47 protein-coding genes and 1 pseudogene are annotated in these 51,183 nt (G+C 40.5%); 24 read left to right on the top strand and 24 right to left on the bottom strand.

The window, feature by feature from the left end:
- Window positions 1-394 precede the first annotated feature (394 nt).
- A complete protein-coding gene (locus FTV50_RS15465; RefSeq protein ID WP_180024981.1) occupies window positions 395-667 on the bottom strand; it encodes a hypothetical protein in 273 nt (90 codons plus the stop codon).
- Window positions 668-891: 224 nt separating this feature from the next.
- On the opposite strand from FTV50_RS15465, the gene FTV50_RS15460 reads away from it, so the two are divergent.
- Window positions 892-1,533, top strand: coding sequence for a YitT family protein (locus tag FTV50_RS15460; protein WP_180024980.1), 642 nt, complete (start codon window positions 892-894; stop codon window positions 1,531-1,533).
- A gap of 531 nt (window positions 1,534-2,064) precedes the next feature.
- On the opposite strand, the gene tyrS is transcribed toward FTV50_RS15460, so the two are convergent.
- On the bottom strand, window positions 2,065-3,297 hold the full coding sequence (gene tyrS / locus FTV50_RS15455) for a tyrosine--tRNA ligase (protein WP_171262600.1): 1,233 nt from the start codon (window positions 3,295-3,297) through the stop codon (window positions 2,065-2,067).
- Between the two features lie 63 nt (window positions 3,298-3,360).
- Between tyrS and FTV50_RS15450 the strand changes: the two genes are divergently transcribed.
- A complete protein-coding gene (locus FTV50_RS15450; RefSeq protein ID WP_180024979.1) occupies window positions 3,361-4,488 on the top strand; it encodes an anhydro-N-acetylmuramic acid kinase in 1,128 nt (375 codons plus the stop codon).
- A gap of 99 nt (window positions 4,489-4,587) precedes the next feature.
- On the opposite strand, the gene FTV50_RS15445 is transcribed toward FTV50_RS15450, so the two are convergent.
- From FTV50_RS15445 to purE, 3 genes are all read right to left on the bottom strand, one after another.
- On the bottom strand, window positions 4,588-5,874 hold the full coding sequence (locus tag FTV50_RS15445) for a lytic murein transglycosylase (protein WP_180024978.1): 1,287 nt from the start codon (window positions 5,872-5,874) through the stop codon (window positions 4,588-4,590).
- Between the two features lie 729 nt (window positions 5,875-6,603).
- Window positions 6,604-7,725: a 5-(carboxyamino)imidazole ribonucleotide synthase gene (locus tag FTV50_RS15440; protein ID WP_180024977.1), complete on the bottom strand. Its 1,122-nt coding sequence runs from the start codon at window positions 7,723-7,725 to the stop codon at window positions 6,604-6,606.
- Window positions 7,726-7,741: 16 nt separating this feature from the next.
- A complete protein-coding gene (gene purE, locus FTV50_RS15435; RefSeq protein ID WP_078189531.1) occupies window positions 7,742-8,254 on the bottom strand; it encodes a 5-(carboxyamino)imidazole ribonucleotide mutase in 513 nt (170 codons plus the stop codon).
- 215 nt (window positions 8,255-8,469) lie between these two features.
- Here purE and FTV50_RS15430 point away from each other — a divergent pair, with 215 nt between their 5' ends.
- Entirely contained in the window at window positions 8,470-8,814 is a 345-nt protein-coding gene (locus FTV50_RS15430; RefSeq protein WP_180024976.1) for a hypothetical protein, read from the top strand.
- 129 nt (window positions 8,815-8,943) lie between these two features.
- On the opposite strand, the gene FTV50_RS15425 is transcribed toward FTV50_RS15430, so the two are convergent.
- Window positions 8,944-9,282: a DMT family protein gene (locus FTV50_RS15425; RefSeq protein ID WP_078189529.1), complete on the bottom strand. Its 339-nt coding sequence runs from the start codon at window positions 9,280-9,282 to the stop codon at window positions 8,944-8,946.
- Between the two features lie 273 nt (window positions 9,283-9,555).
- Here FTV50_RS15425 and mpl point away from each other — a divergent pair, with 273 nt between their 5' ends.
- Window positions 9,556-10,920 carry a UDP-N-acetylmuramate:L-alanyl-gamma-D-glutamyl-meso-diaminopimelate ligase gene (mpl, locus tag FTV50_RS15420; protein ID WP_180024975.1) on the top strand — a complete coding sequence of 455 codons (1,365 nt, stop codon included), beginning with the start codon at window positions 9,556-9,558 and terminating at the stop codon, window positions 10,918-10,920.
- A 61-nt stretch (window positions 10,921-10,981) separates the two neighbouring features.
- Here the strand turns inward: mpl and FTV50_RS15415 are convergent, their stop codons facing one another.
- The 3 genes from FTV50_RS15415 to FTV50_RS15405 form a co-directional block, all read right to left on the bottom strand.
- Entirely contained in the window at window positions 10,982-11,452 is a 471-nt protein-coding gene (locus FTV50_RS15415; protein ID WP_180024974.1) for a BLUF domain-containing protein, read from the bottom strand.
- 612 nt (window positions 11,453-12,064) lie between these two features.
- Window positions 12,065-12,391: a GNAT family N-acetyltransferase gene (locus tag FTV50_RS15410; RefSeq protein WP_180024973.1), complete on the bottom strand. Its 327-nt coding sequence runs from the start codon at window positions 12,389-12,391 to the stop codon at window positions 12,065-12,067.
- 314 nt (window positions 12,392-12,705) lie between these two features.
- The gene (locus FTV50_RS15405; RefSeq protein ID WP_373683696.1) at window positions 12,706-13,020 is read right to left on the bottom strand and encodes a GNAT family N-acetyltransferase; all 315 of its coding nucleotides are present in this window, start codon (window positions 13,018-13,020) and stop codon (window positions 12,706-12,708) included.
- A gap of 122 nt (window positions 13,021-13,142) precedes the next feature.
- Between FTV50_RS15405 and FTV50_RS15400 the strand changes: the two genes are divergently transcribed.
- Both FTV50_RS15400 and FTV50_RS15395 read left to right on the top strand, forming a co-directional pair.
- Complete coding sequence (locus tag FTV50_RS15400; RefSeq protein ID WP_180024972.1) at window positions 13,143-14,336, top strand: sugar transporter; 1,194 nt, start codon at window positions 13,143-13,145, stop codon at window positions 14,334-14,336.
- A gap of 302 nt (window positions 14,337-14,638) precedes the next feature.
- Entirely contained in the window at window positions 14,639-15,604 is a 966-nt protein-coding gene (locus FTV50_RS15395; protein WP_180024971.1) for a TerC family protein, read from the top strand.
- A gap of 65 nt (window positions 15,605-15,669) precedes the next feature.
- Here FTV50_RS15395 and FTV50_RS15390 read toward each other — a convergent pair whose 3' ends face one another.
- On the bottom strand, window positions 15,670-16,242 hold the full coding sequence (locus FTV50_RS15390) for a nucleotidyltransferase family protein (RefSeq protein ID WP_257223938.1): 573 nt from the start codon (window positions 16,240-16,242) through the stop codon (window positions 15,670-15,672).
- Between the two features lie 272 nt (window positions 16,243-16,514).
- Here FTV50_RS15390 and guaD point away from each other — a divergent pair.
- From guaD to FTV50_RS15375, 3 genes and pseudogenes are all read left to right on the top strand, one after another.
- Window positions 16,515-17,830: pseudogene (guaD, locus tag FTV50_RS15385) on the top strand (guanine deaminase).
- 224 nt (window positions 17,831-18,054) lie between these two features.
- Entirely contained in the window at window positions 18,055-18,582 is a 528-nt protein-coding gene (gene hpt / locus FTV50_RS15380) for a hypoxanthine phosphoribosyltransferase (protein ID WP_078194457.1), read from the top strand.
- A 180-nt stretch (window positions 18,583-18,762) separates the two neighbouring features.
- Complete coding sequence (locus FTV50_RS15375; RefSeq protein WP_078189516.1) at window positions 18,763-19,020, top strand: GlsB/YeaQ/YmgE family stress response membrane protein; 258 nt, start codon at window positions 18,763-18,765, stop codon at window positions 19,018-19,020.
- An 80-nt stretch (window positions 19,021-19,100) separates the two neighbouring features.
- Here FTV50_RS15375 and FTV50_RS15370 read toward each other — a convergent pair whose 3' ends face one another.
- Both FTV50_RS15370 and dmeF read right to left on the bottom strand, forming a co-directional pair.
- Window positions 19,101-19,799 (bottom strand): DsbC family protein, encoded by a 699-nt coding sequence (locus FTV50_RS15370; RefSeq protein ID WP_180024982.1) that lies wholly within the window; start codon window positions 19,797-19,799, stop codon window positions 19,101-19,103.
- A 113-nt stretch (window positions 19,800-19,912) separates the two neighbouring features.
- On the bottom strand, window positions 19,913-20,869 hold the full coding sequence (gene dmeF / locus FTV50_RS15365; protein WP_180024969.1) for a CDF family Co(II)/Ni(II) efflux transporter DmeF: 957 nt from the start codon (window positions 20,867-20,869) through the stop codon (window positions 19,913-19,915).
- A gap of 56 nt (window positions 20,870-20,925) precedes the next feature.
- Between dmeF and FTV50_RS15360 the strand changes: the two genes are divergently transcribed.
- The 3 genes from FTV50_RS15360 to FTV50_RS15350 all read left to right on the top strand — a co-directional run bounded on the left by FTV50_RS15360 (window position 20,926) and on the right by FTV50_RS15350 (window position 23,789).
- Window positions 20,926-21,192: a metal/formaldehyde-sensitive transcriptional repressor gene (locus tag FTV50_RS15360; RefSeq protein WP_180024968.1), complete on the top strand. Its 267-nt coding sequence runs from the start codon at window positions 20,926-20,928 to the stop codon at window positions 21,190-21,192.
- Window positions 21,193-21,307: 115 nt separating this feature from the next.
- On the top strand, window positions 21,308-22,483 hold the full coding sequence (locus tag FTV50_RS15355) for an MFS transporter (protein WP_228144801.1): 1,176 nt from the start codon (window positions 21,308-21,310) through the stop codon (window positions 22,481-22,483).
- Window positions 22,484-22,610: 127 nt separating this feature from the next.
- Window positions 22,611-23,789, top strand: coding sequence for a hypothetical protein (locus FTV50_RS15350; RefSeq protein WP_180024967.1), 1,179 nt, complete (start codon window positions 22,611-22,613; stop codon window positions 23,787-23,789).
- A gap of 87 nt (window positions 23,790-23,876) precedes the next feature.
- On the opposite strand, the gene mnmE is transcribed toward FTV50_RS15350, so the two are convergent.
- The 5 genes from mnmE to rpmH form a co-directional block, all read right to left on the bottom strand.
- Window positions 23,877-25,232, bottom strand: a complete 1,356-nt coding sequence (mnmE, locus tag FTV50_RS15345; RefSeq protein ID WP_180024966.1) for a tRNA uridine-5-carboxymethylaminomethyl(34) synthesis GTPase MnmE — start codon at window positions 25,230-25,232, stop codon at window positions 23,877-23,879.
- Between the two features lie 92 nt (window positions 25,233-25,324).
- Window positions 25,325-27,091 (bottom strand): membrane protein insertase YidC, encoded by a 1,767-nt coding sequence (yidC, locus tag FTV50_RS15340; RefSeq protein ID WP_180024965.1) that lies wholly within the window; start codon window positions 27,089-27,091, stop codon window positions 25,325-25,327.
- A gap of 5 nt (window positions 27,092-27,096) precedes the next feature.
- On the bottom strand, window positions 27,097-27,417 hold the full coding sequence (gene yidD, locus FTV50_RS15335; protein WP_111885710.1) for a membrane protein insertion efficiency factor YidD: 321 nt from the start codon (window positions 27,415-27,417) through the stop codon (window positions 27,097-27,099).
- A 9-nt stretch (window positions 27,418-27,426) separates the two neighbouring features.
- Window positions 27,427-27,819: a ribonuclease P protein component gene (rnpA, locus tag FTV50_RS15330; RefSeq protein WP_078189509.1), complete on the bottom strand. Its 393-nt coding sequence runs from the start codon at window positions 27,817-27,819 to the stop codon at window positions 27,427-27,429.
- Between the two features lie 31 nt (window positions 27,820-27,850).
- Window positions 27,851-27,985, bottom strand: coding sequence for a 50S ribosomal protein L34 (gene rpmH, locus FTV50_RS15325; RefSeq protein ID WP_000831329.1), 135 nt, complete (start codon window positions 27,983-27,985; stop codon window positions 27,851-27,853).
- 659 nt (window positions 27,986-28,644) lie between these two features.
- Here rpmH and dnaA point away from each other — a divergent pair.
- The 5 genes from dnaA to FTV50_RS15300 all read left to right on the top strand — a co-directional run bounded on the left by dnaA (window position 28,645) and on the right by FTV50_RS15300 (window position 35,453).
- Window positions 28,645-30,030: a chromosomal replication initiator protein DnaA gene (gene dnaA, locus FTV50_RS15320; RefSeq protein WP_180024964.1), complete on the top strand. Its 1,386-nt coding sequence runs from the start codon at window positions 28,645-28,647 to the stop codon at window positions 30,028-30,030.
- A gap of 108 nt (window positions 30,031-30,138) precedes the next feature.
- Window positions 30,139-31,287, top strand: a complete 1,149-nt coding sequence (gene dnaN / locus FTV50_RS15315; protein WP_078194448.1) for a DNA polymerase III subunit beta — start codon at window positions 30,139-30,141, stop codon at window positions 31,285-31,287.
- 23 nt (window positions 31,288-31,310) lie between these two features.
- Window positions 31,311-32,393 (top strand): DNA replication/repair protein RecF, encoded by a 1,083-nt coding sequence (gene recF / locus FTV50_RS15310; RefSeq protein ID WP_180024963.1) that lies wholly within the window; start codon window positions 31,311-31,313, stop codon window positions 32,391-32,393.
- Window positions 32,394-32,436: 43 nt separating this feature from the next.
- Entirely contained in the window at window positions 32,437-34,905 is a 2,469-nt protein-coding gene (gene gyrB / locus FTV50_RS15305) for a DNA topoisomerase (ATP-hydrolyzing) subunit B (RefSeq protein ID WP_180024962.1), read from the top strand.
- A 170-nt stretch (window positions 34,906-35,075) separates the two neighbouring features.
- Window positions 35,076-35,453 carry a hypothetical protein gene (locus FTV50_RS15300; RefSeq protein WP_180024961.1) on the top strand — a complete coding sequence of 126 codons (378 nt, stop codon included), beginning with the start codon at window positions 35,076-35,078 and terminating at the stop codon, window positions 35,451-35,453.
- Between the two features lie 532 nt (window positions 35,454-35,985).
- Here the strand turns inward: FTV50_RS15300 and FTV50_RS15295 are convergent.
- Window positions 35,986-37,923, bottom strand: coding sequence for an ATP-binding cassette domain-containing protein (locus FTV50_RS15295; RefSeq protein WP_180024960.1), 1,938 nt, complete (start codon window positions 37,921-37,923; stop codon window positions 35,986-35,988).
- Window positions 37,924-38,119: 196 nt separating this feature from the next.
- Between FTV50_RS15295 and FTV50_RS15290 the strand changes: the two genes are divergently transcribed.
- The 4 genes from FTV50_RS15290 to erpA all read left to right on the top strand — a co-directional run bounded on the left by FTV50_RS15290 (window position 38,120) and on the right by erpA (window position 42,073).
- Complete coding sequence (locus tag FTV50_RS15290) at window positions 38,120-39,124, top strand: putative solute-binding protein (protein WP_180024959.1); 1,005 nt, start codon at window positions 38,120-38,122, stop codon at window positions 39,122-39,124.
- Window positions 39,125-39,381: 257 nt separating this feature from the next.
- A complete protein-coding gene (locus FTV50_RS15285; RefSeq protein ID WP_078194442.1) occupies window positions 39,382-40,392 on the top strand; it encodes a putative solute-binding protein in 1,011 nt (336 codons plus the stop codon).
- A 203-nt stretch (window positions 40,393-40,595) separates the two neighbouring features.
- Window positions 40,596-41,603 carry a putative solute-binding protein gene (locus FTV50_RS15280; RefSeq protein WP_180024958.1) on the top strand — a complete coding sequence of 336 codons (1,008 nt, stop codon included), beginning with the start codon at window positions 40,596-40,598 and terminating at the stop codon, window positions 41,601-41,603.
- 134 nt (window positions 41,604-41,737) lie between these two features.
- Window positions 41,738-42,073, top strand: coding sequence for an iron-sulfur cluster insertion protein ErpA (gene erpA / locus FTV50_RS15275; protein WP_078194440.1), 336 nt, complete (start codon window positions 41,738-41,740; stop codon window positions 42,071-42,073).
- Window positions 42,074-42,141: 68 nt separating this feature from the next.
- Here erpA and FTV50_RS15270 read toward each other — a convergent pair whose 3' ends face one another.
- The 4 genes from FTV50_RS15270 to grpE all read right to left on the bottom strand — a co-directional run bounded on the left by FTV50_RS15270 (window position 42,142) and on the right by grpE (window position 46,367).
- A complete protein-coding gene (locus FTV50_RS15270; RefSeq protein ID WP_171263823.1) occupies window positions 42,142-42,519 on the bottom strand; it encodes a hypothetical protein in 378 nt (125 codons plus the stop codon).
- 120 nt (window positions 42,520-42,639) lie between these two features.
- Window positions 42,640-43,551 carry a matrixin family metalloprotease gene (locus FTV50_RS15265; protein ID WP_180024957.1) on the bottom strand — a complete coding sequence of 304 codons (912 nt, stop codon included), beginning with the start codon at window positions 43,549-43,551 and terminating at the stop codon, window positions 42,640-42,642.
- A 215-nt stretch (window positions 43,552-43,766) separates the two neighbouring features.
- A complete protein-coding gene (gene dnaK, locus FTV50_RS15260) occupies window positions 43,767-45,707 on the bottom strand; it encodes a molecular chaperone DnaK (protein WP_180024956.1) in 1,941 nt (646 codons plus the stop codon).
- 120 nt (window positions 45,708-45,827) lie between these two features.
- Window positions 45,828-46,367 carry a nucleotide exchange factor GrpE gene (gene grpE, locus FTV50_RS15255; protein ID WP_111885723.1) on the bottom strand — a complete coding sequence of 180 codons (540 nt, stop codon included), beginning with the start codon at window positions 46,365-46,367 and terminating at the stop codon, window positions 45,828-45,830.
- 938 nt (window positions 46,368-47,305) lie between these two features.
- Here grpE and FTV50_RS15250 point away from each other — a divergent pair.
- Complete coding sequence (locus tag FTV50_RS15250) at window positions 47,306-47,533, top strand: hypothetical protein (protein WP_257223937.1); 228 nt, start codon at window positions 47,306-47,308, stop codon at window positions 47,531-47,533.
- Window positions 47,534-47,715: 182 nt separating this feature from the next.
- On the opposite strand, the gene FTV50_RS15245 is transcribed toward FTV50_RS15250, so the two are convergent.
- Window positions 47,716-48,285, bottom strand: coding sequence for a hypothetical protein (locus FTV50_RS15245; RefSeq protein ID WP_180024954.1), 570 nt, complete (start codon window positions 48,283-48,285; stop codon window positions 47,716-47,718).
- Window positions 48,286-48,486: 201 nt separating this feature from the next.
- On the opposite strand from FTV50_RS15245, the gene FTV50_RS15240 reads away from it, so the two are divergent.
- On the top strand, window positions 48,487-49,557 hold the full coding sequence (locus tag FTV50_RS15240; protein ID WP_078194436.1) for an alpha/beta hydrolase: 1,071 nt from the start codon (window positions 48,487-48,489) through the stop codon (window positions 49,555-49,557).
- A 63-nt stretch (window positions 49,558-49,620) separates the two neighbouring features.
- Here the strand turns inward: FTV50_RS15240 and FTV50_RS15235 are convergent, their stop codons facing one another.
- Complete coding sequence (locus FTV50_RS15235; protein WP_180024953.1) at window positions 49,621-50,292, bottom strand: acetoacetate decarboxylase family protein; 672 nt, start codon at window positions 50,290-50,292, stop codon at window positions 49,621-49,623.
- 101 nt (window positions 50,293-50,393) lie between these two features.
- Here FTV50_RS15235 and FTV50_RS15230 point away from each other — a divergent pair, with 101 nt between their 5' ends.
- The gene (locus FTV50_RS15230) at window positions 50,394-50,963 is read left to right on the top strand and encodes a peptidylprolyl isomerase (RefSeq protein ID WP_180024952.1); all 570 of its coding nucleotides are present in this window, start codon (window positions 50,394-50,396) and stop codon (window positions 50,961-50,963) included.
- The last annotated feature ends 220 nt before the right edge of the window (window positions 50,964-51,183 follow it).

Raw genomic sequence — 51,183 nt, 5'->3', positions numbered from 1 at the left:
TAACAACTCAACGCTTCGCGTTTTGTTCGTTTCCGTCTATCTCGTCGGTATGGGGTGCATTCTAGAGCATTTCAGAATCATTGCAACCCCCAATTCACTATATTTTTCACGTATGTATTTTTTATAAGCGTTTTTGCTAAAAAAATTGCATTTATACCTATTTTTTAAGCATTTTTTATAAATTTTTAGCAAATAGTCGATATTTAATTAAGTAAATTTCTTATATCTAGCAAATCTTTTTCAGCACTTTTAAGTCTAATAAAAGTAGCTTTGATTATTTATTAATCATTAGTCTACTTTTATTCTTCAAAGCACATCATTTTTTCTGTCATCACACCGATTCAAGCTTCATAGGCATTTTTTAGCATGCATTTTTATATTTCCAAGCATTTTTTTAACGTTCATATGCTAAATGTTGCATGACTTCCAAGATGACTTGTTGCTTTCCACTGAAATCCTCGGCAGAAAATAGCAGCTTTGCACGTCTAGGGAGTTGTTCTCTTACCAATGCGAATAGTTGGTACTGTGCTGCGATATCCAAATCATGTAATTGTTGCCGCGCCTCACAAAATAATGCTCGTTTATGCTGTTTGGTTTGGTAGTCAAATAAATATCTCAAGATTCGATCGATCTGTTCATCATGATTATCGGTATTGTAATACGCCATGTTGTTGCTCTTTTTTGATTTTTGACCATTGTTCCATAAGGCCTGTTTTTGCAAAAATCATTTTAATTACATGCTTAGTCATTTTTGCTGATAAAAATACAGCCTATTTATTTGAATAATCACTATTAACGATCACAGTCATAAAAAGCCACTATTTTTGGGCTTTAGACGCATAGAGCGCAGGCTGCATTTCACGTACACTCTTTTTATTTTTTAGGTGCAGGATGCCAACACAGTTTTTTCCACGCTTATTCTTACTATTAAGCGGATTAGGATTATTGGCTTTTGGTGTCGTACTCTCTATACATTCAAATTTAGGGACATCCCCTATTTCTTCGGTGCCTTACAGCTTTAGCTATATCTTTCCACTCACCGTCGGCACATTAACAGTATTAATGCACATCATCATGATACTGCTGCAAATGCTGATCTTAAAATCACGCTTTCAGTGGATACAGTGGTTGCAATTACCCGTGGGAATTTTGTTTGGTGCATTTATTGACGGTTTAATGTGGCTCACCCAAGGCTGGAGCATAGAATGTTACCCACTTCAACTCCTGGCTTGCTTGGCAAGTTGCCTGATTACTGCTTTAGGTGTGAGCTTAGTGGTCAAAGCCAGTCTAGTCCTCTTGGCCGCAGAAGGCCTCTATCAAGCCATTGCTGTTCGTTATCGCCTTGATTTTGGCAACTGTAAAACATATGGCGACATTGTCTTGGTCAGTATTGCGGTTATCAGCAGTTGGCTGGTCTTACATCAAGTCATCGGAGTCCGTGAAGGCACCATTATTACCGCACTTTTAGTCGGGACTTTAGTCAAGCGGATTTTACCTAAATTAAGCTTCATTCAATTTGGCCCTAAGCCCTAAAATAAAACTCAATGAACATCTATCTGAGTAAAGACATTTTAAAGCTCCATGAACATCTATCTAAGTAAAGACATTTTAAAGCTCGATTGAATCGGGCTTTTTTTCTGGCGCGATTAAAATCTTTAATACAGAAATGAATGTGATTTTTGAAAGGAATACTTCAATTTTACAAATAAAAAAGGGAAAGATCTCTCCCAAAATCTTTCCCTTAGAATTGAATCTTTAGTCGATCCATCGTGTAATTATTATAGTTATCTGTTTACTTCACTAAAAAAAGAGTCCCTTGGGGAAGAGACTTATAAAAAGTGGAGTTATGATTATGTACCCTCTAGATGGTATATATCTCTCTAGATGAATAAATCTTATACATAAAATTCAAGAAATGCAACACATTTGGCAAAATTTAAGTGTTGTTTTTATAAGGTTTTTTTTGAATTTGCTTATTTATATTATTAATATATTAATTGGTAAAAAAAAGCAGGCCGAAGCCTGCTTTTAATTCAATAACTTAACTAAAAATTCAAGAATTTATTAGTCGGTAAAAGTTACTTTTGCGATTGCTTTTTTGCTCGCTTGGATGATCAAAGTTTTGTTTTCTGACACAGCATAACCTGCATCAACCACTTCCCAATCCACTTTCACTGCACCACGACCAATTGCATCTTTTGCTTGAGCAGCATTTTTAGTCAAACCCGCTTCACGCAAAATAGAAGTAATGAAAATCTCACCACCAAATGCGCCACGAGAAATGGTCACTTCTGGTGTACCTTCTGGAAGTTCACCTTCAGTAATCAAGTTACCTGCACCTTTGTGCGCATTTGCTGCAGCTTCTGCGCCATGGAAACGCTCAACCAATTCAAGTGCAAGAATTTTCTTCACTTCTTGTGGGTTACGACCTTCAGCCACTTCTTTGAGCAACTGTTGAATCTCTTCAATCGATTTAAAGCTCAACAAGTCAAAGTAACGTTCGATCAAATCATCTGGCATTGAAAGCACTTTTTGGTACATCGCACCCGGTGCATCAAAGACTGCAATATAGTTACCCAAAGATTTAGACATTTTATTTACGCCGTCTAAACCTTCAAGAATCGGCACAGTAATGCACACTTGAGACTCTTGGTCATAACGGCTTTGTAATGTACGACCCATCAGCAAGTTAAAGGTTTGGTCTGTACCCCCCAACTCTACATCCGCTTCTAGCGCAACTGAGTCATAACCTTGCACCAATGGATATAAAAATTCGTGAATCGCAATCGGTTGATGGCTGTTATAACGTTTAGTGAAATCATCACGTTCCAACATACGTGCCACAGTTTGCTGTGAAGCTAACTGAATCAAGTCAGCAGCAGTTTTTTGACCAAACCACTCTGAGTTGAACACAACTTTAGTTTTCGCAGGGTCAAGAATCTTAAATACTTGTTCTTGATAAGTTTTAGCATTTTCTAAAACTTTTTCACGAGACAACGGTGGACGTGTAGCGCTCTTACCCGTTGGGTCACCGATCATGGCTGTATAGTCACCAATCAGGAAGTAAACTTCATGACCTAAATCTTGGAAAACTTTTAATTTATTAATCAGAACCGTATGACCTAAATGTAAATCAGGTGCAGTCGGGTCAAAACCCGCTTTAATTTTTAATGGGCGATTCTGCTTTAATTTCTTAAGAAGATCTTCTTCAGAAATAATCTCATGTGTGCCTCGTTGGATGAGGGCAAGTTGTTCTTCAGCCGGCAGGAAATTTGACATCACAAAATCCAAATAGATCAGTTATACAATTTGTGCGATATACTAACACTTTTTCAGCACATTGCAGGCTTAAGAATCATCATGACAGCGATCTACATTGGGGTAATGACCGGCACGAGCATGGATGGTGTCGATATTGTTGCTGCTTCTTTTGATCCTTTAGAGATTCATGCGACGCTCACACTTCCCTTTGACCCAGACCTTCGTGATGAACTGATGGCCCTCACCTTGCCTGATGATAACGAAATTGATCGCATGGGTAAGGCAGACGTTGCTTTAGCTCAAATGATCGGTCATGGCATCAATGAGTTGATCGAGAAGAATGAGCTAGATCGTAGTCAAATCAAGGCGATTGGCTCACATGGTCAAACCATCCGCCACCGTCCTGAACATGGTTTTACCCTGCAAATTGGCGACCCCAATATTATTACCGAACTCACTAAAATCCCTGTGATTTCAGACTTCCGCCGCCGTGATATGGCTGCAGGTGGTCAAGGCGCACCTTTAGTTCCTGCGTTTCATCAAGCGCTTTTCCAACATGACACCATTCACCGTGTGATTTTGAACTTGGGCGGAATTGCCAATGTTAGCATGTTGCCTGCAGGTCAACCTGAAGCCGTGTATGGCTTTGATACAGGTCCAGCTAACATTTTAATGGATGCTTGGTGCGAACGTTATACTGGTCAACCCTATGATGAAAATGGGAACTGGGCAGCTTATGGTCAACCTATTCGCAGTCTGCTCGAGCGCTTACAAGCACATGAGTTTTTCTCTAAAGAACCGCCAAAAAGCACAGGTCGTGAAGACTTCAATCTAGAATGGTTAGATGAACAGATTCTCGATTGGCGTGGAGATCTCGAATATGACGAACTCGAAGATACACCAGAAAACATTCAAGCAACCTTAATGAAACTCACCACACGTGCCATTAAAAAAGCCATTTACCGCTCTGATATGGATACTGGTGAAGTCTATGTATGCGGTGGTGGTGCATACAATTCGCACCTATTAGAGCAACTGCGCTGGCGTTTACGTAAACATGAATGGACGGTACAAAGTACCGCAGATTTAGGCTTAAGCCCAACATGGGTGGAAGCCACAGCCTTTGCTTGGTTGGCGATGCGCTTTGTCAATCAGCTTAGTGCAAATTTACCAAGTGTGACGGGTGCTGCTGGCTATCGTATCTTAGGTACAATCACTGCGGTTTAAGAATCAAAAACATATAAAAAAGGTCTGCAATTGCAGACCTTTTTTATATAGACAAGCTTTTATATATATTGACTACTATATAAAAAGCATAGCTCAAACTTAATTCATCATTGCCTTGGCATGCTCATTACGAAATGCCCGTAAAATCTGCTGTCCCGCCCGACCTGTTGGACTTAAACCCAGTCGATTTTGCTCTTGTCGAATGGCTTGACGGGTTTTATCTCCAATTAATCCATCAACTTTACCGATGTCATAGCCGCGGTTAAGTAAAAATTGTTGAATCTCTCGTCGTTCCGCACGTGAAGTCCCAGGATCATCGGTTGGCCATGTCGTACTAAAGCCACCCTTGCCTTGCAAGCGATCGGATAAATGCGCAATCGCTAATGCATAACTCTCTGCGGCATTGTAGCTATAGATTGCATCGAAATTTTTAAACACCAAGAACACAGGCCCACTTGCCCCAGCCGGTGCCATTAAACCTGCTTGGCTCGATCCAGAAAGGTTACCTTGTATTAACGGTGTACCATCGACACGCTGCAAACCACGATTCATCCAGCTGTCCAAGGATTTTTTATTACGGCGACTTTCACCACTGATCGACATTCCTTCGGGAATTTTTACTTCAAAGCCCCACGGCTGACCAGTTTGCCAACCACGCTTTTTCAGGAAGTTGGCTGTAGATGCCAACGCATCCGTGGTACTCGACACCAAATCACGGCGGCCATCACCATCAAAATCCACGGCTAGTTCTTCATAGGTACTCGGCATAAATTGGGTATGACCAAATGCACCTGCCCATGAACCTTTCAATTGTGATTCATTTAAATCACCACGCTGCAAAATCCGCATGGCTGCAAAAAACTCGCCACGGAAATAGCTTTGACGGCGTCCTTCACAACTTAAAGTGCCCAATGACTGTAATAAAGGATAGCTACCCGCAATATCACCAAAATTACTCTCCACACCCCAAACCGCGACCACGGTTTCAGCAGGCACACCATAAGCCGCTGCGACACGGTTTAATACATCACGATGCTGCGCCAATTTCTGCTGACCCAGTTGTACACGCTCTTCATCTACCAGACCGGACAGATAGTCCCAAATCGGAGTTGAAAACTCAGGCTGATAGTTGAGCTTTTCAATCACAGAATAATCAGGTGTTAAATTTTGTGTATAGCGATCATAAGTGGATGCACTCACACCAGCATTCATTGCTTGCGAGCGCAAATTGGCTAAACAACCTTGAAAGTTATTTTGTGGTGAAATGCTGCTGGTTGTAGGCATGCTCGACGAATTGACAGACTGACCATTAATAATCAACTCGGCATTTGCCTGAGTTATTGCCAATAAAGCAGTCCCGAAAACAAATCCTAAGTGATGCTTCATACCCTAGATCTTTTTTGAATTTAAATTGTTGCTTTAACAATAGCAGCTCAAAGCAAAAGTTAAAGGTTCAAAACGTAAATTTAAATTCATATTTTCTACTTATTTAAATTCATTTTTAAAATTTGAATTCAAAAGTAGTTATCCACAACCCAACTTTAAATTCACTACAAACCAAACACCGGTTTAAATTTAAATTCAAAACTTTTAAATTCAAAAATAAACTGCATGCATAAAAAATTATCCACAAATGCAAAATGGGGTAAAAATTCATTTTTATTATTAATAATCAAAATATTATAGGTTTTAAAATATACTCCCTATAGATCCAATAAGTCTGAGCAACTTTTAAATTCAAATTTTTAAATTTAAACACAGAGAAATGAATTCATTTTTTCAAATTTGAATTCATAAACTTTGAATTCATTGTTTTTGGCATAGGATTTTTTGAATTCAAATTCATAGTTTGAATTCAAAAACACAATTTAAATTCAAAACGCTTTGGTTATTTTTTGATTTTGATTCACACATCACAGGCTATTGATACACAAAAAATAATACGAAGATTAACGCAGAATATTTATAAACGAACGAACACTTTATGATCAATAGTTTCTTATCGTTTCAGCGATAAACGGTGTGATTTTGCAAAGAGGCGCAATGATGCCCGAACTACAGCAATAAAAAAAGCGGCCATGTGCATGACCGCTTTTTTATCATTCAAACTATGGTTTAAATGGTCATATCTTCGCTAAGTGCCAGTGGATTCGGCAAAATTTTCACCAAAGCACGGCATAAAGCTGTTAATTCAGCAGTATCGTTCGGCATTAAAGTGATGTGACCGATTTTGCGGCCTTCACGCTCTGTTTTGTTATACAGATGCAAATGCGCGCCATTCAGTGCCAATACATCTTCAGACTTCGGATGTTGGCCAATGATGTTTACCATGACCGTTGGACGAACAACTTCAGTCGAACCCAAAGGCAAACCTGCTACAGCACGAATGTGGTTTTCAAACTGTGAACACACTGCACCTTCAATCGACCAATGCCCCGAGTTATGCACACGTGGCGCCATCTCATTGGCATATAAGCCTTTATCCGTCACAAACAGCTCTAGCGTCAAAACACCGACATAATTCAAATGATTGAGCAGGCGAGTAATGTAATCTTGCGCAACTGGTTGTAAGTCTGCACTGTTTGGTGCAGGCACAATCGAATGCGACAAAATGCCGTTGTGGTGGTGGTTTTCCGCCAATGGCCATGTTTTCACATCACCATCTTGACCACGCACCGCAATGATTGAGACTTCACGTGAGAAGGTTACAAAGCTTTCCGCGATCAATTCACCTGCAGGGCCTAGTTCAGCCCATGCTTGATCCATTTGCTCAGCGCTACGTAGCACAAATTGACCTTTACCGTCATAACCGCCACGCGATGTTTTCAGTACGATGGGTAAACCCAACTCAGCAACAGCAGCTTGTAAACCCTCGAAAGATGTCACGGCCTTATAAGGTGCAACTGGGATAGCCAATTCATCAAACAAAGCCTTTTCGGACAAACGATGCTGTGCAATCGCTAAAGCTTGGCGCGGTGGGTGCAATGCTTTGTTCTTGGTCAACACATCAACATCTGCTAACGGAGTATTTTCAAACTCTAAGCTGAAAACATCTGCGCTCTGAATGAAATCTTGCAAACCATTTTCAGCTTGAGTCGAAATCACTGGACCCAGCGCTGCAGAAGGGCAGTCGGTACTCGCTTCAAAGAAGGTGCATTGAATGTTTAAAGGCAATGCCGCTTGCGCCATCATGCGACCAAGCTGGCCACCACCAAAAATACCAATGGTTTTATCCATGAGAAATGCCCCTTAATTAAGCTTGACCCGGAATATTTTTACTCGCCACTTTATCGGTTTGCGCAGCACGGAAATCTGCAACATTCTTTGCAATTTCAGGACGTGTTAAACCTAAAATTTGTGCCGCCATGATCGCTGCATTGGTCGCACCCGCTGGGCCAATCGCCAAAGTACCAACTGCAATACCTGCGGGCATTTGCACGATAGACAGCAATGAATCCACGCCGTTTAAAATTGATGATTTTACCGGTACACCAAGTACAGGTAGGTCAGTCTTGGCTGCACACATACCTGGTAAATGCGCTGCACCGCCAGCACCGGCAATAATCACTTGAATACCACGATCACGTGCGGTTTCAGCATATTCGAATAATCGATCTGGAGTTCGGTGTGCAGATACAACTTCCGCTTCAAATGGGACGCCAAGCTGTTTCAGCATATTGGCAGTGTTTTCTAGCGTTGCCCAATCCGATTGAGAACCCATGATAATTCCAACGAGAGGAGTGTCTTGTGAAGCGGCCGCATTCATTGCAATGTTTCCAGAGATTAAAGTAAGAGAGAGTAAATCTCGACTAGAGCCAAGCTTTAATAAGAGCCCCATATTATAGACTGAAAATTCATCTCAATAAAATTTAACGGTTGTCTTTAAAAGAAAACTCCATAATATTTTGATGAAAATATTTTTATTTTTTTCAATTTTATAAAAACTTTTATTAAATCAATATTTATAACAACCCTTTAAATATGAAACAGATCTTTATCCTACTTACTCTAGCCCTAAGCTCTCAAAGTTTTGCCCAACTCGTTCAACTCAATACGAACCAATTTGTGAAAGAATTTAACCTTTTACAGCAACAAAAAGACTATAACGGCCAAATTAAGAGTAATGGCTACATCCACGAAAAATTTTTAGTCACCGGAAAATCGATCATTGATGAACGTGAGTCGGTCAAGATGAAAGGCTATTACAAAGCAGATGATGGCCGTGATAACATGTATTCAATTTCAGAATATCGTGTGTATTGTGATGACCAAAGCTTTGGTTTTGCACTCATGGACTTTGAAGCAGACGGTCAAAGACTGTACTAACCAATGAGAGTGATTATGCCTTTGACTTTGAAGATTCCACTCCACAAGACAGTAAATTCACTAAAATACTCAATAATGCCTGCAAACACGCCTCACTTAATTGATCAGAGCCATGCAGCATTGGATCAGTTAAGCACTGCGAAATACGAAATAGACACATCCAAAAAGGCATAAACCTGCCCACAAATAGTCCAATTTAAAGGGCTGTTTAAAAAGGAAAATCATAAATGGAACGAAGACCAATAGCGTCACGACTTCTTGTGTGATTTTCATTTGACCCAAAGACCACCCATGTTTGGCCAACAGCCGCGTTGCTGGGATCATAAAACTGTATTCGAGTAACGCGATCGCCCATCCAAATAAAATCGCTTGCCAAAGCGGGGCATCATGTAAAAACTTCAAATGCCCATACCAGGCCAAAGTCATAAAACAGTTGGAAATAATCAATAAAAACAGGGCAAGTGACATAAGCAATCAAGATCGCAAAAAATTGCGCTTATTGTACGTTTTTCATCACGATTTCGCGCCTATTTTCCGTGTTTTTATCCTCAAAAAATTGCGCACATTTGATCAGTTGCGAGCTCAATCTTTTTGCACGATCTCATACAAAAAAATCTATCTTTTCGCTAAGACCCTTGCTATGGTTGCTCTCAAATGAAATTAACCTTTTCAACCAAATCTATAATGACAACACCACAATAACAAAGTGATGTGTCGATAAAAGCAGTGGAGTTAGAACGAATGCATCTGCATATCTTGGGTATTTGTGGCACCTTTATGGGTTCATTGGCGCTCTTGGCGCGCGATTTAGGACATAAGGTCACGGGTTCAGACCAAAACGTTTATCCACCAATGTCTACCCAATTGGAAAATGCAGGCATTACCTTAATGCAAGGCTATGACCGTAGCCACCTTCAACCACACCCAGATCTCGTGATTGTCGGCAATGCAATGAAACGTGGCATTGATGCAGTGGAATACATGCTGAACGAAGGCCTGCCTTATATTTCTGGTCCACAGTTCCTTGCAGACCACGTGCTACAAGGTAAACATGTCTTAGGTGTTGCAGGCACACATGGTAAAACCACAACCACAACCATGTTGGCATGGGTGCTCGATCAAGCGGGTTTAAACCCGGGTTTCTTGATTGGCGGCGTACCCTTAGGCTTTAGTGAAAGCGCACGTTTAGGCGGTGGTCAATATTTCTGTGTAGAAGCCGATGAATATGATTCGGCATTCTTCGACAAACGTTCTAAGTTTGTGCATTACCATCCTAAAACAGCGATTTTAAATAACCTTGAATTTGACCATGCCGATATCTTCGAAGACTTGGCTGCGATTCAAAAGCAATTCCATCATCTAGTGCGTACTATTCCAAGTGAAGGCCGTATCATTGCGCCCATTACAGAAACCAATATTGATGAAGTCTTAGAAATGGGCTGCTGGACACCTGTGGTGCGTACATCTTTAGATGCCAATGACAAATCTGAATTGTATGCAGAACAGTTATCTGCTGATGGCTCACATTTCAATGTTTTACAACACGGTGAAGTGAAGGGCTCAGTCAAATGGAACATGACCGGCCAACATAGTGTAGCCAATGCTTTGGCGACGATTGCCGCAGCAGAGCATGTTGGTGTGTCGATTGAAACAGCTTGTGAAGCATTATCTAATTTTGGTGGTGTGAAACGTCGTATGGAACTTCTGGGTACAGTTCGTGGTATTGAGGTTTATGATGACTTTGCTCATCACCCCACTGCCATTGATACCACACTGGAAGGTGCACGTAAGCGTCTCGGTGAGCGTAAATTGTGGGCAGTAATTGAACCGCGTTCGAACACTATGCGTATGGGTAGCCATAAAGATGGGCTTGCACATTCTGCACGCTTAGCAGATGAAGTGATTTGGTATCAACCTGAAGGTTTGGATTGGGATTTACAACCTGTGATTGAAGCTGCTGCGAATAAAGCTGTGGTGGCTCGTTCACTGGATGAGATCATTCAAACCATCGTAAGCGAGGCAGGCGAGGGCGATGCTGTTGTGATTATGTCGAATGGCGGTTTTGGTGGTTTACATCAGAAGTTGATCAGTGCATTAAAAGCCTAAACCCACTAGATAAAATAAAAAAAGCCCGCTGCGCGGGCTTTTTTTTTTATTCACACTCAGCTTAAAAATAATGCTGATAGCCTCGATTTTTATAGCCTAAATCCAGCTTAATCGGCTGTTCAACATTCTCTAATCTTAACAATGTCGTTAAAAACGCCTGAATTTGTTCTAGATTGAGCACGTCGGGTTGAAAGCTTGAATGTCCAAAGCGCTGAAACAAACTAGCAATTTCACTATGTCGGTTGACATATTTCATCGACCATTTTGAAAAATCGATTTGATCAATATTTTGATCAGGATAACGCACAATATCCCGATGGCGAGTATCTTTCGCAATATGCTGAAAAAGCTGTTCGAGAGCCGCTTGCTCACCTTGCAAGCATTGGAAGAACCGGCCTTCGGCATAGTACAGCACGCCAAAAATACGCTGTTCGGTATTGAAGCTGCGGGCTCTCACCAAAATATCACTTAAATCTTGTATTAAATCAAATTGTTGTTCTACACGTGTACTGGCATAACAGAGTTGTATCATTGTGTTTATTCTTAAAGTATTTGCACGATTTTAACGTAGAAATTTCTACAGGATGAGTAAATATTTGTATATTTTTTAATCAAATGTGCTTTTTAACTTACAACAGAAAACCAAGATCACGTATACCGATATCACCTTCATTTTTTTAAACTTATACATATTAAAACAATGAAATTATTTCCATTTGAAGATGAATAAAGAGGCCGACCATGCTTAAAAATTTACTCATTTTTTTATCGATCACTTGTGTATATTTTGCTGCTTTGATCATACTGAATAATTTTGGCGTTTCAGATTTTTTTAATGTCGTTATTTGCTCATTTATTTTAGGAATAACACTGCGTACTGCGATTCCTCACTATCTCATTTATTTACTAATGATGATGACTATTGGCAGTATTTATTTTGTACTGAATGACTTTGCATTATTAAATATCATGTGTTTAAGCTTATTTTTAGGGATATCAAGCTGCTCGATCTTATTGCAGTTTTGGCCAAATCTTTTCAAAGCACCTTCAACGCTGTTAAAATTAAAGCTCAATTAAATACAACTTAGCTTTTAAATTTTTTAAAAAATTCATAATGATAGAAAAGCCCGCATGGCGGGCTTTTTTAGGCTTGAACATCGGCAAGGGTTTTATCTCTACGAAACATCACATCAACATAAGAACAAGTTGGAATAATCTTTAAGCGTTTATCACGAGCGAATTCCACCAAATGATCCAATAACACTCGAGCCATACCTTGCCCACGCAATGAATCATCTACCCACGTGTGATTTGCCACAATGGTATGTTCATCACGCCATAGATAACTCATTTCTGCGAGCCGTTCACCCTCAGCATTTAACTGAAAAAATTCACCTTTTTGACCGTTATCTTGATGTTGTATAGTCACTGTTTTTTCTTCCTTTTTATGAAAAAATACACCGTGTAACAAACGAGAAAGTGATTGGTACAGAACTTAAACGACCTATATTCAACTGTAGGTGATAATAAACTTGTACACCTTTCACATTAATTAAAAAACAATTAAATCACAATTGCCGGATATTTTTATTATGGACCTTTATCTCGTCGCCATTTTTGTATTGCTGATTATTGCAACATGTTTGGTTGTATCGCTGTATAAATCACGATATTAATTCAATTTCACAGCTAGATTTCAAATAAAAACAGCCTGATCGCTATACCATCAGGCTGTTTTTATTTATCCAAATGATTAATCTACATCACGCTATACAATTTAGCGTATTAGCGTAGAACATCACGAATCGATTCATCTTTATCAAATACAGATTTTGCAAAAGGGCAGAGTGGAATAATTTTCACGTTCTTTTCCCGAGCAAAATTCACTGCTGCATCGAGGAGATGTCGTCCAACACCTTGTCCTCGCAAGCTGTCACTGACATCGGTATGATCAATAATAAATTTATCATCGCCTGCCCATGAGTAAGTCATCTCTGCCAAACGTTCCCCATCTTGCTCAACAAAAAAAGCCCCTTTTTTTTGATCATCATCTTGTTGCACAAACATCTTAATTTCCTCCATTTTTTTATAAATTGGCATGTAATGCAGGTCAACTCTGTTGTTTTTGTATTAATTTAAACCGCATGCACAGGGCTTAAATCGGTTCCTGCTTGTGTATAGAGCATAGTAAAATAAGCCACTTTATTTATTTGAAGACACTCATGTCTGCCTCTCCCTCCGAAACGGCTTCTTCTGGCTCTTGGACGGCTGTGATTGCTTTGGCTTTCGCAGCATTTATTTTTAATACCACTGAATTTGTACCTGTCGCGTTGCTCAGCGATATTGGCAAAACATTTAGCTTAGCCGCGACCGATGTCGGCATCATGATTACGCTGTATGCATGGGTGGTTGCGCCGATTTCTTTGCCGATCATGTTATTGACCAAAAATATTGAACGTCGATCACTCCTGATTTGCTTATTTATGGTGTTTATTATCAGCCATGTTCTGTCGTATTTCGCATGGAGCTTTAATACTTTATTGCTCAGTCGAATTGGCATTGCTTTTTCGCATGCACTTTTTTGGTCAATTACTGCGTCGCTGGCAGTTCGTGTTGCACCGAAAGGCAAAGAATTTCAAGCCTTGGGGCTTTTGGCCACAGGCACAGCTTTGGCGATGGTTCTCGGTATTCCGTTTGGGCGTATGGTCGGAGAAGCCTATGGTTGGCGAAATACCTTTGCTCTGATTGGCATTGGCGCCAGTATCGTTTGCCTGATTTTAGCCAAAACACTGCCGATATTACCGAGTTTAAACTCAGGTTCGCTGAGCAGCCTAAAACAGTTTATTCGCCGTCCGAGCTTAATGATGGTGTTTGTATTAACCATTATCGTGATTAGTGCGCAATTTACTGCATATAGCTATATCGAGCCGTTTTCACTTAACATTGCTGCGTTCAGCTCCATGCAAACCACAGCCTTGTTATTAATTTTTGGTGCAGCAGGCTTTCTAGGTTCTTATCTCTTTGGAAAATTTGGTGGGAAATATCCTAAAGTTGCGATTCCTTTGAGTACGGCCACACTGGCTTTATCCATGCTGCTGTTGCTGCCTGTTTCTTTGAGTTTTGCAGGTGTGAGTGCCGTGTGCCTACTATGGGGCATGAGTATCATTGGATTTAGTCTCGCATTACAGTCAAAGACACTACATCTCGCATCCGACGCCACCGATGTCGCCATGGCTATCTATTCAGGACTTTATAATGTCGGCATTGGCGGTGGCGCACTCTTGGGCGGCATGGTCAGTGTACATTTCGGTTTGAGTTATATTGGCGTGATCGGAGGAATCATCGCGGTGATCGGCACACTTTTAGCCTTAGCGTTGGTACACCGTGGTGATTTTAACCCTCCTGTGGCACATTAAATGAATTCGTAAATTGCTGATTGCACTTTGAACTAAAAACTGTCATGCTTTGCCGCATATTTGGACAGTGTCCAAAACAAAATTTGAACAAGGGGAGTAGCCTCCTCCAAACGTAAACCTTGTTTTACGTGTCAGAATATCGTCATTACACTTTGCAAAAAGTCGGTATCTGAGCATCGCTGCTGAAAATCATTACAGTACGATGTAGGCAAGACCTTGATCATGTTGCCTCAGGCGTTTTATTTCGTCTGGCAACTGGTCGAGTTTTTTTTATGGCTGGTTGTTAGATGTGGAGAATACACATGGAAACGATTGGCTCTTTATGGCTATATCTGGCATTTTTCGGTTTAGTCACCATCATGCTACTCATCGACTTTTTAGGCTTTAAAAATAACAAAGGCCAAGAAATCAAAGTCAAAACCGCTGCCTATTGGAGTATTGCATGGGTCTCTGTGGCTACCTTATTCGGTGGTGCATTGTGGCTCTACTTACAGCAAACCGCTGGTGTCGCTGTTGCAAACACCAAAGTCATGGAATATTTCGCTGGTTATCTGCTCGAAAAATCACTCGCAATTGATAACGTTTTTGTCTGGCTCATGATCTTTGCTGCCTTTGCCATTCCACCGGCTTTGCAACGTAAACTGTTGCTCTACGGTGTCCTTGGTGCAATTGTACTGCGTACCATCTTTATTTTTATTGGGGCATGGTTCGTTCAAGAATTCTCTTGGGTACTGTACATCTTCGGCGCATTCCTAGTGTATACCGGCTTTAAATTCCTTAAAGGCCAAGACGAAGAAGATAAAGATATCGAAGATATGGCGATTTTGAAGTGGCTACGTAAACACATGCGTATTACTCCTCAAATACATGAAGATAAATTCTTCGTTCGTCAAAATGGTGTCTTGTGGGCAACGCCGCTCTTTTTAGTGTTGATCTTGGTTGAAGCATCGGACGTAATTTTTGCGGTTGACTCAATCCCAGCAATCTTTGCAGTTACCTCTGACCCATTCATTGTACTGACTGCAAACTTAATGGCGATTTTAGGTCTACGTGCTATGTTCTTCCTCTTATCCGGTGCTGCATCGAAAATGCATTACTTACCATATGGTCTGGGCATTATCCTGGTATTTATTGGCGCTAAGATGCTGTTGCTCGATGTGTTCCACATGCCAATTTGGATTTCACTCGGCTTTATTGTGGTGACCTTAACCATCACCGCGTGGTTATCGATCCGACACAGCAAGAAGTACCATGAAACCATGCTTTAAAACACTTAGATGATTAAAAGCCTTCTTTCGAGAAGGCTTTTTTTATTCTGTAGCAAAGCCATGAGCTAAGCTTCAGGCGTCATCAAGAGTTTGAGTTTCGGCCAGCGGTGTAAAAATTGTTTTTGCTGCACACGCTGCAAAAAAGTCGCCTGACTGACTAAACGTGGGTTCCAGCGGACATTTAATTCAAATAAATCATCTAAGCCCAAAGGAGCAATCAGCTGTATTTGTTGTTGATCATCCAATTTAACAGCGATGGCAGTAGCAGTTTCTGGCCACAACGATAGGGCATGCTCAATCGACTTGAGCGCCTGTATCGGCTCACCATTTTCCAAGCGATACCACTGGTGTACTGTCGCTTGGTTGGTAACATCCCAATGAATGTGAGGAAAATTCAACTGCATCTGTTTTTGGATCTTGTGACCCTGTGTTCCATCATCATGTTCCGCATAATAAATCACATCGACTTCTGTGCCTTCCAGTACATAGAGTTGTTGATGTCGCTGTGACCAAATCAAATTACGAACCACGCCTGCGGCCAAATAAGCCTGTGTATCTATGGCATACAGGGCATGTAAAATCTGCATGATGCCTTGATGCTGAAGCAGGTTATGCTTTAATTGGTCTGAATAGCTCATGTTCACTAAAGGGTTCATTATCGTTTTTTAAAGGGCGCTCTTGAGATCAATATAGCAAGCGTTGCGACTCATGGTCTTTATTCATTCATCGATGTAATGTATACAGCTCAATGCTTTTGTATTATTCAAATCAAATACAATGAACAAAAAAACAGAATCACTTATAAACAGGTGTTCTATTTTTTAGAACACATTTTCACAATTACTCTAACGGTATTTTGAACCAAATTGGGCTACAATCAACCGAAAAAATTCTAAACTGCAGGTATGTCATGTCTTCTGTTATCGCATCTACAGCGATCCGTGGTCGCTTTCTAGATATTCAGAATACAGTTGCCCAAGCACGTGAAATTCACGACCAAGTGCGCTATTTCGAAGATGGTTTGCTAATTACGCAAGCCGGAAAAATTCAATGGTTCGGTCCATGGTCTGAGGGCCAACACCATCTCCCAGATCAGGTTGAAGTACAGCATTATCCTGATCAATTGATTGTTCCGGGTTTCATCGATACTCATATTCATTATCCACAAACGGAAATGATGGGGGCTTATGGTGAACAGCTACTGGAATGGCTTGATACTTATACCTTCCCAACCGAAATCCAATTTGAAGATCCGGCTTATGCAGAGCAAATTGCACAGTTCTTTGTAAACGAGTTACTCAAAAACGGAACCACAACAGCTCTTGTTTTTTGTACCGTTCATCCACAATCGGTCGATGCTTTATTTAAAGCTGCAGAACAGCATCAGATGCGCTTAATTGCCGGTAAGGTCATGATGGATCGACATGCCCCTGAAGCATTATGTGACACAGCTGAGAGTGGCTACAACGACTCCAAAGCACTCATCGAAAAGTGGCATGGCAAGGGCCGTAACCTGTATGCCATCACGCCTCGCTTTGCCCCAACCTCAACGCCTGAACAATTGGCACGGGCAGGGGAGCTAAAAGCCGAGTATCCTGATGTTTATGTGCATACACATTTGAGTGAAAATAAAAATGAAATAGCGTGGGTCAAATCATTATTCCCTGAGCAAAACGGCTATTTAGACGTTTATCATCATTATGGTCTGACCGGATCACGTTCCGTGTTTGCGCACTGCGTGCATTTGGAAGATGCCGAGTGGGAGTGTATGCATCAGACCAACTCTGCCATTGCGTTTTGTCCAACCTCGAACTTGTTCTTAGGCAGTGGTTTATTTCCATTAATGAAAACATGGGAAAAACAGGTGAAAGTCGGCTTAGGTACAGACATTGGTGCAGGTACTTCATTTAACCAACTACAAACCATCAATGAAGCCTACAAAGTTCAACAACTTCAAGGCGATAAACTGTCCGCATTTGAAGCGATGTACCATGCCACTTTAGGGGGGCAAAAGCCTTAGATCTAGAGGACAAACTTGGAAACTTTGATTTGGGCAAAGAAGCAGATTTTGTGGTGCTCGATTTAAATGCCACGGCTTTACAAGCCCTACGTCAACAACGTGCCAAAAATCTGGAAGATGCTTTATTTGCTCTGATGCTGATGGGTGATGATCGTAATATCCATGCCACCTATGTGTTTGGACAATGTGCGTATGTCAAAGCATAAAACGGCTCGACCGAGACGAAAAACAGCGTTGAAAATTGGACTGATTGCCCTCGCTTGTCTGTGCTTACTCAAGCGTGACAGCACTTCCAAGAAAAACTGATTACATTTTCAACGGCAAAAAAGATGCATCTGCGAGCCAGATGTATTAAAATTGGTTCATCTTTAGAGGTGTTGCAAGTCAACACCTTTTTTATTTTTTGATTTGCTTTTTTAGGTATCTACCCATGTCTGTTCAAATGAGCGTACTGATTTCCACTGAAGAAATTCAAGCTAAAGTGAAAGAGCTTGGCGCAAAAATTGATGCACACTATGCTAACAGCGACAAAGAGTTGGTGTTAATCGGTCTTTTACGCGGTTCTGTTATTTTTATGGCTGACCTTTGCCGCGCAATTTCAAAACCGCATGAACTCGACTTCATGACCGTTTCAAGTTATGGCGGTGGGACCGTATCTACTCGTGATGTAAAAATCTTAAAAGACTTAGACGGCGACATTAAAGATAAAGATGTCTTGGTGGTTGAAGATATTATCGATTCAGGAAATACCTTAAGCAAAGTTTTAGAAATTTTACAGACGCGCAATCCAAATTCAATCGAGCTTTGTACTTTGGTTAGCAAGCCTTCACGTCGTGAGATTGAACTCGAAGTGAAATTTTTAGGTTTTGAAGTCGAAGATAAATTTATCGTAGGTTATGGTCTGGACTATGATCAAAAATATCGTCACATTCCATTTATTGGCGAAATTGGTCTCTAAGCAAGATCAGATACTTAAGAGTGGCCTAAGGCCACTTTTTTTTTACTTTTCTGGCTATTTCAGAACAAAAAAACAACAGTTTTTTGCATGTTTAGGCTGTAGCTCAGCTTAGTTTTGATTAAAGATAAAGATTGAACATGTCGTAAAAAACAAATACATGATAACAAAAGGAGAGTTACTATGTGGTCACTCATTGTTGCGATTGTTGTTGGTTTTATTGCTGGTTTAATTGCACGTGCGATCCATCCTGGAGATGACAAAGCCGGTTTCATCATGACCACCATTCTCGGGATAGCAGGTTCCTTACTTGCGACCTATGGCGGACGTTTATTAGGTCTGTATGGAGAAAATTCTGCTGCAGGATTTATCGCTTCCGTCATTGGTGCGATTATCGTGTTGTTTATCTATAATCTCGTTACGAAAAAAACCCGTGTCTAGTTTTTTTATAACGCCATTAAAATACCCGCCTCTAGACGGGTATTTTTTTAATTGTACTTTATTCATCGTACAGCTTGAAATTATTTAATCTCTTTTAACATCGATTCTAATTCAGCAGTCGGGTATGCACCTGTTAAAATCGAACCATTAGCAAACACAATTCCCGGTGTACCATTTAATTTTAAGCTTTTTGCTAATTTTAAATTTCGCTCAATCGGGTTTGCACAGCTTTTCGCTGACTTCGGTTGAATTCCCTTATTAATTAAATTATTCCAGGCCATAGCAGGGTTTGACTCACAAAAAATCTGCTTCGATGGCGCCAACGACTGTGGTTTTATCGCTGTGACAAAAGTATAAATGGTCACATCATTGAGTTTTGCCAGCTCTACTTCAAGCTTCTTACAATATGGGCAATTTGGGTCAGAAAAGATCGCGATTTGGCGCTTCCCATTCCCCCTGACTGTTTTAATCGCATCTTGTAATGGGAGTTTATTCCACTCAGTTTTTTGCTGACTGAGGATCAATTGTTTGGTCAGATTTTTTTGATCTTTTAAACGGATCATAGAACCTGCGATCACATAATCCGCATTTTCACTCAAATACAAAACTTGATCTTCAACAAAGCCGCTATATATGCCCGGCATTTCGGTACTTTGAATATTTTCAATTTTTAAACTGGGGTGCTTTTCTGCCAAGAGCTTTTGAACGTGTGCCGCATCTGCCAAAGCAAAAGTCGAAAGGGTGGTACTCAACGCCAACGCACATATTTTTTTCAACATAGACCGAACTTCAACATTTAATTGATTGAGCATTCTAAGCCCTAACGTGTGAAAGTCTTGGGCTTTTTTCAGTTCATTACGCAATAGCTACATGCCGTTTCACGTGGAACATATTAAGCTGCATCAGGTGAATTAATTTCAACAGACACATGTACAATTTCTTCATGAATCGACAGCGCTTGGCGCACTTCATCTGCACTCAATGCCTGACTTGTTTCTAAAGCTACAATACATGAAAACTGACCTTTACCCACTTTCCACACATGTAAATCGGTTACATCGACGTCGACAGGCAATTGCATTAAAACCTCTCGAATCTCATCAACGACAGGATGATCCATTTCTGCGTCCAGTAATGTTTGTCCTGTTTCTTTCATCAGCCCAATGGCCCACTTACCAACAAGTACCGCACCAACAATCCCCAATAGCGCATCTAAAAATCCCCAGCCCATCCATTTTCCAGCAAATAAAGCCACAATCGCCAACACCGAAGTCACCGCATCTGCAACCACATGCATGAAGGCTGCTTTCTGATTGAGATCGTGATGATGATCATGCTGCTCCTCATGGCTATGCTGGTGATGGTGATGGTGATGGTGATGGTGATGGTGATGGTGATGGTCATCATGCAATAACCAAGCACAGATTAAATTCACCACCAGACCTAAAATCGCAATAGGGATTGCTTCGTTATAATGAATTTGGACCGGGTTGAATAAGCGTTCCACCGAATGAAAGGCCATAAATGCAGCAACGACCATCAATAATATCGCGCTGCTATAGCCCGCTAAAATTTCAATTTTCCAAGTCCCAAAGCTAAAACGAGCGTCTTGGGCATAGTGGCGTGCCGCACGATAGGCAAAATAAGCCAAGCCTAATGCCAACATATGTGAACTCATATGCCAGCCATCTGCCAATAATGCCATCGAATTAAAAATCCATCCGCCAATGACTTCTAACAACATCATGACTGCCGTTAAAATGGTGGCAATTAAGATCCGTTTTTGTGCGAGTGGATTACCTTCATCAAATTGATGATGATGAATTCGGATGGATGGGGAAGTTTTCATTAGGTTCTATGCTTAAATATACTCCCCCATAGTATATTTATTTTCGGGAGAAAGTGTTGAGTCATTTACATCAGGACAAAAAGATTTTAAATCGGGTTAAACGTCTACAAGGTCAGGTCAAAGCAGTTGAACTGGCTTTACAGCAACCCGAAGCAGGGTGTATCGAGGTTTTACAACAGGTTGCGGCCATCAAAGGTGCTGTAAATGGATTAATGAATGAATTAATCGAAGCACATTTACGCCATCATGTATTGCCTCAAGATGTTGAAATCAATGAAGTAGAACTGGAAGATTTTGTAAAACTGCTTAAACGCTATGGATAAAGTTACAACTGCGATTTGACCATGGAAAACAATCGGCATTAAACTGAGCCCATATTTCCTTCTTTCTCATGCAGCACAATATTGACCCTATGGGCTGTACCTCTGCGACTTTAAAATGACCACATCTCCCTCTTGGCGACCGTTTATTATGGTGAGCCTTGCACTCTGTATGGGCACTATTGGTACAGCGCTAGCTAGTCCTCTGTATCCCATTTATCAGCAACTTTGGGGACTGCTGCCGAGTCATATCACCTATATCTTTGTTGCCTACATGTTTGGTTGCCTAGCGACCTTGCTGTTTTTAGGTCGTACCAGTAACAGTTTTGGTTTTTTAAGAACCCTGCAAATCGGTATGGCGTGCATCATCTTAGGTTTAAGCTTGTCGGTGTTTGCCAGTAATGCGCTGTGGTTATCTATCGGGCGCTTTATTATCGGGATTGCCTCGGGTTTAATCAGCACCTCAGCCATGCTTGGTTTGGTCTATACCATTCCTGAACCGCATAAAAATAATGCTCCACAGTTGAGTTCAATCATTACCGTGATTGGTTTTGGTCTTGGCCCATTTATTGGTGGAGTGATTGCCCAATTTTCGGAACAGCCTTTAGTCACCCCTTATATCCCTGTGATCTTTGGGGGGTTGGCGTGTTTAATAGGGTTATTTTTTATTCGCACACCGAATTTTGAGCCACAGCCTTTTTCAGTGGCACCACATTTGGAATTGCCTGAAAAGCGTGATCATTCACGATTTTATATCGCTGGACTGACTGCCTTTTGTGCCTTTGGTTCTTTTAGCTTATTTGCATCACTCGCACCCTCTTTCGTCAAAGATGCGATCCCATGGCATGGCCCTTTGGTCAGTGGTAGTGCCATTGCAAGTATCTTGCTGGTTTCCGCTGTCGTGCAATTTATGGCGAAATCGATTCCTTCTGCAAAATGTGTCAATGCCGGCTTAATAGTGTTAATACTGAGCTATGCGCTCCTTGCGCTATGTATGACCCAACACTGGAGTGCATTGTTTTTTATTAGCGATATTTTAGTCGGTGTAGGGCATGGTCTAGGGCTTTTAGGCGCATTTGGCTTAGTTCATCAAATGACCAACAATCAAAACCGTGCTGCGGTGATCTCGACCTATTTGTTTATCGGATATTTAGGAACCATTATTCCAATTATTGCAGCCGGCTATTTATCTGATCATTTTGGCTTGATCGTCGGTGTTTTAGGTTTTTGTATGGGTGTAGGTTTATTGTGTATCGGCTTATTGCTTTGGCACCGTAGTCTGAACACCAATTAACCACTAAACTTATTCAAGAAGCATCTTGTATGGGGTGCTTCTTAAACCCAAAAACAATTAAGAAACCCTATAAAAATCAATCAAATTAAATTAAGATCTTGTCTGATGTGATTCAAAAATTTAAAAAATGCTAAAAATTCAATGTCAAATTAACACTGCGGAAAATCAAATCATCGCCAGCAGCGAATACGGGAATATTCACTATATTTTACCGTTTGAATCCTTACCGCAATTAGAAACCTATGATTTTATCGTTTGGGGCTTTTTACCCATTGCCATGCGCCTTGGCATCCCGCTGCATGTAGAAGGACCTATTTCAATACAAACCCTCCACTCCGCACGGGAGGTTTCAACGGTCTGGACCGCTTGGTTACCTGATTTATATCAACCAGTCATGCTCAGTGCTGCATCGATTATCCAAACACCACCGGCAAACCAAACCACTCAAAATTTAAGCTTTTTTAGCGGTGGAATTGACTCCACATATAGTACATACAAAGCTTTTCTTGAAAATGGGCAAGACTCTGATTGTCTCACTGTGCATGGAATGGATTATAAATTTGATGACCATGAAAAATTTCAGGCCTTAATGGATCAGACCCATGACTTTAGAAGCCAAGTTTTTAAGCAAAGTCGCGTGGTAAAAACCGATGCTTACACGCTGTACAGTAAATATGGCTGTAACCCTAAAGGTTCGCATGTCACACATATCTTTTCGCTGTTTTCCTGCGCTTCGATTTTTGAACATTACCAGCAATATCGAATTTCAGCCGATTACCGTTTAGATCAACAATTATTCGTTCATCCCTATGGCTCAAATACGGCATCCAACCGATTGATGAAGAACCGATCTGGGGTCTTAATCACCCTCGACGATGATGTCACGCGATCACAAAAAACCGCATTTTTAAGCCAATCTGACTTAGATTTACAAACCCTGTCGATTTGTGTGGACTATAGGGCTCGACCAAAAAATTGTGGTCAATGCAGTAAATGTATGCGCACCAAAGCCATGTTTTATGCCACTAGCCCCGAAATTCCCGATATCTTTTTAGATCGTCGCTTTGAAAAAGAGTGGTATCAATCCATTCCATTAAGTTCAAAAATCAATCGTGCTTTTTTAATTGATATTTTGTCAGCGGTGGAAAAATCCTCGCAACAGCAACAATTTCCAGACTATGCAACACTCAAAGTCAAAGTTGAAGCCGCATCAAAAAGAGCAGCAATCAATCCTTTTTATGGGATGAAAATGAAAGATGTGCTGAGATCGATCTTTAAAATCATTTTTGGCTCAAACCTAGGCTAAAGAGATGCAAAAAAAAACACGATGTTTTCGAACATCGTGCTTTGGATGGATATTTCAATGGATGAAACGAGGAGCTCAATCGTTTTATTACTTTCCAATACAGAACGATCCAAAAATCTTCCCGAGTAGATCATCCGCACTGAAATCGCCGGTAATTTCACCTAAGGCATTTTGCGCCAAACGTAGCGACTCAGCCACCAACTCACCCGCATGATAAACCACCAACTGCTCACGTGCTTCTGCAAGATAGCGCTGAGTGCGCTTCATTGCGTCTAAATGGCGTGTTCGAGCAATAAAGGTATCTTCCTCTGGTTGAAAACCTGCATGCGCTGTAATCGCATCAATAAGCGCTTGAACGCCAGTTTCTTGTTTAGCCGACACGCGAATATGTCGAAAACCGTTTAAATCGGTAATTTCCGCGGTAGATCCCGTCAAATCGCATTTATTACCAATCAACATCAAACGCTTCGGTTCGATATGATCGGCAAAGTACGCTTGAGCCAATAGCAGTGGATCTTCGCCCTGACTTAAGTCATAGACCAAAAGTAACAAGTCAGCTTGCTCAATTTCTTTAATTGCGCGGCGAATCCCTTCTTTTTCGACGATATCACCGGTTTCACGTAAACCTGCGGTATCGGTCAAGGTAATCGGCAAACCATTGAGGCTGATTTTTTCATGTAAAACATCACGTGTCGTACCCGCAATATCCGTCACAATCGCACGTTCAACACCCGCTAAAGCATTGAGTAGCGATGACTTACCTGCATTGGGTTTACCGGCAATCACCACTTGTAGACCTTCACGCAGTAACTGACCTTGACGGGCAGATTGCTGCACAGCATGGACCGAGCTTGCCACTTCATCCAATAAGCCCAAAATCTTACCATCCGCCAAAAAGTCGATTTCTTCTTCAGGAAAATCAATCGCTGCTTCCACATGCAAACGCAAATGGATAAGTTTTTCTAACACCGTATTGACCTTGCTCGAAAAGGCACCTTGTAATGAACGTACCGCAGAACGCGCAGCAGCTTGTGAGGTGGCATCAATCAGGTCGGCAATCGCCTCGGCTTGCACCAAGTCCATTTTGCCATTTTCAAAGGCGCGCATTGAAAATTCGCCCGCTTTCGCAGCAATAGCACCCAATTCAAGTAACCGTGCCAATAATGCATTTTGAATAACGGGGCCGCCATGACCTTGAAGCTCCACCACATCCTCACCCGTAAAAGAGTGCGGATTTGGAAAGCAAATCACCAAACCTTCATCCATGATTTCATTCGATGCATCATAAAACTTACGGAAACCAGCAAAACGTGCTTGTGGTAAGGATTGCTGCGTTAATGCTTCTGCAATGGCATAAGATTTGGGACCAGACAGGCGAATCACGCCGACACCACCACGACCCGGCGGTGTGGCAATTGCTGCGATGGTGGTTCGGTTTAACATAAAATTTACCTAAAAATTTTCAAACGACAGATAAAGAAAAATCCGCCTAAGATTACCATCTTAAGCGGATTTATTCAGCCCATCAGCAATGCTTAGTTTGCTGAGTCAGCTGCTTCACGTTTTAAACGGTCTTTTTCAACAGATTTGTTAATCAAACCTTGTTGAAGAATAGTAATACTGTTGTTACAGATCCAGTAAAGCACAAGGCCCGCAGGGAAGAACAACATAAATACCGTAAAAATCACTGGCATGATTTTGAAGACTTTCGCCTGCATTGGATCAGCCGGTTGTGGGTTCAAACTTTGCTGAATAAACATGGTTAAGCCCATTAATAGCGGCAAAATAAACCATGGATCCATCGCAGATAAATCTTGAATCCAACCTAACCACGGCGCATGACGTAGTTCAACGGACTCCATCAACACCCAGTACAAAGCTAGGAAGATCGGCATTTGGAGCAATAAAGGCAAGCAACCTGACAGTGGGTTTACTTGTTCACGTTTATACAATGCCATCATTTCTTGCGAGAAGCGCATACGGTCTTCACCGAACTCTTCTTTCATGCGTTGCATTTCAGGTGCAATCACACGCATTTTCGCCATAGAGCGGTAGCTCTTCGATGACAAAGGCCACAAGATCAGTTTCACCAGAATCGTCAATAGAATAATTGACCAACCCCAGTTACCCACTAAACCGTGGAAAAACTCAAGACCGACGAACAATAATTTCGCAATTGGCCATAACCAACCGTAGTCTACAGTTTGGTTTAAACCAACCGCCAATTCTTTTAATTCAGATTGGATTTTTGGACCTGAATAGAACGTTGCATCTACTTCTGCCACAGTTCCTGCAGGAACATTAATTGCAGGCGATGTGAACTGAATGATGTTCATATCATCAGTAGATTTACGTGACTCAAGTTTCGCAGCATACGGTTGACCATTGGCTTGCGTTAATTTGATCTGTCCAGGAATCCACGCACTCACGAAGTAATGCTGAACCATTGCAACCCAACCGCCAGTTGCTTCAACATTCAATTTTTCTTCATTGAAGTTGGCAAATTTAAGTTTGTTGTAATGTTCTTCAGGCGTACCCCATGCACCACCAAGGAATGTACCTAAAGTGAAAATACCTTGATCAGATTTACCTGGATCTTCAGAGTTGTCGCGTTTAAGCTGACCAAACATCTGACCTTGCCAGTTCTGAGCACTGCGGTTCACGATTTTATGATTCACGACAACAGGGTATTCACCTTCAGTGAAGTTAAAGGTTTTAATAACCTCTACACCATCTGCTGTTTTATAAACCATTGGTACTGACAAAACTTTTGCTGTTTGGCCATCTTTACCCTTCACAGCTTTTGCGTCATTTAACGTATATGAAGATTTTTCAATCTCATAGGTTGGACGTCCTTTCGGATTGCTGTCAGGGCCATTAAGACCAATTAAGCCAGACTGAGCAACATAAGTACGTTTTGCATCGCTTTCAAGCATTACAAACGGTTCGTCGCTGTCTTTATTTTTGTCATGATTGAGTAATTCAATACGAACAATATCGCCACCCTTTGGATTAATCCAAAGATGGTAAAGGTCAGTTTGTACTGAAATTAACTGTTGACTAACAGGTGCAGTGGCATCTGTTGTTTGTTGTGTAGCAGCATTATTTGCTTGCGGCACATCAGTAGCAGCCGTAGCTGTCTGGCCATTTGGCAAATCGGCAGATACTTCATGCGTTACCACCGCAGCATTTTGCTGAGGTTTTTGTTCCGCATGTCCATAATCTTTCTGCCAAGCCAAAATGAGCAAATATGCGACAACAAACATGGCCCCTAGAATTGCAATCCTGGCCCATTGTTGCATAGGTATTACCCCAAGTGGTTAGAGTGATTTTGGTTCAATAAACGTTCACGAAAGGGTACAGCAACGTGACGCGTTTGAGAATCTATTTGCTGAAATGAAATAAAACGAATTGCTTTTGATGGAACAGGATCATAGCCTGAACCGCCCCAAGGATGACAACGGCAAATACGCTGAACAGCTAGACACACTCCACGTACAGCACCATGTTGATGGACTGCTTCCAAAGAATATTGAGAACATGTTGGAATATAACGACAGCGTGGTCCCAATAAAGGACTAATCGCAATCTGATAGAAACGAATGAGCCAATGCAGTAAACGAACCATTGGTCATCTCTACGCTTGTGGGGAGGTAGCTATTTTTTTATGCTTATTTGCAAGGCGCTGCAATTTTTGCCAAGCAAATTGTAATTGCTGATGCAACTCTGCATTCGGTACCGCCTCTATGCCCATTTTTGGCATAACGACAATATCTAATACATTAGACTGCTGTTGATGCAGGCGAAAACTTTCGCGTGCAAGTCGTTTTACTCGATTTCTTTCATGTGCGCGGCGCACTTTTTTCTTAGCAACAACAATACCCAAACGGCTATTCGGCTGTTCGGAGATTTTTGCTAGAAATAAGAAATGGGGTTGATGCACTTTAAAAAGCGCACCATCGAACACACTTTTATAATCGGCAGCACAGTGTATTCGCACATCTGTGCTAAAGCCGTAAAGTGTTGTCATAACACCCAAGTCTTGACAGTCTTAACTGAAATTAAACAGTTAAGCTGTGACGACCTTTTGCACGACGACGCGCTAATACTTGACGGCCAGCTTTAGTAGCCATGCGAGCACGGAAACCATGAACGCGTTTACGTTTCAACTCAGAAGGTTGGAAAGTACGTTTCATATCGAAACTCCAAAAATGATCTTTCAGTAAAGGTTCGCGATTTTAGTGCTCATTGCTTGAGCTGTCAATGAAAAACACGCTTTCTTTCAAAATCTAGGCTGTGATATATCAAGATAATATAAGGATTAGAAATCAGTCAGAAAGTTTTAAATTAAAATATTCACAAACTAAATCATTGTATATATTAATTATTTAAGTTATCTTCAAGTTTACTCACAGATTTATCCACAATCTCAAATTTGTGAATTGGTTTTTATGAATTTAAATTTGAATTTAAACCAACCATCAAGTTATCCCCAGAATGGGTCGATCTTATAAATAAATTCAAATTTTAAAATTTAAATTTATTACTATTAGTGTTGATATTTTCTGTGGAAAACGCATTTTTAGATTTAAAAAACAAATAATTACACTGTGGATAAAGATGTTTTTATAATTTTGATAGTTTGTGGATAACTTTGTGCTACAATTTATCCACAGCTTGCGGATAAACTTATCCACACGTGATTTAAATTTAAATTTAAACTCAATTTGCGTTTTTTTGATCGATTTCGACTGATTTGTTCATGACAGATGTGGATAAGATGGTTAGAATGGCTGCCCGCTTAGGCGGGGTTGAATTATTTTTTTCGTACAATGGACTGAAATAGGGGTTTCACATGCTTTGGACAGACTGCTTAACTCGCTTGCGACAAGAGCTTTCAGGAAATGTCTATACAATGTGGATACGCCCACTAGTGGCAGAAGATGCAGGTGATAGTCTAAAACTCTATGCACCGAATCCGTATTGGACACGCTATATTCAAGAACACCATTTAGAACTGATCTCTATTTTAGCGGAACAGTTGTCTGAAGGTCGGGTACGTAAAGTCGAGATTTTGGTTGATTCACGGCCTGGTGCAATTTTATCTGCAGCTGAACAACCTGCAACAACCACCGCAGCATTAGAGTCAACGCCGCATGTGTCTGCACCGAATCGTCTAAAAAAAGAAAAAGAAGAGACGTCTTCAAAAAATAACCGTAAGCGTCAGCTTAACCCATTATTTACCTTTTCCTTGTTTGTTGAAGGCCGTTCCAATCAGATGGCGGCAGAAACCTGTCGTAAAGTTTTGACGCAGCCCGGTGCTTCACAGCATAACCCGTTATTTTTATATGGACCGACTGGTTTAGGTAAAACCCATTTAATGCAAGCCGTAGGTAATGCATTATTACAAGCGAAGCCGAATGCACGTGTGATGTACATGACGGCTGAAAGTTTTGTACAAGACTTTGTGAGCTCTCTACAGCAAGGTAAGGTCGAAGAATTCAAGAAAAATTGTCGTTCGTTAGATTTGTTATTGGTGGATGATATTCATTTGTTAGCGGGTAAAGAGGCCAGCTTGGTTGAGTTTTTCTATACCTTCAACGCGTTATTAGATGAATCTAAGCAAATCATTTTAACTTCGGATCGTTATCCAAAAGAACTGACTGAGTTGGATCCACGGTTGGTTTCACGTTTTTCGTGGGGCTTATCGGTGGGTGTTGAACCGCCTGATATTGAAACCCGTATTGAAATTTTACTGAAAAAAGCGGAAAGCAATGGCGTGGAACTTCCACGTAATTGTGCGCTGTTTATTGCTCAACAGGTGGTTGCCAATGTCCGTGAACTAGAAGGTGCGCTGAATAAAGTCGTAGCCATTTCTCGTTTTAAAGGCACTCCAATCGACCTTGATGTGGTGCGTGAATCATTAAAAGATGTGTTGGCGATTCGTGCACGTACTATTAGTACTGAAAATATTCAGCGTGTGGTGAGTGAATATTTCCGTATTCCACTCAAAGAATTGGTTGGCCCAAAACGTACACGTATTTATGCACGTCCACGTCAGTTGGCTATGGGGCTAGCACGTGAGCTGACAGGGGATAGTTTCCCTGAAATTGGTATGGCTTTTGGTAACCGTGACCACAGTACTGTGATGCATGCCTGTGAAAAAGTACAAAGCCTGCGTGAAGAAGATCCAATCTTCAATGAGGACTATAAAAACTTGCAACGTCTGCTGCAAAGTTAAGTCTTTTTGTTCAAATTCTGTTCTTGCAATGCGGTATATTCTGCCGCATAGTACACTGCTAAAAAATTAATTTATTTTGTCTGTCTTCAGTTTTTAGAGGAATGTATTGTGCGTTTAAAAATCGCGAAAGAAAGCTTACTGAATGTTCTGTCACATGTCGTAGGAGCGGTTGAGCGTCGCCATACCTTAAATATCTTATCCAATGTCAAAGTACAGGTTACTGAGCAAGCATTGACCATTACAGGTTCTGACCTAGAAGTAGAATTGGTTGCGAGTACACCGCTGGCAGACGGTGCTTGTTTACAAGCAGGGGTGACGACAGTTCCTGCGCGTAAACTGATGGATATCTGTAAATCATTACCGTCAGCGGCATTGATTGATTTGCAAATTACTGAAGATCAACGTTGTATTTTAAAATCTGGAAACAGTCGTTTTGTATTGGGTACTTTGCCTGCAGAAGACTATCCATTATTAACCACTGAAAATACTCAAGGCACTCAAGTTGGTGTAACTCAACGTGAGTTAAAGCGTTTATTCGAGAAAACATCTTTTGCCATGGCGGTTCAAGATGTGCGTTTTTATTTGACGGGTACTTTGCTTGAAATTGATGAAAATCAATTGCGTGCAGTAACGACCGATGGTCACCGTTTGGCGATGTGTGAAACAGCGGCAAGCTCGAATGCGACACAAGCAATGCAAGCGATTGTTCCACGTAAAGCCGTAGGTGAATTGCAGCGTCTATTGAGTGTTGAAGACGAGCAATTATCGTTGTTAATTGGTCGTGAATTATTAAATGTAACAATTACCATTGCCAGCCGTGATAAAGAGCAGGGTGATATTACCGTACGTTTCACCACAAAATTGATCGATGGTAAATTCCCAGACTACCGCCGTGTGATTCCACGTGGTGGCGATAAAAACGTGCGTATTGCACATGATGTATTTAAACAATCACTGCAACGTGTAGCGATTTTAAGTAATGAAAAATTGCGCGGCGTATTCTTGAAGTTTGATGCGGACACTTTACAACTTCGTGCCAATAACCCTGAGCAAGATGAAGCAATCGAAGATCTTGCGATTCAATATGCAGATGCACCGATGGAAATGTCATTCAATGCACAGTACTTATTGGAAGTTCTGAATGTATTGGATGGTGATGATGTTGCAATGACCATGACAGAAGCCAACCAGTCGGTATTGGTACAAGATCCACAACAACAAGATCAAACCTATGTTGTGATGCCAATGCGTGTTTAATTCAGACTGACGTCTCAATTATTATGCATATCACGCGTTTACATGTAGAACGTGTTCGAAATTTAAAGACGGTTGCACTCTCTGGGTTGCAGCCGTTTAATGTCTTTTATGGGCAAAATGGTTCAGGCAAAACTTCTGTATTAGAAGCAGTACATTTGCTGGCAACAGGCCGTTCTTTTCGAACTCATATTCCGAAAAACTATATTCAAAATAATAGCCCTGACGCTGTCGTCTTTGCGCAGTCTGCAACAGATCGTATTGGTATGCAAAAAATGCAGTCGGGCGAGCAAGTGATTAAAGTCAATGGAGACCTAGTGGGGACACAAGGGCAGTTGGCTAAGATTCTACCGCTACAAGTCATCGACCCACAAAGTACCGATATTATTGATCATGGTGCGAAGCCACGACGTCAACTTTTAGATTGGTTGATGTTCCACGTGGAACCGGAGTTTTACCATGCATGGCAATATTATGCACGGGCATTAAAACAGCGGAATAGTTTACTGAAATCACGACGTCATTTGAGTCTGTCTGACTTAGAACCGTGGAACAAAATGCTCAGTGACTATGGTGAGATATTACATAGTCTACGCAGCAATGTGGTGGAACAGTGGACTCGATATTTCCAACAAGATCTTGAAGCATTATTGCCTGATTTAACAGTGACATTGGAATATAGTGCAGGCTTTCATGCTGAAACAGGACTGCTGAATGATCTGACCAATCAGCATTTTAAAGACTGCGAGCGTGGCTTTACTGAGTATGGTCCGCACCGTGCAGATTTAAGGTTAAAAACTGCTATGGGTGATGCTGATGTTGTGCTCTCTCGTGGGCAAAAAAAGTTATTGATCATGGCGTTAAAACTGTCACAGATTGCAATGCTACATGCTTGTAATAAGGAAACTGTGGTATTATTAGATGATCTGACAGCAGAATTAGATTTAACCGCACAACAGCGTTTAATTGAGCGTTTAAGCCATCTTGGTAGTCAAGTTTTTATTACCACTTTAGACCATGATTCAGTGCAAAAACACTTACATGATTTATCTATTTCTTATCAATTATTCAAAGTTGAAAATGGTACGGTGCAGGCTGTTGTGCAATGAAATACCACCTTTGGATAGACCTATTTTTCACTAGGGAGAAACCATGAGTTCAGAAGATCAAGCTGCTTCTCAAACAGAACAAACCATAGAAAAAGCTTATGATTCCTCTAGCATCAAAGTATTACGTGGTCTAGACGCTGTACGTAAGCGTCCGGGCATGTATATTGGTGATACTGACGATGGTACTGGCCTACACCACATGGTGTTTGAAGTTGTCGATAACTCAATTGATGAAGCGTTGGCAGGTCATTGTGACGAAATTCAAGTCACCATTCATGAAGATGAATCTGTAAGCGTATCGGATAACGGTCGTGGTATTCCTACCGACATTCACCCAGAAGAAGGTGTTTCTGCAGCAGAAGTGATTTTAACGATTCTGCATGCGGGCGGTAAATTTGACGATAACAGCTATAAAGTTTCAGGCGGTCTACATGGTGTAGGCGTATCCGTGGTGAATGCGCTTTCAAGCAAGCTCGAATTAACTATTCATCGTGCGGGTCAAATCCACCAGCAAGAATATAAACACGGTGATTCCGTGTATCCATTAAAGGTGGTGGGTGAGACAGATCGTACAGGTACACGTATACGTTTCTGGCCAAGTGCTGAAACCTTCAGTCAAACGATTTTTAATGTCGATATTTTGGCGCGTCGTTTACGTGAATTATCTTTCTTGAATGCAGGTGTGAGAATTGTGCTACGTGACGAACGTATCAATTTAGAGCACGTTTATGACTATGAAGGTGGTTTGTCTGAGTTTGTAAAATATATTAACCAAGGCAAAACCCATCTGAATGATATCTTCCACTTTACTACTCAAGCGGATAATGGCATTGGTGTAGAAGTTGCATTGCAGTGGAATGATTCTTATCAGGAAAATGTTCGTTGCTTTACCAATAACATTCCACAAAAAGATGGTGGTACGCATTTAGCGGGTTTCCGTGCTGCATTAACTCGTGGCTTAAACAGCTACATGGAAAGCGAAAACTTACTCAAAAAAGAGAAGGTAGCAGTTTCTGGTGATGATGCGCGTGAAGGTTTAACTGCGATTGTTTCGGTGAAAGTGCCTGATCCAAAATTTTCTTCGCAAACCAAAGAAAAATTGGTGTCGAGCGAAGTGAAAACTGCGGTAGAGCAAGCAATGAATAAATCGTTCTCTGAATATCTTTTAGAGAACCCACAAGCTGCTAAATCGATTGCAGGCAAAATTATTGATGCGGCACGTGCGCGTGATGCAGCACGTAAAGCACGTGAAATGACACGTCGTAAGAGTGCGCTTGATATTGCAGGCCTGCCAGGTAAATTGGCCGATTGTCAGGAAAAAGATCCTGCATTATCTGAACTTTACTTAGTCGAAGGTGACTCTGCGGGCGGTTCTGCAAAACAGGGCCGTAACCGTAAGATGCAAGCGATTTTGCCGCTGAAAGGTAAAATCCTCAACGTGGAACGTGCACGTTTTGACAAGATGATTTCTTCTCAAGAAGTGGGAACACTGATTACCGCTTTAGGTTGTGGTATTGGCCGTGAGGAATATAACCCAGATAAACTGCGTTATCACAAAATCATCATCATGACCGATGCCGACGTCGATGGTTCGCACATTCGTACGCTACTGTTGACTTTCTTCTTCCGTCAAATGCCAGAACTTGTAGAACGTGGATATATTTATATTGCACAGCCACCGCTGTATAAGCTGAAAAAAGGCAAGCAAGAACAGTACATCAAAGATAATGATGCGCTTGAGACTTACCTGATTTCAAATGCAATTGATGAGCTTGAATTACACATCAGTGCAGAAGCGCCAGCCATTCGTGGTGAGGCTTTAGCGGGTGTGATTGCGGATTATCAAACCTCTCAAAAGAGCTTGCATCGTCTGACTGTACGTTATCCTGCAAGTGTGTTGGATGGTTTATTGGCAGTAGAAGGCTTTAAGTTAGATCAAGCAAATAACCAAGACTATGTACAGACTTGGGGTGAGCAACTACGTGCCAATATTGAGAAAACTCAGCCTAGCCTACGTCCTGAATTAAGCATCGAAACGTTTGAGCATGAAGATACTGAAGGCAATAAGTCAGCGACCTATTTCCCGCGTATTACCATCTATGTTCATAATTTACCGCACCAATACTTGTTAGATTCAGGTCTATTGGGTTCAGGTGAATATGCGCGTTTACTCAAAAATTCGAAGAGTTGGTTCACCTTATTGGAAGAAGGTGCTTACCTACAAAAAGGCGAGCGCAAAATTCCAGTGGGCAGCTTCCATCAGGTTTGGCAAAACATCCTACAAGACTCACGCCGTGGCATGATGATTCAGCGCTATAAAGGTTTGGGTGAGATGAATGCTGAACAGCTTTGGGAAACTACAATGGATCCTGAGAACCGTAACATGCTGCAAGTAACGGTACAGGATGCCATTGAAGCTGATCGTATGTTCTCTTGTTTGATGGGTGATGATGTGGAACCACGTCGTGCTTTCATTGAAGAAAATGCGTTAAATGCGGATATTGATGCCTAAATTCTGATTACAGAATCATTCAAAAAAGCACTCTTCGGAGTGCTTTTTTTTGTGCTATCTTAAATAAAATTGAATATTAAATCGCCAATTTGTGTTTTATAAAATTGACTTATTCTGATGCTAAGCTCAAATCAAATTGAACTTAGCAGCTAAAAATAAGAGGTCTATATATGATGGACAATCAACTTGAACACATTCGTGATATCTGGATAAATGCATTTTTTACCGGAAATTATACTGTTTTAGCCGAATACGAAGATGAGCACTTTAAGGTGGTTTATGAGCAAGACGGGCGTGTCGAAAGTAATTATGTCCGCTATGAACGTATTGCACATGCAGTAAAAAATGGGGTTTGGAAACCACAAAAACCAGACGTAGAATTTGAAGATTATGAGTTTAATCGTGACCAAACTGAGTGCAAAATTTTAATTGGTTTAGCCGAAACACAGCAGAAAATACAGGAAATCTGGCATTTTGATCAGACCTGGAAAATACAAGAATTACGTTTTTTAAAGGCAAAAAAAGCCCATCCTTCTGCCTTATCTTAAACAATAAAAAGTTTAAATTAATGTAGTCAGTGGAGATAAAATGCATCCATCTTGCAAATGTGGATAAGTTTTGTGAATTTTCACATTTAATAGTGTTCAACATCAAAGTTATTTATAATTGTGGATAATATTATTTAAAAATATTTATCCACAAAAAGGTGGTTCGATATTTTGAATTTAAAAAATAAAAACGAATTTAAAACTAAGATTTGAATTTAAAAATGGCTTTTGTGGATAACTGCGGCAATGAGTTTGATGTGAAGTATATTTTTTGAATTCATTTACAAAATTAGGGTAAAAGCTATCGCTGAATTTTTAAATTCTTTACGAATAGAAATGCCTTAACTATGCAATAACCAGTTGGATATGAACATTCGATTTTTTTTAAATATTTTTTAGATTTATAATGTGATTATTATTGTGAAGTATAAATAAAAAATCGCCGTGGAACATTTAAATTTCACGGCGATTGATTTTTTGAGTTTAAGTTAGGTTTTCTTAATAATGCAAATCTATGGTTTTGCTTTTTAAATTAAGCCTCAAAACTACTTTCCATTTCTTCTAATTCCATCATTAATTCAAGCATTTGCTCTTCGACAGATTCAAGTTTGGCTTTTAATTCTGTTTGCTCATTCATAAGTTTGAGTAAGTCATCTTTACGACTGGCTTCATATAAAGCACTGTCTGCTAATAATTCCTCGATTTCGTTTAAGCGTGGCTGAATTTTGCTGATTTGCGCTTCATTTTTTTCAATGTTTTTACGAATCGGGCGGGTCAATTCACGCTGACGTGCAGCTTCTTTACGCTGCGCTTCTTTATCGACTTTAGAAATCGTCTGTTTAGTTTCAACTTGAGATTTGATGGGAGTAGGGGCTTGTTGGCTATTTTTCATCATGTCAATCCGTGCTTGACGCAGCCAATCGGCATAAGCCACGAGGTCACCATCAAATTCGCGACATTTACCATGATGTACCAACAATAATTCGTCACAAACGCTGGCAATCAATTGACGTTCATGCGAAACCAAAACCACAGCGCCTTCAAAGTCTTGTAATGCCATAGTCAGGGCATGACGCATATCAAGGTCTAAATGGTTGGTCGGTTCATCTAGAATTAAAACATTGGGACGTTGCCAAACAATCAAAGCCAAAGCTAATCGTGCTCGTTCACCGCCTGAAAAGCCTTCACTTGGTGTATCCATGCGTTCGCCACTAAAACCAAAGCTGCCTAAAAATGAACGTAATGCAGCTTCACTGATTTTTTTGTCAGCAATTCGAGATAGTTGCAACATCGGGCTGGCATTGCCATCTAGAGCATCCATTTGATGCTGAGCAAAATAGCCAATATTCAACAGTTCAGAGGCTTTGCGCGTCCCTTGTAATAAAGGAAGGTCACCAACTAAGGATTTAATTAAGGTTGATTTACCCGCACCATTCATCCCGAGTAAACCAATTCGGCTGGTTGGGGTAATTTGCAGGTTTACATTGGTCACGATCAGTTTGTCGCCATAGCCAATATCTGCGTGTTCCATTTGCAGCAGTGGTGAACTCATTTTGGTCGGTTCACGGAAACTAAAGGTAAATGGTGTATCGACATGCGCCGCAGAAAGTTCCTGCATGCGTTCTAATTGTTTAATACGGCTTTGAGCCTGCTTAGCTTTAGTCGCTTTGGCTTTAAAACGGTCAATAAATTTTTGGAGATGCGCACGGGTTTCAAGCTGCTTTTCATAGGCTTGTTGTTGTTGTGCCAAGCGCTCAGAGCGGGTGCGTTCAAAGGTCGAATAGTTGCCGGTGTAAAGTGTCAGCTCTTGATTTTCGATATGTAAAATATGATCAGTCACCGCATCTAAGAAATCACGGTCATGTGAAATCAAGATTAGTGTACCTTCGTAAGCTTTTAACCAATCTTCTAACCACAAAATCGCATCTAAGTCTAAGTGGTTGGTTGGTTCATCGAGTAATAAGAGGTCGGAACGGCTCATCAGGGTACGCGCAAGGTTTAAACGCATACGCCAACCACCTGAAAAGCTTGAAACATTGAGCTGGGACTGATGTTCAAAGAAACCCAGGCCGGCCATCAGTTGTGAGGCTTTGGATGGAGCTGTATAGCCATGGATTTCATCAAATCGGCCATATAAGTGTGCCAACGCTTCATTGTCTAATTGTTCTGGATGTTCAAGTTTATGTTGTATATCCCAATATTCCTCATCGCCTGATAGAACGAAATCAATCGCTTTCATATCAAGTGCTTTGATTTCTTGTGCCATATGCGCGACGGTCCATACCGCAGGACGAGTTAATGAACCACCATCAGACTCCATTCCACCTAAAAGCGCAGAAAAAAGAGTCGATTTACCCGCACCATTTACACCGGTTAAGCCGATTTTCCAGCCTGGATGCAATTGCATAGATGCTTTTTGAAATAAAACACGCCCACCGCGACGAATGGAAAGTTGGTCTAACTGAATCATGGAACTAACTAAACAAGAAGAATGTGTGGCTATTCTAATGGATGGCTTTGCAAAAGAAAAAACAAAGCATCGCAACCATCTGAAAAAATGTGACAGATTCCACGTATTTAGGTATATTGAACGGGCTTTAGTATTAAAAAAATATTTCAAGTTGTTGTTTTAAATGGATTAATAAAACATATTGGGAATATAAGAAATGAGAAAAGGAATTTTAATTTTATCGCTTCTTTCAGGTGTGATGTCTGCACAAAGCTATGCCAATCAGAAGGTTTGTGTGTTCGATTTACTTGGAAAAGCTGGGGAATCTTATAAGCTGATGGAAGAGTGGTCTCTGGCTAGTAAGGCATGGGGGGCACAAGTTCAACTGATTTCATATCAAGATGAATCCAAAGTCGATAAAGATTTTAAAGAAGGGAAATGTGACGCATTTTATATGACCTCGATGCGGGCACGTGCGTATAACAAATTTGCCGGTTCGATTGATGCCATTGGCGGTGTACCGAATAATACTATCGCACAAAAAGCCATTACCTATGTCTTAGATAAACGGAACAGTAAACGACTGATTAGCAATCTAGGCAAAGATAGTTATGAAGTGGCAGGGATCGGGCAAATTGGTTCAGCCTACATTTTTGTCCGTGATCGCAATATCAATAATTTAGAAAAAGCTGAAGGTAAAAAATTTGCCATTTTGCATTATGATTATGCGCAAAAAGTGATGGTCGACCGTGTTGGCGCTGTGCCAGTGATGTCAGAAATTTCTAATTTTATTCGCAAGTTTAATCAGGCCGAAGTTGAAATTGTGGCTGCGCCAGCTTATGCCTTTAAGCCACTCGAAATTTCAAAAGGCTTAGGCACTACCGGGGCGATGGTGAATTTTCCTGTGGTGAATGTCACGGCAGACCTGATTATTCGTAATAATAAATTCCCAGAAGGTTTTGCTGAACTTTCTCGGCAATGGTTTGTTAAGCAATTACCAAAAAGTTTTGCCATGGTGAAACGTATGGAAGCTGAAATTCCTGTCAAATATAAGATGAATCTCAGCAAAGATGATCAGTTGAAGTATCAGAAAATATTGCGTGAAGGACGGATAGATTTAACCAAACAAGGGATCTATGACTCCACTATGATGACGGTACTGAAAAAAGCCCGTTGTACGATTGAGCGAACCAATTTTGAGTGTTCAGTGGCGGGTGAATAAGCTTTTTTCTGTATTTCTTTGTAAATTTTGATGCAATCGCTGTAAATGCAAAAATCCATTTTTGTAAATATAAGATGATGATTATATTTATAATTTTACTTTATATAAAAAGTGATATACATCACAGAAAAACAGAATGTGCCAAAATGACATAAATAAATGGAGTAAATGCTCTATTTTTTTTAATTTAACTTGCTTAATATCGGCGTTGTGTAAGGACACCTCTGAACCATAAAAAGATTTGAAAGGAAAATAGAATGAAAAAAACGCTCCTCTCATTGGCTACGTTTGCTGCAATTGGCTTTGCTGGTTCAGCTCAGGCAGCAAAAGTAGATATCTGTGTATTTGACTTACTGGGTAAGTCAGGCGAGTCATATCAAATGGCTCAGGAATGGGCGCTTGCAGCAAAAGGCTGGGGTGCTGAAATTAACTTAATTCCGCGTCAAGACGAAGCAGTAGCCGACAATGACTTTAAAGCGGGTAAATGTGATGGTGTATTTATGACGGCGATGCGTGCCCGTCAATACAACAAATTTGCAGGCTCTATTGATGCGCTGGGTGGCGCACCGAGCAATGCGATTGCACAACGTGCGATTACCTTTGCATTAGACCAACGTAATGCTGCAAAAATGGTTAGTAACCTAGGTGGTAAAAAATACGAAGTGGCGGGTATTGCCCCACTGGGTTCAGCATTCATCTTTGTCAAAGACAAGAAAATTGACTCAATTGAAAAAGCAGCAGGTAAAAAGTTTGCAGTATTAGGCTATGACGAAGCACAAAAAATTATGGTGCAACGTGTCGGCGCTCAAGCTGTGATTTCAGATGTATCTAACTTTGTGGCGAAGTTTAATAATGGTCAGGTCGATATGGTGGGTGCGCCTGCATATGCCTACAAACCATTAGAGATCTATAAAGGTTTAGGTACAAATGGTGCGATGTTTAACTTCCCAGTTCTACAAGTGACTGCGGACTTTATTATTCGTCCTGATCAGTTCCCTGCAGGCTTTGGTCAAAAATCACGTGATTGGTTTGTGAAACACTTACCGAAGAGTATCGCGATGATTAACCGTCTAGAAGCGGGTATTCCTGCGAAATATAAACTTAACCTAAGTGCAGAAGATAAAACCAAATATCAAAAATTACTGCGTGAAGGTCGTATGGATATGACGAAGCGTGGCATTTATGATGCAGGCATGATGTCTGTTTTGAAAAAGGCACGTTGTTCTGTCGATAAAGCCAATTTTGAATGTTCACTTGGCGGCGAATAAGCTGATATTTAAAGAAAAAAGTCTGGATTTATCCAGGCTTTTTTTTGCAAATGCACAGGTCATTTGCGCCATTGAGTGAGCAAAATATTCAGGTAATCTAAATTCAAATCGAGGGCTGTGAGTCAATTAAATTGAACTCAGCATGACCCAAAATTCAAAAAATGGTTAAAAAACAAAAACAGTAAAAAACAAGGAAAGTCAGTATGAAACAATGGACAAAGGCATTGAGTGTTGCTGCTGCATTAATAGCGGTAAATGGCGTAGCTCAAGCGAAGCAAGTGGTATGCGTATTTGATTTGGTCGGTAAAAATGGTGATGTTTTTACCCTGATGAAAGATTATCAATTGGCGGCAAAAAACTGGGGCGCAGACATTGAGCTCCGCGTCGGTCAAAATGAAGCAGTGATTGCAGAAGATTTTAAAGCTGGTAAATGTGATGGGATCAGTGTTACTGGTATGCGTGGTCGCCAATTCAATAATTTTACCGGTTCTTTAGATGCCATTGGTGCGATTCCAGATTTGAAATTGGCCGTAAAAGTTATGCAAGGTCTTGCAAGTCCAACATTTGCTAAGAGCATGGTCAATAGTAAATATGAAGTGGCAGGTGTGATACCTGTTGGTGATGCCTATCTGTTAGTGAATGACCGAAGTATTAATACTGTCGCTAAAGCAGCAGGTAAAAAAATTGCGGTGCTTGACTATGATGAAGCACAGAAAATTATGGTGCAGCAGGTCGGAGCTCAAGCAGTCAGTGCTGATGTAACCAATTTTGGCGCCAAATTTAACAATGGTCAGGTAGATATAATTGGGGCACCTGCTGCGGTGTTCAAACCATTGGAATTACATAAAGGTTTAGGCAGCAAAGGCGCAATCGTCAATTATCCAATTTTACAAGTGACGGGAAATATCATTATTCGCCCAGATAAATTCCCTGCAGGTTATGGACAAAAATCACGTGATTGGGTCAAAACACAATTACCTCGTGCATTCACCATTTTAGGAAAAATGAAATCGGAAATTCCAGCCAAATATTGGATGGATGTTCCAACAGCAGACAAAGCTGGTTATCAAAAAATGATGCGTGAAGCGCGTATCGATTTGACTAAACGTGGTATCTACGACAAGCGAATGATGAAACTATTATGGCAATTCCGCTGTAAACAAGACCCTAAAAACTTCGAATGCGCATTACAGGAAGAAAACTATAAATAAGTTTTAAATGAATCTTGAGAAAAATACTCTGATTTAACTTTAAACTGTGAAGACTGACCATATATTGAGTGTGTTATACTTGAAATATGGTCTTTTCTTTTTAAAGACACCCCAATGACTCAGAGGAATCCATCATGAATGCTCAAGCACTTGTGCTGACTGACAATGCTGCCAATAAAGTACGCCAATTGCGTGAGAGTGAAGGTAATCAAGACCTTATGTTACGTGTATATGTGACTGGTGGTGGTTGTTCAGGTTTCTCATATGGGTTTAATTTTGCTGAAAGCCAAAACGAAGATGATGCTGAATTTATCAATGGTGATGTGAAGATGTTGGTTGATTCACTGAGCTATCAATATTTAGTTGGTTCAACAGTCGACTATATTGAAGGTCTTGAAGGTTCTCGATTTGTGGTTCAAAACCCGAATGCGACAACCACGTGTGGATGTGGATCTTCATTCTCGATCTAATCGCGATGATGAATTGAGCCATAAAAAAGCCCTCATTTAGAGGGCTTTTTTAATGTTTAAAATCGATATTAGGCTTCAAATTTTAGTGCTTCTAATAGATCTAAAATTACGGTAGTCACGTCTTGAGTCAATTGATAATTATTAAAAATTTCATATGCCGTAATGGTGACATCGGTATCACTCGGAAGCAGGCGTTGTTCTTCTTCGATGAGGTCACGGATCGGCAATAGGGTTTGTTTGACCTGTAAATGCAAGACATCTTTAAACTCAAGATTTTCGTCTTCGAGCTCAATTAATTGCTCATTAAAAAAGGGTAAAAGTACCGCATGGAGATAAGGTTGAATGTCTGTAATATCAAAAATCTCAATATCACGGGTTTGTTCAATCGTGCTGATGTGGTCATTCACTTCAATTAAGATATGGTAGTAACTCACATTGCTCTCCACGTAAGATGTCATTGATATAAGGGAATTATTGCAAATCAACAATAACATGAAATGCTAATTATTGTTGGTGAATCCTATAATATCCTTATAGATTGTATGGTTTTTTTTGCTCAGGGTGTTCTAACGATAATATAGTAAGCCTTGGTCTGCTGGCATCAGTTTAAAGTTTTCTAATTGTTGCGCGCCTAAGATTGGGTACATTAATGCAGCAGGGTCATTATGGTGAGATAAGCCGAGAGCATGTCCGAGTTCGTGGGCAAGGGTAAGGCGTAAATCATCTTTGGCATCAAATTGATAAATCTGAATCTGATCCCCCATAAAAACGCCTTTATGAAACTCTCGAGCAGGAAAGCGCTGACTGGCTTGTATCACGCCTGCATTATATTGATCGATTTGCTGGTTATAGCTTAAGACTTGTTGGTTAAATTGATCATTTTGCTGATTAAATCGATCTATTTCTTGGTCTAATTGCATCGCTTGTGCTTTAACTTGCTCAAGTTCTCTTTCAACGCGTTGCATATTGGGGTTTTGTGCATGCTCTATTCGGCTCCAATTCATACGTTCTTGCGACAGCTGTGCGATTTCCGCACGGATCATGGCTTGTTTTGATCGGAGCTGTTGCTCATTCATCTCCAGACCTTTTCTCGAATTTGCTAAGTTCTCGGCATATAAATCATTACGGGCTTTATCTGCGGCTAAGGTCTTTTGGACTTGCTTATAGGCATTGTATTGCTCTTGGCGATCATCATAAATTAGATGGATCGCCAGTTGTGCATTTGGGTCATAGATAAATAACGGTTTGAGTGTCCCTTTATGCCATATCTCTGCGGCTTCTTGGCTAAGTTGAATGACTTGTTGCTGGCTTAATCCAAAACGCGGATCGACATCAGCAACCCGATAACGCAGTCGGGTATCGAGAGGGTGTAAAAGTCGATCTGAAATTGAATTAAATTTCAGTTGAGGATGCTGCTTGGTTTGATAGATCCACCAAGTACTCAAAACGATGACAACAATAATTAAAATCAAACGCATAGCGTCGCAAAACTTGATTATTTTGCATTAATTTAACTGAAATTTAGCGCTATGCAAATCTAAGTATAGACAGATTGGCAGTCGAGAAGAATGTGGCTGTTTGAACTTTAGCGTGTTATTTGAATATTGCCTGATGCAGATAAAATCATCCACAAAAAAAACCGCGCTTTCGCGCGGTCTTTTTGAGCTTTGAAAGACTCAGTTAAAGCGACAAATTATTTTTTGTCATCTTTCACTTCAGTGAACTCAGCATCTACAACGCCGTCATCTGCTTTTTGAGCTTGACCTTCAGCGCCTTGGAAAGCGCTAGGATCAAAACCTTCAGCACCGCCTTGACCTTGTGCAGCTTCATAAGCACGTTGAGTGATCGGCATAATGATGTTTTGAAGTGCTTCAGTTTTCGCTTTGATTGCATCTACATCGTTTTCTTTAGTCGCTGCTTCGAGCTCAGCTACAGCAGCATCGATTGCAGATTTCTCATCAGCAGTTACCTGTTCACCAAGATCTTTTACTGCTTTTTGAGCAGAAGAAACAAGTGCATCAGCTTCGTTACGTGCTTTCGCTAATTCTTCAAATTTACGATCTTCTTCAGCATTCGCTTCAGCATCTTTGATCATCGCTTCAATTTCAGCATCGCTCAAACCAGAGTTAGCTTTAATTTGAATTGATTGCTCTTTACCTGTGCTCTTATCTTTTGCAGATACTTTCAAGATACCATCAGCGTTGATGTCAAATGATACTTCAATTTGTGGTACACCACGTGGAGCAGGTGGAATATCGCCCAATTGGAAGTTACCCAACAATTTGTTTTGTTGAGCCATTTTACGTTCACCTTGGTAAACTGAAATGTCTACAGCTGGTTGGTTGTCTGCAGCAGTTGAGAACACTTGAGATTTCTTCGCAGGAATCGTCGTGTTTTTCTCAATGATCGCTGTTAACACGCCACCCATTGTTTCAATACCAAGTGTAAGCGGAGTTACGTCAAGAAGAAGTACGTCAGTTTTATCACCTGAAAGTACTGCACCTTGAATCGCAGCACCCATCGCTACAGCTTCATCTGGGTTCACGTCTTTACGTGGCTCACGGCCGAAGAACTCTTGTACTTTTTGTTGTACAAGTGGCATACGAGACTGACCACCCACCAAGATTACGTCAGAGATGTCAGAGGTTGAAAGACCTGCATCTTTAAGTGCAATCTTACATGGTTCAATTGTACGAGCAACCAATTCAGCAACTAAACCTTCAAGTTTAGAGCGAGTCACGTTGATCACTAAGTGTTTAGGACCAGTCGCATCTGCTGTGATGTATGGAAGGTTGATTTCTGTTGCATTCGAAGAAGAAAGCTCGATTTTTGCTTTTTCAGCAGCTTCTTTTAAACGTTGAAGTGCAAGCGGATCTTGTTTCAAGTTTACGCTTTGTTCTTTCTTGAACTCTTCAACCAAGTATTCAATTAATGCATTATCGAAGTCTTCACCACCAAGGAATGTATCACCGTTTGTAGACAACACTTCGATTTGTTGGTCGCCATCAAGGTCAGCGATTTCAATGATTGATACGTCGAAAGTACCACCACCTAAGTCGTAAACCGCAACTTTACGGTCGCCTTCTTTTTTGTCCATACCGAACGCAAGTGCAGCAGCTGTTGGTTCGTTGATGATACGTTTAACATCTAAACCAGCAATTTTACCTGCATCTTTAGTCGCTTGACGTTGAGCATCGTTAAAGTACGCAGGAACAGTAATTACCGCTTCAGTTACTGTTTCACCAAGGTAGTCTTCAGCTGTTTTTTTCATCTTTTTCAAGATTTCAGCAGAGATTTGTTGTGGTGCAAGTTTCTTGTCGTTTACATCAACCCAAGCATCGCCATTGTCAGCTTTGATGATTTTGTAAGGTACAAGGCCGATATCTTTTTGCACAGCTTGGTCTTGGTACTTACGACCGATCAAACGTTTGATTGCAAATAATGTGTTTTTAGGGTTAGTCACTGCTTGACGCTTAGCAGATTGACCGACAAGGATCTCGCCATCTTTATACGCAATAATAGATGGGGTTGTACGAGCGCCTTCAGCGTTGTCGATTACTTTTACTTTGTCGCCTTCAAGTACTGCTACGCAAGAGTTTGTAGTACCTAAGTCAATACCAATGATTTTCGCCATTTGGATGTTTCCTCTAAAATTCTTTTACGATGTTTTCGCTTGTTATCCGATATGAGAGCCAATCAAAAATTTTCAAGTAATATTGGTTAAAATTTTTAATTCGTCTCAGAAAATTTGTCTTTATGCACCAACCATAACCATAGCAGGGCGTAATAGGCGACCGTTTAAACTATAGCCTTTTTGCAATACTGTCCCAATTTCATTCGATTTGGCATTTGGATCGATGCCCACAGCCTGATGAAGATCTGCATTGAAACCATTTGCAGTATCCACAGCAACCACACCAAATTTTTCTAAAGTGCTGAGCAATGATTTCAGTGTAAGTTCTACACCTTCAGATAAACCTGATTTTTCATCACCTGCCGCAGCAATCGCGCGTTCAAGGTTATCAACTGACTCAAGCAATTGTTTTGCAAATTTTTCCAGCACAGTATCTTTATGCTTTTCAGATTCGCGTTGAATGCGCTCTACACTTTTTTGCGCTTCATATACGGCATTTGCAGTACGTGCTTTTTCAAGTTTTAAGCTTTCTTCTAAATTGGTGATTTGTGCTTGTAAATCTTCAACTGAAACTTCAGCTTGCTCGTTTTCAGCTTGAGTTTGCTGTTCTGCTTGCTCTTGTTGAAGATCTTGAGCGTCTTGGTTTTGCTCAGTCGCCATTGATTTACTCCGTTTAAATGGGTTCTTAAACATGTTCAGTCCTTATAGCTGTGCGTTCAAACGACATCGATGCGTAACTGCCATGCGTTTTGAATTCATGATTAATAAAAGAAATCGGGGCAGGGTATAAAAATTCAAGCGAAGTCAGCGATTAAATGCAATTTTTTATTCAAATAAATGGTTTTTCAGCCAAATATCGACTGCAAAATTAAATTCTATGAAAATATAAATTATTGATTTGAATGTATAATCATATTTTGATCGGATTTATAGATTTTAATCATAAATTTTAACGGTTTCTCTTTGTGCCTGAAAATTTGCATAATTTATCTATCGGAAGTGACCATATCCACTGGAGAGAGGGATATGGTGACTACCTCTAGATTTTAGAAAAACTTTTCCATGCTGATTTCCCAAGAATCAGTATTTTTTTTGCCTCAAAAAATAGTGGTTAATATTTATACATAAAAACTCTTAGTATCAGTTTTATTAAATATTTCACAAAAAATGATCAGCACAGTATTCTTTGTTTCAGATTCTATCGCTGTAGTTTCTTAATTTATTTCAAATGTGTTTTTCATGGCCTGCTTCTCTCATAAGCAGGCTTTTTTTTGCATGAAATTTATAAAAACAGCCACTTAAGTAACTGAGTTGCAAGTTTTGTTGAACTTTGTTGTATTCAAAAGCTGTGACCACGCTTTATTCAAAATCATTTATATTTATTTTTTTTAATAAAAAACAAAGCACTTGAGTTAAAAAATTGATGTAAAGCCTTAAAATGAAAGAAAACCGCCTAATTAATAAAACATTTCATAAGCTGTACCGTGCCTCGTACAAAGTACAACTCAGAAGGTGGGAACTTCACAGAATTATTTTCCATTATGACTCGGGCAAAGTTGAGCTTTGCTTTTAATGATTCAATGAAGGAAATAATGAAGATGAAAAAAATTGGTTTATTCGTTGTCGCAGTTTTAGGTTTTGGTTTAGCTGCGGTGGGTTGTACTTCTCAAGAAACTGTAGAATCTCCGGAAACTGCACAAGTAACGTCTGCAACTGAAGCATCTGTAACGACAGAGCAATCGGGTGCTGTGGTTCAAGCAGATCCATCAGCTCAAGGTGCTGAAGTTCAATCTGCGCCTGCACCGCAACCTACAGTTCAGCAATAAGATTGTTTAATGCTCTCTGACCTGTAACAACAGGCAGTCAAGAATAGACAGAAGATAGGATGCCTCTTCTGTCTATTTTTTTTCTATTGCTTTTTTTTTACCTTTTCTATTTTTAGTGAACGAAAAAAAAGCCCATCATGTAGATGAGCTTTTTACTTTTAACCGATCTGCAAAAACAACAATTAACGGCGATTTTCCCACGCGCGACGACGTTCTTCAGCCGCTTTACGTTGTTGATCTGATGCCTTTCTTAAATCTTGAATATTTTTTTTGCGCTCTTGCTCAATTTGTTTTCTACGATCTTGACTGGCTTTACGGCGCTGTTCTTCTAAACGCTGACGCTCTTTGCTGACTTTTTGACGATCTAGTTCAGCACGTTTACGACGTTCAGCTTCAGAGTATTTACGCTGTTGTTCTAGACGTTGACGTTCGAGTTCGTTTTTACGACGATCCCACTCTTGTTGATTTTTACGATTCTGTTCCCAGTTACGCTGGTCAAGTTGCTGCTTTCTACGTTCAAGCTCTAAACGATTACGTTGTTGTTGCTGACGTTCCCATGTACGGCGGTCTTGTTCATAACGGCTGTCGTAACGGCGATCATAACGATTGTCATAGCGTCGATCATTATGATCATAACGGCGGTCATAACGTTGATCATAACGTCCATCGTAGTAACCATCTTCAGGGAATGCTACGCAGCCTACAGCCAAAAAAGCAGTCGCAAAAGACAGAAGGATGATCTTTTTAGCCATGGTGAGTATCCTTTATCGAGAATGGGTTAGCATAATCAACCCATAAAACTTGGGTAAATTGTCAATGACAACTCTATAAAAGAAGATTAGCTTAACTAGGTTTGTACTATGTATGTCGATGTTGAGACTTATATGTGAATATGGTCACATTTGACCTAGATCATGTAGAAAGTATGAAGAGCATAATTCGAAGGATAGAGCATGTTTGCATTGAATGAATCACTTAAAAATATGAAAGATAAAGGCCAAGGTACGGCTGCTCGGTTACTTGATCGTCTTCCTAACTTTGCCAAAGAAAGCCTCGCAAAACGTCTCGATTATCCGTTTATTTTTCCAGAATTAGATCCGCTGGTGAAATGCATGATGGCGGCTCAACTCAAGCAAGGTAAGTCAGGCTTTGTGACTGAAGACTATGTGAAGTCTCGTAAATTATTTGATTTACAGATGGAGTCGATCAAGACCAAGCCGACCTTTGTGAAACAAGTGCAAGATATACGTCTACCTTTACAAAGTGCTACGCTGTTTGCGCGTCATTATCATCCTGCTCCAAATAAAAAATTACCGATGATCGTGTTCTATCACGGTGGTGGTTTTGTGGTGGGTGGTCTAGACACGCATGATGAAGTTTGTCGTTTATTGGCCGTGCATGCCAAAGCACAAGTTTTAAGTATTGATTATCCACTCACGCCAGAGGCCAGCCCAGCTCAATTAATGCAAAGTTGTGAAGATGCCTTGGCTTGGACTTATCAAAATAGTCGTCAGTTTAAAATTCTAAAAAATCGAATTGCGGTGGCAGGGGATAGTGCAGGCGGCAATATTGCTACCGCAGTTGCGCAGCGCAGTGCTCAGAAAGTTTTTGCCCCGCAAGCTCAGCTATTAATTTATCCCGTGGTGGATTTCAAAAGTCGCCACCCATCTTTCTATGCTTATAAAGATGGTTTGGTTCTGACTGAAAAAGATATTGATGTCGTAACTGCTTTATATGCGGAACAACATGCAGTGGCCTTAGATGATCCATTAATTTCACCAACCTATGGAAAATTGGCAGGTATCGCACCCGCGTATATCGTGACGGCAGGGCATGACGTTTTACATGACGAAGGTGAAATTTATTCGCATAAACTCCGTCAGCAAGGGGTGAAAGTGTTTTATCAAGAATATACCGATCAAACCCATGGTTTTATCAATTTAACCCCGGTTTCGCACCGAGCTAAAAAATACGTGATCGAGATCAGTACGAAGTTCCGTAAATTTTGGGATAAACGTAGCTAATCATTCCTTTATATAAAGTAAACCCAGTGTTTCACGTGAAACACTGGGTTTTTATTTATTGGGTTATTTATCTTGGATTTTTGCAGCAGGAAAAACGAGGCTAAATTCTGGGACATAAAAGCTTTGCAATAATCGTGCTTCAGAAAAATTTGGAAAAATGTCCTGTGTGTTATGCCATTCTACCTGTTTCAGTTTAGAGAGCCGTCCGCGAAACTTCGGTGAAAATTGATAGCGCTTACCTTCCCACGCTTGTCTGATTTGCAACATCGCTGCTGGGATATGATGACTATTAATATAGAAAGAACGCTGTAAACGTGATTTTTTTAAACGGATCTGCATTTTTTGTTGTTCAACTTCTATAGTACAGACCACTTCATTGTCATGTTGTTGCCATTCAAACTTTGCCAACTCTTTAGGAATACCCCAGAGTTTTTGGCCATGAATGACAGAGATATCTGTCGAAACATAAATCTTAGGTATCGAACTTAACCTTTTCTTACTCCATAAAGGGTGATCTAAAATCAGCAATTCGTCATAAGGACCCACAGGCGAATCATGGTATCGGACCAATAACACCTGAACCACACGACCCAAAGCTGATGTCGCTAAACGGAACATCTGCGCTCGTTGGATATAACTCGGAGAGATCCAATAATTCAAAATAAAAGCATCGCCACGCAGTTGCCAAGGCGGTAAATGTGTCAATGCAGTGTCCGACGGTATTATTTGCGTCATCATTGTTCTCGTTTTAATAATGGCAGAATAATTACTTTTTAATCATCAAAGACTAATATACAGTCAATAACAAGTACGAGATCAACCAGAAGAGTTAGCAAATGTTAAAACAGATTTTATTTACCGCAGCACTTGGCTGTGTGAGCTTAAGCAGTTTTGCTGCCAATACTATTGTCGAAATGAAAACCTCTCAAGGCAATATTGAAATTGAGCTATTCAATGACAAAGCACCTATCTCAGCTAAAAACTTTGAAAGCTATGCAAAAGAAAAATTTTATAACGGTACAATCTTTCATCGCGTGATTCCTGGATTTATGGTTCAGGGTGGGGGCATGGATGTCAAGATGCAGGAGAAGCCAACAAAAGCGGCGATTAAGAATGAATCAAGTAATGGCTTGAGCAATAAGCGTGGCACATTGGCAATGGCACGGATGAATCATCCTGATTCAGCAAGTAGTCAGTTCTTTATTAATGTTGCAGACAATGACTTCCTCAATAAAAGTGCAATGAATGCGGGATATGCTGTTTTTGGTAAGGTCACTAAAGGTATGGATATCGTCGATAAAATCGTAAAAGTTCCAACTGCGAACTATGGAATGCACCAGAATGTCCCTGTAAACCCAGTAGTTATACAGAGTGTGGTGATTAAAGCAGCACCTGAAAAAAACTAAGCGCACAAAATAGGAAAAATATTTTACATGATATTTGTAATAAATATCATGTATTTATGTGAGTAAAGTGTATTTTTTGAACCATAATGGTGCATAAAAATAAAACATTCGTGTTCTTTGTGAGTGAAAAGCACTTGCACGTGTAAGAAATTGCCCTATAATGAGCACCATACCGACGAGATAGACGGAAACGAACGAAACGCGAAGCGTTGAGTTGTTG

Origin of the sequence: Acinetobacter sp. YH1901134, assembly GCF_013416965.1 — a bacterium.
GTDB lineage: Bacteria > Pseudomonadota > Gammaproteobacteria > Pseudomonadales > Moraxellaceae > Acinetobacter > Acinetobacter amyesii.
Note: the sequence above shows the minus strand (reverse complement) of the source record. Positions and strands in the feature narration are given on the sequence as shown.

Coding starts and splice junctions, on each gene's coding strand:
- mnmE (WP_180024966.1), bottom strand. CDS start 25,232: ATGTTAAACCGAACCACCATCGCAGCAATTGCCACACCGCCGGGTCGT.
- yidC (WP_180024965.1), bottom strand. CDS start 27,091: ATGCAACAATGGGCCAGGATTGCAATTCTAGGGGCCATGTTTGTTGTC.
- recF (WP_180024963.1), top strand. CDS start 31,311: ATGCATATCACGCGTTTACATGTAGAACGTGTTCGAAATTTAAAGACG.
- FTV50_RS15390 (WP_257223938.1), bottom strand. CDS start 16,242: ATGAGCTATTCAGACCAATTAAAGCATAACCTGCTTCAGCATCAAGGC.
- FTV50_RS15230 (WP_180024952.1), top strand. CDS start 50,394: ATGTTAAAACAGATTTTATTTACCGCAGCACTTGGCTGTGTGAGCTTA.
- mpl (WP_180024975.1), top strand. CDS start 9,556: ATGCATCTGCATATCTTGGGTATTTGTGGCACCTTTATGGGTTCATTG.
- FTV50_RS15465 (WP_180024981.1), bottom strand. CDS start 667: ATGGCGTATTACAATACCGATAATCATGATGAACAGATCGATCGAATC.
- FTV50_RS15300 (WP_180024961.1), top strand. CDS start 35,076: ATGATGGACAATCAACTTGAACACATTCGTGATATCTGGATAAATGCA.
- FTV50_RS15445 (WP_180024978.1), bottom strand. CDS start 5,874: ATGAAGCATCACTTAGGATTTGTTTTCGGGACTGCTTTATTGGCAATA.
- erpA (WP_078194440.1), top strand. CDS start 41,738: ATGAATGCTCAAGCACTTGTGCTGACTGACAATGCTGCCAATAAAGTA.
- rnpA (WP_078189509.1), bottom strand. CDS start 27,819: ATGACAACACTTTACGGCTTTAGCACAGATGTGCGAATACACTGTGCT.
- FTV50_RS15280 (WP_180024958.1), top strand. CDS start 40,596: ATGAAACAATGGACAAAGGCATTGAGTGTTGCTGCTGCATTAATAGCG.
- FTV50_RS15250 (WP_257223937.1), top strand. CDS start 47,306: ATGAAAAAAATTGGTTTATTCGTTGTCGCAGTTTTAGGTTTTGGTTTA.
- FTV50_RS15350 (WP_180024967.1), top strand. CDS start 22,611: ATGCTAAAAATTCAATGTCAAATTAACACTGCGGAAAATCAAATCATC.
- FTV50_RS15395 (WP_180024971.1), top strand. CDS start 14,639: ATGGAAACGATTGGCTCTTTATGGCTATATCTGGCATTTTTCGGTTTA.
- FTV50_RS15405 (WP_373683696.1), bottom strand. CDS start 13,020: ATGCCAATTTATAAAAAAATGGAGGAAATTAAGATGTTTGTGCAACAA.
- FTV50_RS15450 (WP_180024979.1), top strand. CDS start 3,361: ATGACAGCGATCTACATTGGGGTAATGACCGGCACGAGCATGGATGGT.
- FTV50_RS15240 (WP_078194436.1), top strand. CDS start 48,487: ATGTTTGCATTGAATGAATCACTTAAAAATATGAAAGATAAAGGCCAA.
- FTV50_RS15440 (WP_180024977.1), bottom strand. CDS start 7,725: ATGGATAAAACCATTGGTATTTTTGGTGGTGGCCAGCTTGGTCGCATG.
- gyrB (WP_180024962.1), top strand. CDS start 32,437: ATGAGTTCAGAAGATCAAGCTGCTTCTCAAACAGAACAAACCATAGAA.
- rpmH (WP_000831329.1), bottom strand. CDS start 27,985: ATGAAACGTACTTTCCAACCTTCTGAGTTGAAACGTAAACGCGTTCAT.
- FTV50_RS15290 (WP_180024959.1), top strand. CDS start 38,120: ATGAGAAAAGGAATTTTAATTTTATCGCTTCTTTCAGGTGTGATGTCT.
- FTV50_RS15295 (WP_180024960.1), bottom strand. CDS start 37,923: ATGATTCAGTTAGACCAACTTTCCATTCGTCGCGGTGGGCGTGTTTTA.
- FTV50_RS15400 (WP_180024972.1), top strand. CDS start 13,143: ATGTCTGCCTCTCCCTCCGAAACGGCTTCTTCTGGCTCTTGGACGGCT.
- yidD (WP_111885710.1), bottom strand. CDS start 27,417: ATGGTTCGTTTACTGCATTGGCTCATTCGTTTCTATCAGATTGCGATT.
- FTV50_RS15460 (WP_180024980.1), top strand. CDS start 892: ATGCCAACACAGTTTTTTCCACGCTTATTCTTACTATTAAGCGGATTA.
- purE (WP_078189531.1), bottom strand. CDS start 8,254: ATGAATGCGGCCGCTTCACAAGACACTCCTCTCGTTGGAATTATCATG.
- FTV50_RS15285 (WP_078194442.1), top strand. CDS start 39,382: ATGAAAAAAACGCTCCTCTCATTGGCTACGTTTGCTGCAATTGGCTTT.
- FTV50_RS15265 (WP_180024957.1), bottom strand. CDS start 43,551: ATGCGTTTGATTTTAATTATTGTTGTCATCGTTTTGAGTACTTGGTGG.
- FTV50_RS15425 (WP_078189529.1), bottom strand. CDS start 9,282: ATGTCACTTGCCCTGTTTTTATTGATTATTTCCAACTGTTTTATGACT.
- grpE (WP_111885723.1), bottom strand. CDS start 46,367: ATGGCGACTGAGCAAAACCAAGACGCTCAAGATCTTCAACAAGAGCAA.
- FTV50_RS15375 (WP_078189516.1), top strand. CDS start 18,763: ATGTGGTCACTCATTGTTGCGATTGTTGTTGGTTTTATTGCTGGTTTA.
- dnaA (WP_180024964.1), top strand. CDS start 28,645: ATGCTTTGGACAGACTGCTTAACTCGCTTGCGACAAGAGCTTTCAGGA.
- FTV50_RS15235 (WP_180024953.1), bottom strand. CDS start 50,292: ATGACGCAAATAATACCGTCGGACACTGCATTGACACATTTACCGCCT.
- FTV50_RS15370 (WP_180024982.1), bottom strand. CDS start 19,799: ATGTTGAAAAAAATATGTGCGTTGGCGTTGAGTACCACCCTTTCGACT.
- FTV50_RS15415 (WP_180024974.1), bottom strand. CDS start 11,452: ATGATACAACTCTGTTATGCCAGTACACGTGTAGAACAACAATTTGAT.
- FTV50_RS15430 (WP_180024976.1), top strand. CDS start 8,470: ATGAAACAGATCTTTATCCTACTTACTCTAGCCCTAAGCTCTCAAAGT.
- dmeF (WP_180024969.1), bottom strand. CDS start 20,869: ATGAAAACTTCCCCATCCATCCGAATTCATCATCATCAATTTGATGAA.
- FTV50_RS15245 (WP_180024954.1), bottom strand. CDS start 48,285: ATGGCTAAAAAGATCATCCTTCTGTCTTTTGCGACTGCTTTTTTGGCT.
- dnaK (WP_180024956.1), bottom strand. CDS start 45,707: ATGGCGAAAATCATTGGTATTGACTTAGGTACTACAAACTCTTGCGTA.
- FTV50_RS15355 (WP_228144801.1), top strand. CDS start 21,308: ATGACCACATCTCCCTCTTGGCGACCGTTTATTATGGTGAGCCTTGCA.
- hpt (WP_078194457.1), top strand. CDS start 18,055: ATGTCTGTTCAAATGAGCGTACTGATTTCCACTGAAGAAATTCAAGCT.